Here is a 54,961-nt window from a genome sequence, read left to right as displayed (position 1 = left end):
TTGCAGGACGGCGATGCGATTGCAGCGTTTGAAACCAAACACCGGGCCAGCCAGCCTTGGTTGTTTCGCGACGCTTGATTCCATGTAGACCGGACTGGCCCCTTCGCGAGCAAGCCCGCTCCCACATTTGATTGCATTTCAACTGAAGGAACTCGGTCGAATGTGGGAGCGGGCTTGCTCGCGAAAGGGCCAGCAACAGCAACACAAAAACCAGGGACATCATCATGACCAGCACTGCCCACACCCAAGTCGTGCAAAAACAATTCGGCGAACAGGCCTCGGCCTACCTGAGCAGCGCAGTACATGCTCAAGGCACCGAATTCGCGCTGCTCCAGGCCGAACTGGCCGGGCAGGGCGCTGCACGACTGCTGGACCTGGGTTGCGGCGCCGGTCATGTGAGTTTCAACGTTGCACCGTTGGTCAAGGAAGTGGTGGCGTACGACCTATCCCAACAGATGCTTGACGTGGTCGCCGCCGCTGCCGTGGACCGTGGCCTGGACAACATCCGCACTGTGCACGGCGCCGCCGAGCGCCTGCCGTTTGCCGATGGCGAATTCGACTTCGTGTTCAGCCGCTACTCGGCGCACCATTGGAGCGACCTGGGCCTGGCCCTGCGTGAAGTGCGCCGGGTGCTCAAGCCGGGTGGCGTGGCCGCGTTTGTGGACGTCTTGTCACCGGGCAGCCCGCTGTTGGACACTTACCTGCAAACCGTCGAAGTGCTGCGCGACACCAGCCACGTGCGTGACTATTCCGCCGGCGAGTGGATGCGCCAGCTCAGCGAAGCCGGTTTGCATGTGCGCAACAGCAGCCGCCAGCGCCTGCGCCTGGAATACACCTCGTGGGTCGAGCGCATGCGCACCCCAGAGGTATTGCGTGCCGCGATCCTGGAGCTGCAAAAGGCAATGGGCCAGGAAGTGCGCGATTATTTCGAGATTCAAGCCGACGGCACCTTCAGCACCGACGTGCTGGTGGTGTGGGCCGAACGCTGATTAATTTTTCCCGACCTGCCCACGGGCGGGTCGCTTGATGAAATGAGGAACGCATGAGCAAGCAGATTCTGATTCTCCCTGGCGACGGCATTGGTCCGGAAATCATGGCCGAAGCGGTCAAGGTGCTGGAAGTGGCTAACGCCAAGTACAGCCTGGGCTTCGAACTGAGCCACGACGTGATCGGCGGCGCGGCCATCGACAAGCACGGCGTGCCTCTGGCCGACGAAACCCTGGAGCGTGCCCGCGCAGCCGACGCCGTGCTGCTGGGCGCCGTGGGTGGCCCGAAGTGGGACAAGATCGAGCGTGACATCCGCCCTGAGCGCGGCCTGCTGAAAATCCGTGCGCAACTGGGCCTGTTCGGCAACCTGCGCCCGGCGATCCTTTACCCGCAACTGGCGGACGCTTCCAGCCTCAAGCCGGAAATCGTCGCGGGCCTGGACATCCTGATCGTCCGCGAACTGACCGGCGGTATCTACTTCGGCTCGCCACGGGGCGTGCGCGAGTTGGAGAATGGCGAGCGTCAGGCCTACGACACCCTGCCGTACAGCGAGAGTGAAATCCGCCGTATCGCCCGTGTCGGTTTCGACATGGCCCGTGTGCGTGGCAAGAAGGTCTGCTCGGTGGACAAGGCCAACGTATTGGCGTCCAGCCAGCTGTGGCGTGAAATCGTCGAGGAAGTCGCCAAGGACTACCCGGACGTCGAGCTGAGCCACATGTACGTCGACAACGCCGCCATGCAGCTGGTGCGTGCACCGAAGCAGTTCGACGTGATCGTCACCGACAACCTGTTCGGCGACATCCTGTCCGACCAGGCCTCGATGCTTACCGGTTCCATCGGCATGCTGCCGTCGGCGTCCCTGGATGCCAACAACAAGGGCATGTACGAGCCGTGCCACGGTTCGGCGCCGGACATCGCCGGGCAGGGCATTGCCAACCCGTTGGCGACCATTTTGTCGGTGTCGATGATGCTGCGTTACAGCTTCAACCTGACCGACGCCGCGGATGCCATCGAGCAGGCCGTGAGCCTGGTGCTCGACCAGGGCCTGCGCACTGGCGACATCTGGTCCCAGGGTTGCACCAAGGTCGGTACGCAAGAAATGGGCGACGCAGTAGTCGCCGCGCTGCGGAATCTGTAATCTCTCGGGCCCGCTTGCAGATGTTGCTGCAAGGCGGCCCACTTTTGAACAAGGTGTAGTTGCGATGAAACGTGTAGGTCTGATCGGTTGGCGCGGTATGGTCGGTTCCGTGCTCATGCAGCGGATGCTGGAAGAGCAGGATTTCGATCTTATTGAGCCGGTGTTTTTCACCACCTCCAATGTAGGTGGTCAAGGGCCGTCCGTGGGCAAGGACATTGCTCCGCTCAAGGACGCCTACAACATTGAAGAACTGAAGACCCTCGACGTCATTCTGACCTGCCAGGGTGGCGACTACACCAGCGAAGTCTTCCCCAAGCTGCGCGAAGCCGGCTGGCAGGGTTACTGGATCGACGCCGCTTCCAGCCTGCGCATGCAGGATGACGCGGTGATCGTGCTGGACCCGGTCAACCGCAAGGTGATCGACCAGCAACTGGACGCGGGCACCAGGAACTACATCGGCGGCAACTGCACCGTCAGCCTGATGCTGATGGGCCTGGGCGGCTTGTTCGAAGCCGGCCTGGTGGAGTGGATGAGCGCCATGACCTATCAGGCGGCCTCCGGTGCCGGCGCGCAGAACATGCGTGAACTGATCAAGCAGATGGGCGCGACCCACGCCGCTGTCGCCGATCAACTGGCTGACCCGGCCAGCGCGATCCTCGACATCGACCGCCGTGTGGCCGAGGCCATGCGCAGCGAGGCCTACCCGACCGAAAACTTCGGTGTGCCATTGGCCGGCAGCCTGATCCCGTGGATCGACAAGGAACTGCCTAACGGCCAGAGCCGTGAAGAGTGGAAGGCCCAGGCCGAGACCAACAAGATCCTCGGTCGCTTCAAGAGCCCGATCCCGGTGGACGGTATCTGCGTGCGCATCGGCGCCATGCGTTGCCACAGCCAGGCGTTGACCATCAAGCTGAACAAAGACGTGCCGATCGCCGATATCGAAGGGCTGATCAGCCAGCACAACCCTTGGGTCAAGCTGGTGCCGAACAACCGTGATATCAGCATCCAGGAACTTAGCCCGAACAAGGTGACCGGTACCCTGAATGTGCCGGTTGGCCGCCTGCGCAAGCTGAACATGGGGACGCAGTACCTGGGCGCGTTCACCGTCGGCGACCAACTGCTGTGGGGCGCGGCTGAGCCGTTGCGTCGCATGCTGCGGATCTTGCTGGAGCGGTAATCGCTGCTGGTAATAAGAAACCCGCGTTCTGGTGACAGGCGCGGGTTTTTTATTGCGCGCTCGGGCCTCTTCGCGAGCAAGCCCGCTCCCACATTTGATCGCATTTCAACTGAAGAAACTCGCTCGAATGTGGGAGCGGGCTTGCTCGCGAAGAGGCCATCAGCCACACCACGACCCCCAGGTTAATTGCCTCACCCCCAGCCACCCGGTAAAGTGCCGCTCCCCCCGCAATGCCCGAGGCAGCCCCCATGACCCAGACCTTTGATATTGCCGTGATCGGCGCCACCGGCACCGTTGGCGAAACCCTGGTGCAGATCCTCGAAGAGCAGGACTTCCCGGTAGGCAGCCTGCACCTGTTGGCCAGCAGCGAGTCGGCCGGGCATTCGGTGCCGTTTCGTGGCAAGAACGTGCGGGTGCGGGAAGTCGATGAATTCGATTTCAGCAAAGTCCAACTGGTGTTCTTCGCCGCCGGCCCTGCGGTCACCTTGAGTTTTGCCCCGCGCGCCACCGCTGCGGGCTGCACCCTGATCGACTTGTCCGGCGCCTTGCCGGCCGATCAGGCGCCGCAGGTAGTGCCGGAAGCCAACGCGCAGATCCTCGATGGCCTGAAAAAACCTTATCAGGTCAGCAGCCCAAGCCCGTCGGCGACTGCCCTGGCCGTGGTGCTGGCGCCACTGCGCGGCTTGCTGGACATTCAGCGCGTCAACGTCACCGCCAACCTCGCCGTTTCCGCCCAGGGCCGTGAGGCTGTCAGCGAACTCGCCCGGCAGACCGCCGAGTTGCTGAATGTGCGCCCGCTGGAGCCGAAGTTCTTCGACCGGCAAATGGCCTTTAACCTGCTGGCCCAGGTCGGCAAGCCTGACGCGCAAGGCCACACCGCCCTGGAAAAACGCCTGGTGCACGAATTGCGCGCCGTGCTGGAAATGCCTTTGCTAAAGATTTCCGTCACTTGCGTTCAAGCCCCGGTGTTTTTTGGCGATAGCCTGACTGTGTCACTGCAATTGGGGGCAGCGGTGGATCTCGCTGCCGTCAACCGTGCCCTGGACTCGGCACCGGGTGTCGAGTTGGTGGAAGAGGGCGATTACCCCACGGCTGTGGGCGATGCGGTCGGTCAGGACGTGGTCTACGTGGGCCGGGTTCGTGCCGGTGTTGATGACCCCGCGGAACTAAATATGTGGCTGGCGTCAGATAACGTACGCAAAGGGGCGGCACTGAACGCCGTACAGCTGGCGCAGTTGTTGATAAAAGGCCTTGTGTAAAAGATACTTGGCGGCAATTTGTAGATTGATTCTAGCCAAGCGCTATGCTTGGCCCCAAGCTGGAAAAATTGCGCGTCGGTGACCTATCGGCTCGCCATGCCTAATGGCAGCGGTTACCCACCTTCTCGCCGGCCGGGGAGTGTTCAAAAAGGATGAGGCTATGGTTCAAGTTCGCAAACTGGTGTTAGCAATAGCGGCCGCCTCGGCGCTGTCCTCCGGTATGGCGCAAGCACTGCAGCTTGGGGAGATGACCCTCAAGTCGAAGCTGAACCAGCCGCTGTCGGTGGAAATCGAGTTGCTCGATGTCGGTGGCCTGACCGCCTCCGAGATCACCCCCAGCCTCGCGTCGGCCCAGGCCTTTGTGGATGCGGGCGTCGATCGCCAGGCGTTCCTGAACGACCTGACCTTTACCCCGGTGGTCAATCCCAACGGCCGCAGTGTGGTGCGTGTCACCTCCAGCAAGCCGCTGCCGGATTCCTACGTGCGTTTCCTGCTGCAGGTGCAATGGCCCAACGGTCGCCTGATGCGCGACTACAGCGTGTTGCTGGACCCGGCCAAGTTCGACCAGTCGACCCCGGCCGCTGGTGCACCTGCACCCGCGCCACGCTTGAGTGCGCCCGCGACGACGGCTCCGGCAGTCACCAAGGCCAAGGAACACACCACGACTTCCCGTGACACCTTGTGGGAAATCGCCGCGAAAAACCGCAATGGCGCCTCGGTGCAGCAGACCATGCTGGCCATTCAGGCGCTGAACCCTGACGCCTTTATCGACGGCAACATCAACCGCATGAAAACCGGCCAGGTCCTGCGCCTGCCGGATTCGGGGCAAAGCACCAGCCTGCCGCAGCCCGAGGCGATTGCTGAAGTGACGGCGCAAAACGCGGCGTGGCGCGAGGGCCGCCGTGGCGGCAATCAGCTCGCCGGCAAGGCGCAGCTGGATGCGACCAAGCGTACCCAGGCGGGTAATGCACCGTCGCAGACCAATACCAAGGACAATTTGAGCCTGGTCTCGGCCGAAGCGGCCAGGAAGGGCGGGAAGGGCGCGGCGGGCGACAGCCGGGCCTTGAACAACAAGCTGGCGGTGACCCAGGAAAGCCTGGATTCGACCCGTCGCGAGAACGAAGAACTGAAAAGCCGCATGGCTGACCTGCAAAGTCAGCTGGACAAGCTGCAGCGGCTGATCGAGCTCAAGAACAACCAGCTGGCCAAGTTGCAGACCCCGGGTGGCGCTGCGGCGCAGCCTGCTGCAACGGCGGCGATGCCGGCCGAGCTGGCTGCACAACCGGCGGCGCCGGCAACGGCAGCTCCGGCAGCAACCCCTGCGGCTGCGCCGGTCGAGACCCCGGTCAAGCCGGATGCGGCGCCTGCCAGCACTGAAGGTAAATTCAACGACCTGCTGACCAACCCGATCGTGCTGGGGGTGATCGGCGGCGCAGCGGGTTTGCTGGTGCTGTTGCTTCTGCTGCTGTGGGCCCGTCATCGCAATGCGCGCCTTGAAGAAGAAAAGCACCTGCGCATGGCGCGGGCCCTGGCTGAAGAGCCGGAATTTGCGCCGAACATTGATCACGATCTGCCATCTGACAGTTTCGAAGGCCTTGATGTACCGCCGCCGAACGTCAAGCTGGCTCCAGCTCCAGCTCCAGCTCCAGCTCCAGCCTCGGCGGCGGTGGTTGCCCCGGTGATTGCGCCGGTGGTCGCACCTGTTGCTGTGCAGCGTCCGACCGACGCCCTGGCGCAAGCCCAGTCGCATATCGACCGTGGCCACCTGAACCAGGCTGCGGAAGTGCTGGAAGATGCAATCAAGCAAGAGCCCGCCCGCAGTGACCTGCGTCTCAAGCTGATGGAAGTCCACGGCTTGCAGGGCAACAAGGACGGGTTTGTCACCCAGGAGCGCCAACTGGTCGCCAATGGCGACAACCATGCCCAGGTCGAACAACTGAAAAGCCGCTTCCCGGCCATGGCCGTGTTCGCAGCAGGCGTCAGCGCTGCCGTTGCCGCTGCCGCTCTCGACGCCCAATACGTCAAGGACCTGCTCAAGGACGACCCGGCACCGCCTGCACCTGAGCCTGCGCCGGACGCGTTTGACACTGACTTCGACCTCAGCCTGGACGATCTGGAGGCTGCTTCGCCAGCTGTGGTCCGCCCGACGTCGGACGACGACCTGAGCTTTGAATCGGTGCTGCAACAGCAGACCGAGGCCAAGGCCAGCGCGGAAGACCTCTCGGATTTCGACCTGGACCTGCAACTCGATCCACCCTCGTCGGCCCAGTCCGACGACGACTTCCTCTCCGGCCTTGAAGACCAGATGAAGGACCTGCCGCCGGTAGAGCCGCCGACACTGACGCCGGCCGACCTGGACGACCTCGACCTGCCGGAGGATTTCGACCTGTCCCTGGCCGACGAGCCCGAGGCGCCCGCAGCGGCCAAGCCGGACGCGTTTGCGTCGGAGCTTGATGATGTCAACGCCGAGCTGGATCGCCTGTCGCGAAGCCTGGAACATCCGCCAATCGAACCGTCCTTCACCGCCGACGACGTGGCGTTGGGTGGCGATGAGCCGGAATTCGACTTCCTCTCCGGTACCGACGAAGTGGCCACCAAGCTCGACCTGGCGCAGGCCTACATCGACATGGGCGATGCCGACGGTGCGCGGGACATTCTTGGCGAGGTGCTCAAGGAAGGCGATGACGGTCAGAAGGGCGAGGCCAAGGAAATGCTCAGCCGGCTGGCTTGATACGCGCGGTAAATACAACGGCAGCCTTCGGGCTGCCGTTTTGCCATCCAGGCACCAAACCCATGGCGTCCCAGGCGCACGGCCTTATAATGGCCGCCTTTGCGCAACTCATCAGGCTCTCAGTTCTTGGCAAATATAGATAACGCGGCCGCCGAAATGGCGGCCGCAGGCTTTTTCAGAATCGCCCTGGGCGTGGAATACAAAGGCTCGCGCTATCGTGGCTGGCAACGCCAGGCCTCCGGTGTGCCGACGGTGCAGGAAACCCTGGAGAAGGCCCTGTCGAAAGTCGCCGACTCACCGGTGTCGCTGATGTGCGCCGGGCGGACCGATGCCGGCGTGCACGCTTGCGGGCAAGTGGTGCACTTTGACACTCAGGCCGAGCGCTCGATGAAGGCATGGGTGATGGGCGCCAATATCAACTTGCCCCACGACGTCAGCGTCAGTTGGGCCAAGGTAATGCCGGCGGACTTTCACGCGCGCTTCAAGGCCATCGCCCGGCGTTATCGCTATGTGATCTACAACGATCAGATCCGCCCGGCCCATCTCAACGAAGAAATCACCTGGAACCACCGCCCGCTGGACGCCGAGCGCATGGCCGAGGCGGCCCAGCATCTTGTAGGTATCCACGATTTCAGCGCGTTCCGTGCCGGCCAGTGCCAGGCCAAGTCGCCGATCAAGGAAGTCCATCACCTGCGGGTGACGCGCCACGGCAAGATGATCGTGCTGGATATCCGCGCCGGCGCCTTCCTGCACCATATGGTGCGCAATATCGCCGGGGTGCTGATGACCATCGGTACCGGCGAACGCCCGGTGGAATGGGCCAGGGAAGTGCTGGAAAGCCGGATTCGCCGTACCGGCGGCGTCACGGCGCATCCGTTCGGCCTGTACCTGGTGGATGTGGAGTACCGCGACGAGTTCGAATTGCCCCAGCGATTCATCGGGCCACACTTCCTCACAGGTTTCAGCGAACTTGGCGGCTGACGCCCTCAAAAGCATTTGTTACCATCCGGGACTTTCCCGGACACGCCCTGAGGTTTCATCGACATGTCTGCCGTTCGCAGCAAGATTTGCGGGATTACCCGCATAGAAGACGCGTTGGCGGCGGTCGAGGCGGGGGCCGATGCCATCGGTTTCGTGTTTTATGCCAAAAGCCCGCGGGCGGTGAATGTGTTGCAGGCGCGGGCGATCATTGCCGCGTTGCCACCGTTCGTGACCACCGTGGGGTTGTTCGTCAACGCCAGCCGCTGCGAGCTCAATGAAACCCTCGACGCCGTGCAACTGGACATGCTGCAGTTCCATGGCGATGAGAGCCCGGACGAGTGCGAGAGCTACCAGCGCCCGTACATCAAGGCGCTGCGGGTCAAGGCCGGGGATGATATTGCTGCGGCATGCGCTGCCTATGCCGGGGCTCGCGGGATTCTTCTCGACACCTACGTCGAAGGCGTTCCCGGTGGTACGGGCGAGGCGTTTGACTGGTCGTTGATTCCCGAAGGGTTGAGCAAGCCGATTATCCTCGCGGGCGGCCTGAATCCGGACAACGTGGCCAGTGCCATCCAGCAGGTTCGGCCGTATGCCGTGGACGTCAGCGGCGGGGTAGAGCAGGGCAAGGGCATCAAGGATCACGCAAGGATTCGCGCATTCATGCAGGCCGTGCGCGACAGCAGCGGGACGATGTGACGGCTGGCAGTCTGCCGCCGTCCATAACTACCACTGTGTAAAACAGCCCGGCGCCGCCTGTGGGAGGCCCGGAAATGAAGTGGCAACCCTGCACGGCAGGTTGTCTGGAAGGCTGAGGGCACAGGCAGGAAATGGCTGGTCGAACGTCTGACCCCGTCCAGTTTGTGTCATCGCCACATATGAATTTAGCTCAAGGGCATACGCGGGGCTGTGTTCAAGCCACCGGTACTGGAGAAAGAAAGCATGAGCAACTGGTTAGTAGACAAACTGATCCCTTCGATCATGCGTTCCGAGGTGAAGAAAAGCTCGGTTCCTGAAGGTCTTTGGCACAAGTGCCCATCCTGCGACGCGGTGCTGTACCGCCCGGAGCTGGAAAAGACCCTGGACGTTTGCCCCAAGTGCAATCACCACATGCGTATCGGCGCCCGCGCCCGCATTGATATTTTCCTCGACGCCGATGGTCGCTCCGAGCTGGGCGCTGACCTGGAGCCGGTTGACCGTCTGAAGTTCCGCGACGGCAAGAAGTACAAGGACCGCCTGACCGCGGCCCAGAAGCAGACCGGTGAAAAGGACGCGCTGATTTCCGTCAGCGGCAAGCTGCTGGGCATGCCGGTGGTGGTTTCTGCCTTCGAATTCTCCTTCATGGGCGGCTCGATGGGCGCCATTGTCGGTGAGCGTTTCGTACGTGCCGCCAACTACGCGCTGGAAAACCGTTGCCCGATGATCTGCTTCGCCGCCTCCGGCGGTGCGCGGATGCAGGAAGCACTGATCTCGCTGATGCAAATGGCCAAGACCTCCGCGGTACTGGCGCGTCTGCGCGAAGAAGGTATTCCGTTCATCTCCGTGCTGACCGACCCGGTCTACGGCGGTGTGTCCGCCAGCCTGGCGATGCTGGGTGACGTGATCGTCGGTGAGCCGAAGGCGCTGATCGGCTTTGCCGGCCCGCGTGTTATCGAGCAGACCGTTCGCGAAAAACTGCCGGAAGGTTTCCAGCGCAGCGAGTTCCTGCTTGAGCACGGCGCGATCGACCTGATCATTCCGCGCGGCGAACTGCGTCCGCGCCTGGGTAGCCTGCTGGCGCAAATGATGGGCCTGCCGACACCTGTGTACGTCGCGCCTAAAATCGAGCCGATTGTCGTGCCACCGGTGCCTGCAAACATATGACCCAACGTACCCTGGGCGAATGGCTCGCCTACCTTGAGCAGTTGCATCCGTCAGCCATCGACATGGGCCTGGAGCGCTCGCAACAGGTAGCGGCCCGCCTCGGGTTGGGCCGGCCGGCGCCGCGTGTGATCACGGTGACCGGCACCAACGGCAAGGGCTCTACCTGCGCCTTTGTCGCGGCCTTGCTGCAAGCCCAGGGCCTGAAGGTCGGCGTGTACAACTCGCCGCACCTGCTGCGCTACAACGAGCGGGTGCAGCTCAATGGCGTCGAAGCCACTGACGAGCAACTCTGCGAAGCCTTCGCCGCACTTGATGCCGGGCGTGGCGAGATTTCCCTGACCTATTTCGAGATGGGCACCCTGGCGGCGTTCTGGCTGTTCGAGCGTGCGCAGCTGGATGTGGTGGTGCTGGAAGTCGGTCTGGGTGGGCGTCTGGACACGGTCAACGTGGTGGATGCCGACCTGGCGCTGATTACCAGTATTGGCGTCGACCATGCGGACTACCTGGGTAACACCCGTGAGTCCGTGGCCTATGAAAAAGCCGGGATCTTCCGCCAGGGCAAGCCTGCACTGTGCGGCGACCTGGACCCGCCGCATACCTTGCTGGACAAGGTGCGCGAGCTGGATTGCCCGTTCTTCCTGCGCGGGCGTGATTTCAATCTCGAGATTGGCGACCAATTCTGGCAATGGCGCGGGCTTGACGCGCGCGGTCAAACCGTCGAGTTGCGCGACTTGCCACTGCTGAACCTGCCGATGGAAAACGCCGCGCTCGCGCTGCAAGCCTACCTGTTGCTGGATTTGCCCTGGCATGCCGAGCAGATTGCCGCTACGTTGCAGGCTACTCGCGTGGTGGGGCGCCTTGACCGGCGCACGTTCGACTGGGAGGGCAAGCGCCTGAACCTGCTGCTGGACGTGGGGCATAACCCTCACGCCGCTGAATACCTGGCCAGGCGCCTGGCACGCACGCCGCCCGCCGGTCGCCGCCTCGCGGTGTTCGGGTTGTTGTCCGACAAGGACCTGGACGGCGTGGTTGCACCCTTGCTGGGCGACGTCCAGGCCTGGGCGGTTGCACCGCTGGATACGTCCCGCAGTCGTCCTGCCATCGAGTTGCAGGTTGCCTTGCAGAACCTTGGCGCGTCCGTGACGTCCCATGCAAGCGTGACAGCCGCCCTGGAAGCCCAGTGCGCGGTTGCGACGCCTGAGGATGAGATTCTGTTGTTCGGATCATTTTATTGTGTTGCCGAGGCGCTCGAATGGTTGGCCCGGCGCTCCACGGAGGAAGCTGCACATGGCATTACTGGATAGCGCATACAAGCAGCGAATGGTTGGAGCCCTGGTCCTGGTGGCGTTGGCGGTGATTTTCCTGCCGATGCTGTTTTCCCGTCAGGATGAGCAGCGCCAAGTGACCGTTGAAGCGCCAGCTGCGCCCCAGGCGCCTGCGGTGCCTCAGGTTCAGGTTGAGCCGGTGGTGGTTCCCGAGCCGCAAGCGCTGCCGGAAGAAGAGCCGGTGCCGACCGATGACGAAGTGGCTGCACAGCAAGCGCCGTCGATGCCGGTGCAGCCGAGCGTGCCGGTGGTTAAGCCTGCGCCTGCTGCTCCTGCAGTTGCTGCGAAGCCTGCGGCGCCGGCGCCAGCACCAAAACCTGTGGCCCCGCAACCTGCGGCACCGGGCAAGCCGGACGTGGGCCAGAGCCGTATTGACCCGAATGGCTTGCCGATCAGCTGGTCGATCCAGCTGGCCAGCCTGGCTAACCGCGAAAGTGCTGATGCGTTGCAGAAGAAGCTGCGCACCCAGGGTTACAACGCCTATATCCGCAGCGCCGATGGCAAGAACCGGGTATTCATCGGGCCGCTGATCGAGCGGGCTGAAGCCGATCGCCTGCGGGACCTGTTGGATCGCCAGCAGAACCTCAAGGGTTTTGTGGTTCGCTTCCAGCCCGAAAAAGGCTGAGGCTGCAAGGATTCAAGCTGGGATGCGGTCAATGTGGGAGCGGGCTTGCTCGCGAAGCGGCGTATCAGTCAGCAGATTTATTGGCTGCCCCACCGCCTTCGCGAGCAGGCCCGCTCCCACAAGTGTTTTGGGTGTGCCGCAACAGGCCGGTTTCCCCTATAACTCATTGATTTCAAATGCACTGCCAATCACAGCTTACCGATAGCCCAGCGCTCTGCTAAAATGCGCCGCCTTATCCGTCTGTAGGCTGAACTGTGCCATTTACCTGGGTTGATTGGGCGATCGTTGCAATCGTCGCCATCTCCGCTTTGATCAGTCTGAGCCGCGGCTTCGTCAAAGAAGCATTGTCGCTGCTGACATGGATCATCGCAGGAGTTGTAGCCTGGATGTTCGGCGGTTCATTGTCTGTCTACCTGGCCGGATACATCGAGACACCTTCGGCTCGCGTCATCGCGGGCTGCGCCATCATGTTCATCGCCACGTTGTTGGTGGGGGCAATGGTCAATTATCTTATCGGCGAATTGATACGCGTCACCGGCCTCTCCGGGACCGATCGATTTCTCGGCATGGCCTTCGGCGCCGCGCGTGGCGGCTTGCTGGTGGTCGTGGCGGTCGGGCTGTTGAGCCTGGGGCCGGTACAGCAGGATTCGTGGTGGCAGGAGTCGGTACTCGTGCCAAAATTTCTATTGGTTGCAGATTGGTCCAAAAACCTCATTTTGGGGTGGAGCAGTCAGTGGCTGGCCAGCGGGATCAGCGTACCCGCTGATCTTCCGTTCAAGGAACACCTCTTGCCGGCCAAAACGCCTCAGTAAGTTGTGTTCAGTCAAGATTCATTAAGTAGGGGTTGCGTCGCATGTGTGGCATCGTCGGTATCGTCGGTAAGTCGAACGTGAATCAGGCGCTGTATGACGCGCTAACCGTCCTCCAGCACCGCGGCCAGGATGCTGCCGGTATTGTGACCAGCCACGACGGCCGGTTATTCCTGCGCAAGGACAATGGTCTGGTGCGTGACGTGTTCCATCAGCGCCACATGCAGCGCCTGGTCGGGCACATGGGCATTGGCCACGTGCGCTACCCGACAGCGGGCAGCTCGACCTCGGCCGAAGCCCAGCCGTTCTACGTCAACTCGCCCTATGGCATCACCCTGGCGCACAACGGCAACCTGACCAACGTTGAACAACTGGCCAAGGAGATTTACGAATCTGACCTGCGCCACGTCAACACCAACTCGGACTCCGAAGTACTGCTGAACGTGTTCGCCCACGAGCTGGCCCAGCGCGGCAAGCTGCAGCCGACCGAAGAAGACGTGTTCGCTGCCGTGACTGACGTGCACAACCGCTGCGTCGGTGGCTATGCGGTAGTGGCGATGGTGACCGGCTACGGTATCGTCGGTTTCCGCGACCCCCACGGCATCCGCCCGATCGTGTTCGGCCAGCGTCATACCGACGAAGGCGTCGAGTACATGATCGCTTCCGAAAGCGTGTCCCTGGACGTGCTGGGCTTTACCCTGATTCGCGACCTGGCGCCGGGCGAAGCGGTCTACATCACTGAAGACGGCAAGCTGCACACCCGTCAGTGCGCACTGAACCCGAAACTTACCCCGTGCATCTTCGAACACGTCTACCTGGCGCGTCCGGATTCGATCATCGACGGTGTTTCGGTGTACAAGGCGCGCCTGCGCATGGGCGAGAAGCTGGCGGACAAGATCCTGCGCGAGCGCCCGGATCACGACATCGACGTGGTTATCCCGATCCCGGACACCAGCCGCACCGCTGCGCTGGAGTTGGCGAACCACCTGGGCGTGAAATTCCGCGAAGGCTTCGTCAAGAACCGTTACATCGGCCGTACCTTCATCATGCCTGGCCAGGCTGCGCGCAAGAAGTCGGTGCGCCAGAAGCTCAACGCGATCGAGCTGGAGTTCCGCGGCAAGAACGTGATGCTGGTGGATGACTCCATCGTACGCGGCACCACCTGCAAGCAGATCATCCAGATGGCCCGCGAAGCCGGTGCGAAGAACGTTTACTTCTGTTCCGCCGCGCCTGCCGTGCGTTACCCGAACGTGTACGGCATCGACATGCCGAGTGCCCACGAACTGATCGCCCACAACCGTTCGACCCAGGACGTTGCGGACCTGATCGGCGCCGACTGGCTGATCTACCAGGACCTGCCGGACCTGATCGAAGCCGTCGGTGGTGGCAAGATCAAGATCGAGGAGTTCGATTGCGCGGTGTTCGACGGCAAGTACGTCACCGGCGATGTCGACGAGGCCTACCTGAACAAGATCGAGCAGGCCCGTAACGATTCCTCGAAGATCAAGACCCAGGCGGTCAGCGCGATCATCGACCTGTACAACAACTGAGTAGACACCGGCCCTGAGGGGCCGGTTTTGTATCTTTGATAAAGCATTCGAGTTGAGGAGTAGAGCATGAGTCAGGAATGGGATGCCGGTCGCTTGGACAGCGACCTCGATGGCGTAGCTTTCGATACCCTGGCTGTGCGCGCCGGCCAGCACCGCACCCCGGAAGGTGAGCACGGTGACCCGATGTTCTTTACCTCCAGCTATGTGTTCCGCACTGCGGCCGACGCCGCTGCGCGTTTTGCCGGTGAAGTGCCGGGCAACGTTTATTCGCGTTACACCAACCCGACCGTGCGCGCGTTCGAAGAGCGTATCGCCGCGCTGGAAGGCGCCGAGCAAGCTGTCGCCACTGCCACGGGCATGGCTGCGATTCTCGCGGTAGTCATGAGCCTGTGCAGCGCCGGCGACCACGTCCTGGTATCGCGCAGCGTGTTTGGTTCGACCATCAGCCTGTTCGAAAAGTACTTCAAGCGTTTTGGTATTGAAGTCGACTACGTGCCGCTGGCGGACCTGTCCGGCTGGGACGCGGCCATCAAGGCCAACACCAAATTGCTGTTCGTCGAGTCGCCGTCCAATCCATTGGCCGAGCTGGTGGACATTGCCGCATTGTCCGAAGTGGCCCACGCCAAGGGCGCGATGCTGATCGTCGACAACTGCTTCTGCACCCCTGCATTGCAGCAGCCGCTGAAGCTGGGCGCAGACATCGTTGTGCACTCGGCCACCAAGTTCATCGACGGCCAGGGCCGTTGCATGGGTGGCGTGGTTGCCGGCCGCAGCGAGCAGATGAAGGAAGTGGTGGGCTTCTTGCGCACCGCCGGCCCGACCCTGAGCCCGTTCAACGCCTGGATCTTCCTTAAAGGCCTGGAGACCCTGAGCCTGCGGATGAAGGCCCATTGTGCCAACGCCCAGGCCCTGGCCGAGTGGCTGGAGCAGCAGGACGGCATCGAGAAAGTCCACTACGCCGGCCTCAAGAGCCACCCGCAACACGAGTTGGCCCAGCGCCAGCAACGTGGTTTCGGCGCCGTGGTGAGTTTCGAGGTCAAGGGCGGCAAAGAGGGCGCCTGGCGCTTTATCGATGCGACTCGCCTGATCTCCATCACCGCCAACCTGGGTGACAGCAAGACCACTATCACTCACCCGAGCACCACCTCCCACGGCCGCCTGGCGCCGCAGGAGCGTGAAGCTGCCGGGATTCGTGACAGCCTGATCCGCATTGCGGTGGGCCTGGAAGACGTCGCTGACCTGCAGGCCGACCTGGCCCGTGGGTTGGCTGCCCTGTGATCGAGTGGTCCATGGAAGCGGCGAGCGCCAGTAACGGGCGGGTCGCGCTGGTGACCGGCGCGGCGCGGGGCATCGGCCTGGGGATTGCCGCCTGGTTGATTAGCGAAGGCTGGCAGGTGGTACTGACGGACCTGGACCGTGAGCGCGGTTCCAAGGTGTCCAAGGTGCTCGGCGACAACGCCTGGTTTATTACCATGGACGTGGCCGATGAGCGGCAGGTTGCCCAGGGCGTGGCCGAGGTACTTGGCCAGTTCGGGCGCCTGGATGCGCTGGTGTGCAATGCCGCCGTGGCCGACCCGCGCAACATCACCCTGGAAAGTCTCGACCTGGCTTACTGGAATCGTGTACTGGCGGTGAACCTCAGTGGTCCCATGTTGCTGGCCAAGCACTGTGCGCCCTACCTGCGGGCCCACGGCGGCGCCATCGTCAACCTGGCGTCGACCCGGGCACGCCAGTCGGAACCGGACACCGAAGCCTATGCGGCGAGCAAGGGCGGTTTGCTGGCCCTGACCCACGCGTTGGCTATCAGCCTCGGGCCGGAAGTACGGGTCAATGCCGTCAGCCCGGGCTGGATCGATGCCCGTGACCCGGCTGCACGCCGTGCCGAGCCGCTGACGGATGCGGATCACGCCCAGCACCCGGCGGGCAGGGTAGGCACTGTGGAAGACGTAGCGGCGATGGTGGCGTGGTTGCTGTCGCGCAATGCCGGGTTTGTCACCGGGCAAGAGTTCGTCGTCGACGGCGGCATGAGCAAGAAGATGATTTACACCGAGTAGGGCGGGTCGCGGTCCTGAAGCCATTTTGTCTTTTTCAGAAAAACTTCAAGCAGGCTATTGACTTAGGTCCGCTACCTGCGTAAATTTCGCGGCCTCAACGAAGCAAAGGGTGATTAGCTCAGCTGGGAGAGCATCTGCCTTACAAGCAGAGGGTCGGCGGTTCGATCCCGTCATCACCCACCACTTCTTGAGAGTTTTGCCCTAGGGCAAGACGCAACGTTAAAGGTTGCACCGACGCGCAGCGGTAGTTCAGTCGGTTAGAATACCGGCCTGTCACGCCGGGGGTCGCGGGTTCGAGTCCCGTCCGCTGCGCCATATTTTCCAGGTCTGATGTTTCAGATTTGAGATTGAACAGCCAAGGCTGGTCAGTCAGATGTTTGAAGGCGGTTGAAGGTGACACTTCAGCAGTCTGAGCGATACGCAGCGGTAGTTCAGTCGGTTAGAATACCGGCCTGTCACGCCGGGGGTCGCGGGTTCGAGTCCCGTCCGCTGCGCCATATCTGTTCCAGGGCCCACTGAACGCCCTGAGACGCCAAAGCAAGCCGCTGGCTTGGTTGGATCGATAGCAAAGACCCTGGTCGAAAGACCGGGGTTTTTTGTGTCTGCGATTGGGTGCCGGCGCGGCAAGTACAGGGGCCGGCAAGCCAGCCCCGTGGTCCGGGGTCAGAATCCCAGCTTGTCCCGCAACCCGTAATACCAGGCCCCCAGCGCCGCAAACGGCGTGCGCAACAGTTGTCCGCCGGGGAAGGGGTAGTGCGGCAGGCCGGCAAACGCATCAAAACGTTCTGCCTGGCCTCTCAGCGCTTCCGCCAGTACCTTGCCCGCCAAGTGAGTATACGTCACGCCATGGCCGCTACAGCCCTGGGAGTAGTAGATGTTATCCCCCAGGCGACCGACCTGCGGCAGGCGCGACAAGGTCAGCAGGAAATTGCCGGTCCAGGCGTAGTCGATCTTCACGTCCTTGAGCTGCGGGAAGGCCTTGAGCATCTTCGGCCGGATGATCGCCTCGATATTCGCCGGGTCACGCGCGCCGTACACCACGCCACCGCCGAAGATCAGGCGCTTGTCGCTCGTCAGGCGGTAGTAGTCCAGCAGGTAATTGCAGTCCTCGACGCAGTAATCCTGTGGCAGCAGCGTCTTCGCCAGTTCATCGCCCAGTGGTGCGGTGGTAATCACCTGCGTACCACACGGCATCGACTTGGCCGCCAGTTCCGGAACCAGGTTCCCCAGATAGGCGTTGCCCGCGACAATAATGAACTTGGCCCTGACCTTGCCGTGCGCCGTATGCACCACCGGATTGGCGCCGCGCTCGATGCGAGTCGCCGCCGACTGCTCATAAATGGTGCCGCCCAGGGACTCCACGGCTGCCGCTTCGCCCAGCGCCAGGTTCAGCGGGTGAATGTGCCCGCCGCTCATGTCGAGCAGGCCGCCCACATAGTTGTCACAGGCGACCACCTCGCGAATGCGCCGCTCGTCCAGCAACTCCAGCTGGGTGTGGCCGTAGCGCTCCCACAGGCGCTTCTGCGACTCCAGGTGGCCCATGTGCTTGCTGTTCAGTGCCGCAAATACACCGCCGTCCTTCAGATCGCACTGGATCTGATACTTGGCCACCCGCTCCCGAATGATCCTGCCGCCTTCAAATGCCATGTCGCCGAGTAATTTCGCCTGCTGGGGGCCGACACTGCGCTCGATCACATCGATATCACGGCTGTAGCTGTTGACGATCTGCCCACCATTGCGGCCCGACGCGCCAAAGCCTACCTTGGCAGCTTCCAGCACTGTCACGCGAAAGCCGTTTTCCAGCAGGAACAGCGCACTGGACAGGCCGGTATAACCGGCGCCAATCACGCACACATCGGTTTCGACTTCACCTTGCAGCTCTGGGCGAGGAGGTACCGCATTCGCAGACGCGGCGTAATACGACTGGGGGTAGGGGGTGTTCGCCATCCTGGAACCTCTGTTTTATATTTTTTACGAGTGCGCCGATCCTACCTGAGTTGAAAATCCGCTGCCAGCCGCCGGAAAATACCGTTGTGCTGGCCACAAATAAAAAATTCGCATATTCATAGGCTTAGCTGCAAAAAAGGTGTTGACACCCCTCGGGAATTCCGTAGAATGCCGCCTCACAGCAGGCACGTAGCTCAGTTGGTTAGAGCACCACCTTGACATGGTGGGGGTCGTTGGTTCGAGTCCAATCGCGCCTACCAAACAAAATCCGCTCTGCTGGGCGGTCTAGAAGGGCTCACCGAAAGGTGGGCCCTTTTTTGTTGCGATTTGCGAAGCCTTTACAACCTACCCCCTAAGAATGACGATTCGGCGGCTCCTCCTGGCTTGTCGATTTTTGTCCCGTTGCGCCTTTCTGAGCGTGCTTCGGCATCTTCTTTTCCCGTCTCCCATGAGCCTCACTGAACGCGATAACGGCTTGATCACGCGTCCGGCGCGTGTGATGCGTATGTCGGTGTCTGTGGGCAATAAAGTGAGCATTGAGAGTGCTGCTTTTGTAGGATTTTTAGCTGTATGCATGTACAGTTGTTTCGCCGAAAAATGGCCATGGGAAATCAGGAGAAGTCATATGTCAATTTACATCGATACCCCTTATGTTTTTACCCCGAATCCTTCTGCGGATAACGGCCCTCAACTCCAGTCGGTGATGAAGGCCGGATACCGTTGGATTCAAATCAATGGCACTGACTGCCCTATCGGGACAACAGTCCTGCTAAACCGTGATGACAACTGGCCCTACAGTGGGCAGATCATCGAGCCTGCCCCAGGGATCGATAAGGTCACTATTGACGTTTCAGGGATCGGCCGTAACCCGCTGGACCCCACAGATCCAAGTTATGCCGCCATCGACTACCAAGGCAATGTTCGCCCGGGCAGTTATTTGACCGCGCCGGCCTACGTCAATACGACCGAAATCTCCGTGGCCGACACGACTCCGTACACAAACGGTTCCTGGATCGTCATCTCGGACGCTTCAACCGATTTTGCAACCTACCCTATGCCACTTGACGGCCCCCTGGAGGTTCGCCAGGTTATATATGTGCTGGCTAACTCATTGATTGTTAATCGCGTAATCAAACGTGATCATCCCCTGGGCGCAATCGTGGCTTTATGTGACCCGATTAAAAACGTGTATATCCGCAACCTTGAGTTCACCGGGGACGCTGCGGTTGGCCTGCATCTGCACTACGCACAACACTGTGTTATAGAGAATATCACGTCGGTTGACTGGACCGGGCGCTGCATGCTGCTGCTGGACAACGGTGGCGAGTACAACACCATTCTTGATAGTTATTGCACGGCTACTGAGCCAGGTGTTGATCCTGAACAGACCGCCTGGGGTGTTGTCATTGAGGGGCAGGACTCTACCCGCGTGATTAATTCAGGTGGTGAAAATTGCGGCTTGGGGATGGGGATGAATTACAGCATTGATTGTGTGTCGATTAACGCTAGGGCTCGCCTCAATACAGTAAACGTTGGGGTCTATACAGCGTCTATTCGTACCGGGTTCCTTCGACCTGCGACCGAGTCCCCTCTGATTCTGGATAACGTCATCACTTCAGACTGCGTTGATTGCTATATGGTTGAGCCCATACCTTTTTCCTGATAATCATGGAAAAGAAAGCCCGCATTGAGCGCAATGCTGTTCACTTAAGGATTGTTGACTAATCCTCAAGCAGCCGGAAAATCCGAAGTCTGATAAGGACTTCGGATTTTTTATGCCTGTTGCTCAGGATTTAAACACCGTTCTGAATTTTGCTGAGCGACCACTCTCACGTCTTGAGGTGTTCGCCGATCATATTCCTGATGGATAAAAGCAGCGGCCACGCTGGCTGATAAAGCAACGATCCGACGTCGCCGTCTGCCTTCGGATATGGTGCTTTGGCTGGTTGTCGGGATGGCCCTTTTCAGGGGCGAGCCGGTCATTGAAGTCGCCCGTTGATTAAATATCTGCGCCGATGGAATTGCCAAGGAGATGCTCCTGGGCAAGAGCGGACTGTCCCAGGATCGCCAACGCCTGGGGATATGAGCGCTACCTACAAGACGACTGGCGTGGACTCCTTGGTGGCCATGGCTGGCGCCGTGTCGCCATCACACACGCCAAGACGCATGGAAGAGCTTCGCGGCAGCATAGGTGTGCTCTTCATAACAAAACGCCCCAGGCCAGCGAGGCTTAGGGCGGTGAGGCTGTCAAAAAACCGGTATTCGATTACCCGCAATGCTGCTCCGCTTAAGTGAACAGCATTGCGCATTGAGCGGGCTTTTTATTGGGATTGTCCAGGTAGCAAATTATTAGTTGGCTTTGTACTGAACAGGCCGGCGATTCTTTTTCCGAGTACGTGGGTAGGGGCTTCAACCCCCTGATGGATAAGCCAGGACAGTAAAATGGTGGCTAGTGACTGGATAACGAGGGCAGGAATCGGGCTGATCCCCTGGTCAATCATAATCCGCATCCCGACAATACCAAACGCCCCATGGCAGGCGTATAGCGGATAGCTGATATCGGCCAGAAAATTGAATACCGGGGGCCCCGTCCAGTTGCTGCAAAACAGGTAGAACACGGTAAACAGCGCAAATGCCATAAAGTAGGCAGCGATCACTTCAAACGGCCAGCCTTCAGTGAACCCGCTATACCCGAACACGCAGGGCATACAGATGGTTATGCCGAACAGCTTTTCAAGGCTTAACAGTCCACGGTAGTAATAGTTGAACGCAACGCCGATCATCATGAAAAAAATGTATTTGAACGGGAAGACGAACGCGGCCAACGGACCGGTGAGATAAATATCTCCAGGGTATAGGTTCGCGGCCAGCACAGTTGCGACGCCCAGCAACACGAGCGGCAGCAATTTTCCCTTGGTAATCATTGACCAACACAGAAGCACGATCAGGTAGAACTTGATTTCAACCTCCAGTGTCCACACCACGCCATCCAGCGGTGCGGAACTGCCAAACCAGTCTCGAAACAAAGACATTTGCGCGAGGACCTGGAGAGTCGTGTAGGTCGTGATGTTCCCCATATATGAGGCAGCTATTTCAAGGCTACCCAGGGTGATTAGAAGGCCAATGATATAGGTAGGCCATATTCGAAAAAGCCGGCCAATCACGAATTTCGTTTTCGCAAGAGCCGTTCCGCTCAGGCTGGATACCGAGATTGGAATTACCAGACCGCTGATCAGAAAGAACAATGCCACTCCGAACCCGCCCATGTTCACGTTGTTGAGCGGATTAAAGATGCTGATCATCCAGGCTGGAAAGGGTGGCTCAGCTAGGGGTGGCAGGCCACCGAAGCCACCTTTGAGGTAGTTGAACATCAGAATGTAATGGGCAATGACGACGCTGAGCGCCGCAATACCTCGCAAAGCGTTTGCGAAAGCGATCCGTTGCATGATGTTGTCCTGTTTATCATCGACGATCCTGTCGACCGGACATGATTATAGGTGGCTTTGGACAGGACGCCGGAGATTGTCAAATTCGAATGGGCGCTGAGTCGGCAGGATGCCGCGGAACCTGTAAAGCGCCCGTCCAGACGCAGTTCTGCAGCCATTGTCATGCACTCGATTTTCTCGTCTTGCCCCTTCAGATTGCGCTTCGCAAGTCTTTCGCCTGAATGTCCTGGGGATTCCGTTCGGCAACGTTAGGACTTTTCCGAGGTTAAAGATGGCGTCGTACTACTACTCTTCCTGTGTTGTTCCGAAGGATCGATAGGCCTGCCCCGATTCGTCATAAATAACTACAGAGAGCTCCCCATGCTTCAACTCGACTTCTATTCAACGCTGGTCGCCGCCTCCCTGGTGCTTTTACTTGGGCGCGGGCTGGTCGCTCGAGTCGGTTTCCTGCGCACTTACAATATTCCGGAGCCGGTGGCCGGCGGTTTAGTGGTGGCGGTGCTGCTCCTGGTCCTGCGTATGCTCGCTGGCATTGAGGTCCGGTTTGATTCGTCGCTGCAGACGCCACTGATGTTGGCTTTCTTTGCCACCATTGGTTTGAATGCGGATTTCGCCAGCCTGAAGAAAGGCGGGCGGGTGCTGGGGATTTTCCTGCTGGTGGTGACGGCGCTCCTGGTGGTCCAGAACGCGATGGGGATTGCGCTGGCCAAGGCGCTGGGGCTCGATCCGTTGATGGGGTTGTTGGCGGGCTCCATTACGCTGTCGGGTGGGCACGGGACCGGCGCGGCCTGGGGCGCGGTGTTCAGCGAGAAGTATGGCGTGGCGTCGGCGTCCGAACTGGCCATTGCTTCCGCGACCTTTGGCCTGGTGCTCGGCGGCCTGATTGGCGGCCCGGTCGCTCGCCTGCTGATCAAGCGCGTCCAGACGCCCGCCCTGGCGCCGGTACAACCGCTAGGGCCAAAAGGGTTCGAGCAGCCGAATCAAGAGCGCATGATCACCTCCTTCTCCTTTATCGAGACCCTGGCGCTGCTCGCCATCAGCCTGCAAGTGGGCACGTTCCTCAGCGGTTTTATCCAGGGCACGGCCTTTGAGCTGCCGACGTTTGTGTGTGTCTTGTTTGTCGGTGTGGTGTTGCGTAATGGCCTGTCGGCGCTGGGCTGGCACCAGGTATTCGAGCGCGAAGTCTCGGTGCTAGGGAATGTCAGCCTGTCGTTGTTTCTGGCGATTGCATTGATGTCGCTCAAGCTCTGGGACCTCGCCGCGCTGGCCCTGCCGATTTTCATCCTGCTGGCTGCGCAGGCGTTGATGATGGCGCTGTTTGCGATTTTCGTGACGTTCCGGGTGATGGGGAGCAACTATGACGCGGCGGTCCTGGCGGCGGGGCACTGCGGTTTCGGGCTCGGTGCCACGCCAACTGCCATTGCGAACATGCAGGCGGTGACCCAGCGTTTCGGGCCATCGCAGATTGCATTTCTGGTGGTGCCGATGGTGGGCGCCTTTTTCATCGATATCACCAATGCGATCGTGATCAAGTTGTACCTGGCGCTGCCGTTCCTGGGCGTCGCGGGATAAACGCGGTTTACCGGATTTGCCGTTTAATGACTCGCCAGGTCCTGCTTGCCCAGGACCTCGTCAATCACCCCAAGCTGCCAGGTGAAATACGGATTGAACGTCAACCGCGCGTGCATCTTGCCCGGCTCACGGTAGCCCCAGTCCGAATACCACACGTCGGCCCCTTGTTCGCAGGCGCGGGTTGCGTCGTCCGTCTGGCCGTTCCAGCAAAACCGCAGGCTGCCCTGTTCGCCATACAGAGCGTTGTCGGGTGAGAACAGCAACCCCATGTGGGAGAACTGGCTGATTCGCAACTCCGGCAGGTAGTCGGTACGCGCTTTTACACGGCGGGTATCCCAGGCGCTCTCTGGCAATGTGCCGTACCAGGCGAGGCGGCTATGGGGGTTGCTGAAGCGTTGCTGGAAGGTCTCCAGCACGTAGTGCGTATCGAGTACTGAGTCGTGGGCTGCGACGGCAATGAACACCGGCTTGTCATAGGGGCGCCGCTCCAGGTCCTGGCGGGCTAGCCGGCTGCTGCGGTAGAACTGGGCAAAACCGTTGGTGGGCACTGTCATGTAGCGCACCAGGCTCTGTTGTGGCCGGCTGGCGTCTGGCGCCAGCAGCCAGGGGCGCGCCCAACTGATCAGGGGTGTCAGCCAGTCGTAGGTCATGCTGGACTGGAACGCGGGAGAGAACAGCAGCAGCCCCGCGACGTCGTCGTGTTTGTAGGCGTAGTCGAGTACCAGGTTGGCGCCGGTGGAAAAGCCGCCGAGGTAGATTTCTCCCACCTCTGCGCGAAGGATCGCAGCCTGTTCGTCCACCACCCGGCGCCAGTCTTCCATGCGCACCTGCAGCATGTCGGCCGGTTGCGTGCCGTGGCCGGGCAGCAGCACGGTCCTGACCAGAAAGCCGCGGGCGGCCAGTGCGCTGCCGATATCGTGGAAAGACCAGGGTGAGTCACCCAGGCCATGCACGAGAATGATCCCGCGCTTGGGGGCACCAGCCGGGCGCCATTCCTGCGGGGCGTTCCAGTTGAGTTCGGCATCCTTGTCGGTGCCCTGGAAGTCACGATGGTCCCGCAGCCATTGCAAGGTAGCGGCGCGATACGCTTCGAATGACTTCTGGCCAAGCGGCATGCCCGGTTCTGCCAGGGCTGTCGTGCAGAGCAATAGGGCGAGCATGCCGCAAGCAACGCTTCGGAGCGTTCTGCGCATCGATGGACGGTGCTGCATACAGGTGTGGTTGTTCAAGGCAGGTTCTCAACGGAGCGTAACCGTAAGGTCATGCACGATAATGACCTGCCTTGTATCGCCGAAAGTGCGAAACAGTAGCAAGACGTTTCCGATGATCTCAGAAACGATCCAGCCGGTAGGGCCCAAGTGCCGGCAGCTCGTTGGACGCGGCCGCAGGCGATGCCAGCCGTGCAATCAACTCCGCCGTCACCGCAGCCTGCGTCAGGCCCAGATGCTGATGCCCAAAGGCAAGCAGCACCTTGCCCTCGCACACCTTGTCGATAATCGGCAGCGAGTCCGGCAGGGAAGGGCGAAACCCCATCCACGGCGTCGCGTCCTCGGCACTCAAGTCACGACGAAATAGCCCCTGGCTCAGCCGATGCAACTGCCACGCGCGTTCCATGTTCGGTGGGCGATCAAGGCCGGCGAACTCCACGGTCCCTGCCAGCCGCAATCCGCCGTCCATGGGCGTCATGATGAACTTGCGCTCCAATGACGTGACCGCAAACGGCAACCGTCCATGCTCATGGGGCAACATCAGGTGATAGCCGCGCTCTGTATCCAGCGGGACCTTTTTGCCAGTCAGTGCGCCGGTCAGGCTGGCTGAGTGCGCACCGCATGCGATCAACACCTGGCGCGCTGCCACCGTGCCTTGGTCGGTCCGCAATGAAACACCGTGCTCGTCCAGCTTCCCGCCCACGACCTGGCGCTTGAGAAATTGCACCCCGCTGGCCTTGGCCGCTTCCATCAGCTCGCAAACCACCCCATAGGGATCGAGAAAATGCCCGGTGCGAGGAAAGAACAACCCGCCCTGAATCCCTTTGCTGAGTTGTGGCGCCGCGTCCTGCACCACGCTGGCGTGCCAGTGGTCCACCGGCACTTCCTGCTGACTCATGCGTGCCTGCAATGCATCAATGGCCTGTCGCGACTCGGCGCGCTCGAAGACCAGCAACGAGCCGTCTTCGCGCATCAGGTGCGGGCGCTCGATGCTGCCCAGCAGCCGGTGCCAGGCGCCCAGGCTGCCTTCATTGAGCGCGCGGATCCCGGCGACGGTGCGCTGGAAGGGCGCCGGGCGCAGGTTCAGCAGCAGCCGGGTAAACCATGGCAGTGCACGCGGCAGGTATTTCCAGTCCAGGCGCAGCGGGCCCATCGGGTCCATGAGCATGGCGGGCAAACGCGTCAGGATCGACGCATCCGCGATGGGGAACACTTGCTCGGTCGCCAGGTGGCCGGCATTGCCGAACGAGGCGCCGTGGCCGGGTTCCTGCTGATCGATGATGACCACCCGCCGGCCCTGGCGCGCCAGTTGCAGCGCGCAGGCGACGCCGATGATGCCGGCGCCCACTACGGCGACGTCTGGCATGACGTTATCGGACATGTTCTAGGCTTCCCTCTGACCGTCGAGCAAGCGCCGCAGCAGCAATGGGTTGCCGTGTTGCAGGGCCGTCGGCAGCAAGCTATCCGGGAAATCCTGGTAGCACACCGGCCGCAGGAATCGCAGGATCGCGGCGGTGCCCACCGAGGTGGTGCGTGAGTCCGAGGTGGCCGGGAATGGTCCTCCGTGCACCATCGCATCACACACTTCAACGCCGGTCGGCCAGCCGTTGACCAGCAGGCGGCCGGCCTTGCGTTCCAGGGTCGGCAGCAGCGCGCGGGCAGTTGCCAGGTCGTCGTCATCCAGATGCAGGGTTGCGGTCAGTTGGCCCTCCAGGTGTTCGCTGACCCGGCGGACCTCATCGACGTTGGCACATTGCACGATCAATGACGCGGCGCCGAATATCTCGGCTTGCAGGCTGTGATTGGCGAGAAAGTCCCGGGCCTGGGTCACGAACAAATGGGCCTGTCCCTGGTTCGGCCCTTCTGCCGGCAGACCGGTACCTGCGAGCTGAGCATGCCGGGTCAGGGCGCTGACGCCGTCTTCGTAAGCCTTGAAGATCCCCGGTGTCAGCATGGTCTGGGCAGTGCTGTGTTGAAGCAGGTTGGCAGCCGTGCCGACGAAGTGGTCCAGCGCTTGCCCTGCAACGGCAATCACCAGCCCGGGGTTGGTGCAGAACTGGCCGGCACCCTGGGTCAGGGACGCGACAAAACCTTGTGCCAATGCTTCACCGCGTGCGCTCAACGCAGCGGGAAACAGGTAGACCGGATTGATCGAGCTCATCTCTGCATACACCGGGATCGGCTCGGGGCGCGCCTGGGCCGCCTGGCACAAGGCAATACCGCCGCTGCGCGAACCGGTGAAACCCACGGCCTTGATGCGCGGATCGCACACCAGCGCGATACCGACCTCGCGGCCCGAGCCATACAACAGCGAAAACACACCCTCAGGCAGGCCACATTGCTGAACGGCCCGGGCCACCGCGCGGCCCACCAGTTCGCTGGTGCCAGGATGCGCGCCGTGTGCCTTCACGATCACCGGGCAACCGGCCGCCAGTGCCGACGCGGTATCACCGCCCGCCACCGAGAATGCCAGCGGAAAATTGCTCGCGCCGAACACGGCCACCGGCCCCAGCGGTACGTGGCGTTGACGCAGGTCCGAGCGAGGCAGCGGCTGGCGTTCCGGTTGTGCAGTATCCACCCGCACATCCAGCCATTCACCCGCGCGCACGGTGCGGGCAAAGGTGCGCAATTGCTGGCAGGTACGCCCGCGTTCGCCCTGGATGCGTGGGCGGGGCAGGCCGGTCTCGGCCATCGCCCGTTGAATCAGTTCATCGCCCAGGGCTTCGATTTCGTTGGCGATGGTTTCAAGGAATTCGGCGCGAGCGGCCAACGGCGTTTCGCGATAGCTATCGAAGGCGCTCCAGGCCAACGCACAGGCGTGTTCGACATGTTCGGCGGTGCCGCCGGCGTAGGCGGGTTCCAACGCAAGGTTGGTGGCAGGATTGATCGCCCGGATGGCCTCGCGGCTGCCTGGAATGGAGTGCTGACCAATCAGCATGGTGCCCGTCAGAGTCATGGCGTAGTCCTGGAAAGTAAAGATGGGCTTGGCGAAGAGAATCCACTGTGGGAGCTGTCGAGCCCCAGCGAGGCTGCGATGCAGGCGCTGCGGTCTGGCAGGTACACCGCAGTGATCCCATCGCAGCCTCGCCGGAGCTCGACAGCTCCCACATTTGATCTTTGCTGCCTTGAATAGTGTTAAACGACGTTCTGCTCGGCCGACCAGTTGGCGTACCACTGGCGGAACAGCGTGTACTGGTTCTCTGCATAACGACGCTGGGCATCGCTGAGGGCATCGGTCTCGTTGAAGTGCAGGGTGTATTCCTTGTCGCCGTTGAGCACCATCAGATGTTTGTAGAACAGCACCAGGTCGCAGCCTTCGTCGAAGGACGACAGCACCGCCAGCGCCGACTCCAACTCCCGCGCCTGGCGACGTGCAGTGGCGTCGCCCTTGGCGGCTTTCTTGCTCAAGGCCACCAGTTGCAGGACTTCCCGTGGCAGTGCATTGCCGATGCCGGTGATTGCGCCGGTGGCGTTGCAGTTGACGAAGCCGTGCACCACTTGGGTATCCACGCCGACCATCAAGGTCACGTCATCGTCCTTGGAGGTGATGTGTTCGGCCGCGTAGCGCAGGTCTGCAGCACCGCCGAATTCCTTGAAGCCGATCAGGTTCGGGTACTCGCGACGCAGTTCGAAGAACAGGTCGGCGCGGGTGGCGAAGCCGTAGTAAGGGCTGTTGTAGATCACCGCCGGCAGGTTTGGCGCCGCCTTGAGGATGGCTGCAAAGTGATCCTTTTGCGCCGTCGCCGATGCGCCACGGGACAGCACCCGCGGGATGACCATCAAACCATGGGCGCCGACCTTCGCCGCGTGCGCTGCATGGGCCACGGCTTCACGGCTGTTGACCGCGCCGGTGCCGACGATGGTCGGCACACCGGCGGCCACCAGGCGCGCCACGCCTTCCTGGCGCTCGGCCTCGGTCAGCAACGGCCAGTCGCCCATGGAGCCGCAGTACACCACCGCGCTCATGCCGATATCGATCAGTTCGCGGCCCTTGGCGACCAGTGCGTCAAAGTCCGGTTTGCGCTGGGCGGTGCACGGCGTCATCAATGCGGGGATGCAACCGGTGAAGATAGTGGTATTCATTGTTTCAGCTCCAGTTTGATTGAAGGGGCGGGGGCGGTTCAGATGCCCCACGCGAAGGGGTCCTGTTCGTCGATCAGCAAGGTGCTGTCGGCGGTCATGTAGGCGCGGCCGGTGATGGAAGGGCGCACACGTTCGCCCTCCCATTCATAGCTGCCTTCGAATTGGCTGCCGGTGATGCTGGCTTGTATCCACGGCTCACCGGCGGCGAGTTTCCCGTCGGCCGCCAGGCATGCGAGCTTGGCGCTGGTGCCGGTGCCGCAGGGCGAGCGGTCGTAGGCCTTGCCTGGGCACATGACAAAGTTGCGGCTGTCGACCTGGGGGTCGTCGGCGAACAGTTCGATATGGTCGATCAGGGCACCGTCTTCGCCGTGGATGCCCTGGGCTTCGAGGGCCTTGAGCATTGTCCAGGTGTAGTCGGTCAGGGCTTCGACGTTGTCCATTTCCAGCGCTTGGCCATGATCGGAAACCAGGAAGAACCAATTGCCGCCCCAGGCGATATCGCCGTGGACCAAGCCATGTCCAGGCACTTGCACCGAGACATGCTGGCGATAGCGATAGGCGGGCACATTGCGCAACGTGACTGCGCCGTCGGCGTGCAACGTGGCGCTGACCGGGCCGACCGGCGTGTCGATCTTGTGCACCCCCGGCGCGATCTGCCCCAAGTGGTGCAACGAGGCAACCAGGCCGATGGTGCCGTGGCCGCACATGCCGAGGTAGCCGGCGTTATTGAAGAAAATCACGCCGCAGGTGGCATCGGCCGAGACCGGCGCGCAATACAGCGCGCCCACCAGAACATCGTTGCCACGGGGCTCCAGCAGGCACGCCCTGCGCCATTGGTCATGCCGGGTGCGCAGGTCGTCGAGCTTGTCGACCATGGTCTCGCCGGCCAGCGTCGGGAACCCCGTCATCACCAGGCGCGTGGGCTCGCCGCCGGTGTGGGAATCAATGATGTGCACTCGTTTCATAGAACAATCCATCCAGTGGTTGGCTGAGGCTCAGGAAGCAAGCTGCACTCGGCCGATGTCGGGCTCAGGGGCTTCGCTTTCGTCGTCTTCGGTTTCCAGGCGAACCAGGTGCGCCGGCACGCCGGTGGCCGCGCCCCAGTAATAAATCCCCAGCGCGCAAGCGGCGACGACCACGGTGTCGAAGGGATGGCCGAGGATGCCCAGGCCACCGAAGCTGCCGAGCTTCGACAGGATGATGGTCACGGCGTAGAAGCCGATCAGCCAGGCGGAGGAGCGAACCTGGCGGCCCAGGCTCAGGTGCAGGGTCGGCACAAAACGGCCGCACAGCAGGTACACCACGAACATCAGGATTTGCAGGCCGAGCAGCCACGACACGGTGCTCCAGCCGGACCAGTAGACGATCAGCGCGGCGATGATGAACGACAGAGGGCCGAGCAGGCCCATCCACTTGACCCGGAACGGGCGCGGCAGGTCAGGCGCATTGCGGCGCAGGGCGGCCACGGATACCGGCGCCACGGCGTAGCTCAACACCAGCGCGGCGGACACCACGTTGATCAGCGCTTCCCACGACGGGAAGGGCAGGGTCCAGAACACCGACAGGCCAAAGGTCAGCCATAGCGCCGGGCGCGGGATGCCGGACTTTTCATCGATGCGGGTGAAGATCTTGAAGAAGGTTCCGGTTTGCGCCCAGCCGTAGATCACCCGTGGCGTGGCGTTCATGTAGATATTGCCGCAGCCGCTGGGGGAGATCACGGCGTCGGCGACTACCAGGTACGCCAGCCAGCCTACGCCCAGGGCGAGCGCGATGTCGCGGTACGGCAGGGCCAGTTCCTTGGCGACGCCGGCCCAGCCGTTGGCGAGCATTTCGGTGGGGATGCCGCCGAGGAAAGCGGTCTGCAACAGCACGTAGATTGCAGTGGAGAGCAGCACCGACAGGATCAGTGCAATTGGAATGGTGCGTTGCGGGTTCTTCACTTCGCTGGCCACCGAGATGATCGGCGTCAGACCCAGGTAGGCGAAAATCACCCCGCCGGCAGACACGGCCATTTCAATCCCCGACAGGCCGAACGGCGCGAAGCCCTGGGCGTGGAAATTCTCCGGCTTGAAAAAGGTGAACAGCACGCCGATCACCAGCAGCGGCACGATGAACTTGAACACGCTGACCAGGTTATTGGCCATGGCGAAGGTCTTCACGCTGCGGTAGTTGAGGGCGAAAAACAGCGAGAGCAGCGCAAACTGCACGAACCAGCCGAGGACGGTGGGGTTGCTGGAACCCGCCTGCGTCAACTCGGGAAACCACGCCGCGGCGTATTGGCGCGAGGCGACCACTTCAATTGCCACCAGGCTTGAAAACGCGATCAGCGTGATAAAGCCCATCAGGTAGCCCAGCAGCGGGCCGTGGGAATAGACCGGGTAGCGCACCACGCCGCCGGCGCGGGGCAATGCCGCCCCCAGTTCGCAATACACAATGCCCAGCAGCAACACGGCGAAGCCGCCCAGCAACCAGGAAAAAATCCCCGCCGGTCCGGCGATGGCGGAGACGTGACTGGCCGCGAACAGCCAGCCCGAACCGAAGATCGCTCCCAGTCCGATAAAGGTGAGGTCGATCAATGAAAGCTGTTTCTTGAACTTGCCTTGGGCTGACATGGCGGCGCCTTCTTGTGGGTTATTGGATAGGCATGCAGTGGCCATACAGTGAACCCATCAACGGCGCCGCGATTGATGTTTTGCGCAGGCTGCGATGACGAAATCAGCACAATTGCGAGTGCTCGACAGGGCTACCGCCATGCGGCAATCTGCTCGCCAGGCACCGCCCGCCGGGCGCCTGGCCTGTCCGCAAAATGCAGGAGAGAGCGTCATGATGCAGAGCGCGTTCGCGACCCTATGCCAAGGGAGCGAGTCGAATCGTCCACAGACCATCGAAGAATTACTGGCCGGCGTGGGGTTGCTGTTGCCGATGCTGGACGTGATTCCCAATGCCGCGATCTTTATCAAGGACGTGCAGGCGCGCTACGTATTGGCCAACCGCACCCTGGTGCAGCGGTGCGGCTTGAAGGACTTGCAACCGCTGTTGGGAAAAACCAGCGCCGAGGTATTTCCCGCGCAGTTGGGGCCCGGCTATACCGAGCAGGATCGGCGGGTGCTGGAGCAGGGATTTGTCCTCGAAGACCAGTTGGAACTGCACCTCTACGGTACCCGCGAGCCGGGTTGGTGCCTGACCCACAAATGGCCGCTGTACAGCCGCGACGCTGCAATCATCGGCCTGGCGGGCATCTCGGTCGACCTGCAAACCGCCAGCGAAACCCACCCGGCCTATCAACGGCTGGCGGCGGTGGACGAACACATCCGGGCGCATTTCAATCGGCGGGTCACGTTGGGTGAACTGACGCGGATCGCCGGGATTTCCGTGGCGCAGCTGGAGCGCTACTGCAAGCGCGTCTTCCACCTGACACCGCGCCAGATGATCCAGAAGGTACGCCTGGAACATGCGCACCGGCTGCTGCATACCGAGCTGCCGATCACTGAGGTGGCGTTGCAGTGCGGGTATACCGACCACAGTGCGTTTACCCGGCAGTTCAAGGCGTTGACCGGGTTTACGCCGCGCCAGTATCGGCAGGCGACCAGTGTGCGGTGATGTCTAATTGGATCTACGTGAATGTCATGAGCAGCGGTGGCGCCAACAAGGAGGGCGCCAACGCTCTTCGCAGTTGCGCAAACCTGGTCAGTTTTATCCCTGCCGTTGGTGCGACTTATCAAGTCGTCCAGTCCGTGCCGGTGAGTGGCTGCGTGGTGGATGTCACCGACAAAAGCACCGGGGGCTCTCCCGATTCGTTCAGAAGAGAAGCGGTTATCGGTGGGTGTTCGCCTTGACTCAGTAGGACGGCGTCACCTGGGTAATCACTGGCCGGCCTTCAACGTTTCAAGCATCGCCTGTGCTGCCAGCGCATGCACCTTGCGCGTCGGATGCCATTCATCCCAGTAGTAATGCGCATCCGGGTTTTCACACACCGGCTTCACGTCCGGATAGGTGTGTTGGCAGGGCGTATCCAGGTCTTTCAACCCCGCCACCTGGGGAGCTGCGCGCAGCTTGTCGCTGAACGCCACGTGGTCGAAGTAGCTGATGCTGACCTGATGCGCCTTAGCCAATGTGCTCAGCACAACCGGCAGTTTTTGTTCCAGTACCTGCTGGTAGTTTTTCGCGTTCTCGACTTGATTGCCCTGCACCACGGCTGGCACATGACTCAAATCCGTGGTGCCCACTACCATCACGTGTTTTGCGCCCGCTGTAATCAGTGTCTCGGTGGCTTTCTGAATATTTGCCACGCTGTTCTGGCTGAGTACGGCAACCGACTCGGTGTGCGAGAAGTCGGCCCATTCAAAAAAGTCGTTGGCCGAGATGAAAATGAAAAACAGCGCCTTCGGGTCGGCTTTTTGTGCCTTGGCGGACTTCAGGTAGTCAGCGATCTGGCCTGAAACGCCGGTGTCGCGGGCGGGCTCCATCCAGGCGTAGTAGTTGCCATTGCCACTCTTGGCGCCGCCCACTGCGTAGTCGGTCAAGGGTGTTTTCAAGGCGTGGGCCAGGTTCTCGACGGCAGTCGGGCCATTGCTCCAGCGGCCCTTCCAGTACAACGAGCCGGGCAGTTCCTGGGCATCCTTGACCTTCAGAGTGGCCAGGGTCTTGGTGAAGCGTTCACCCGCACCGTTATCGGAGTAGCTATCGCCGAACGCATAGAGGTGATCGTAGCGGGGAGCGCCAAAGGCGGTGGAGGCGGTCAGTACCAATAGAGCGGCCAAGCAAGCGCGTAGAGTCATTGGAAATCTCCCGGGTGGTGCTCCAAGAGTACTGGCGATGAAGTGCATGCCCGCGGGCGGTTGCGACCTGTGTGTAGCTGAGGGCGCAAAGACTGTCCTGTATGCGACAGGTGGCTATCGCTGGTAGTGTCCGCAGAATTGGGCATTCACATCAGGAAGATTGAGATGGCATCAGCGATAGAGTTGTCTTTTGAAGTTACGGAGCAAGAGCGCCAGGCCATCCTTCAGCCGCTGAGGGCATACAACATCAGCCAATGCGGCGAGAACCCGTTCGAAACGTTTGGGCTGTTACTGCGTGATCCCGCCAGCCAGGAAGTGGTGGGCGGCCTGTACGGGAAAATTTCCTATGGCTGGATGTTCATTGAGCTGTTGAGCGTGCCTGAGTCAATGCGCACTCAAGGCATGGGCTCGCGGCTGATGCTCGCGGCTGAGGAGCTGGCACGGGAGAAAGGGTGTGCGGGGATCTGGCTGGACACCTTCAGCTTCCAGGCGCCCGGGTTCTACCGGAAGCTGGGTTTCAGCGAGTTCGGGCATATTGCCGAGTACCCGCCAGGACACACGCGCCACTTTTTCCAGAAGCACCTGGGCTGAGGGCTAGCGGGTCACCGACCGCCACGTGACCAAGCCGTCCAGCCCTTTATCGGACTTCAAGTACCTGAGCACGTTCTGCACCTGGGCCTTCTCTTCAAACGGGCCGACAAATGCCCTCTAACGCTTCAAACACCCACAAACTTTATTGGATTGCAGCAACAATTTTTCTTGTTGGACACCTCCCTCCCCAAGCAGCAAAGATGCGGCCACTGACGCTCGACCTTCCAGGTCAACAATAAAAAATCGAGCCGGGCTGCACGCCGTTTTCTTGCAGTGAACCCTTTGTTCACTACCTGCTTTACTGGCGCCGCAGCGCGCACTTAAGGACCTCACCACCATGCAAACTGTTGTGAACCTATGGCCGCTGATTGGCGTACTCGTCATCGTGGTCGGCTTTGTGTTGCGCTTCAATCCGCTGCTGGTCGTCACGGCGGCAGCGATTGCCACCGGGTTTGCCGCCCACTTTCCACTGGAAAAGATCCTCGCCACCATGGGCGACGGCTTCCTCCAGACTCGCGCCTTGCAATTGATCCTGTTGTTGCCCCTGGCTGTCATCGGCTTGCTGGAGCGCCATGGCTTGCGCCTGCATGCGCAAAACTGGATCGCGCGCTTTGAGCGGGCCACGGTCGGGCGCTTGTTGATCATCTATCTGTTTGTGCGTGAATCCACAGCGGCCATGGGCCTGACGAGTCTGGGCGGGCACCCGCAGATGGTGCGCCCGTTGCTGGCGCCGATGGCCGAAGGTGCGGCGGAAAAACGCTATGGCAAACTCCCCGACAAGCTTCGCCACAAGGTCCTGGCCATGTGTGCCGCGACCGACAACGTCGGGCTGTTTTTTGGCGAGGATATCTTCGTCGCCTTTGGTGCGATTGCGTTGATGCACACCTTCCTGCTGGGTTCGGGGATTGATGTCGAACCTCTGCACATTGCGGTCTGGGGCATCCCGACGGCGATCTGCGCCTTCATCATTCACGCCATTCGCTTGCACCGCTTTGACCGAATGCTGACCCGAGAGCTGTTACCGGCCAACACAGCGGAGGCGGCGCAATGATCATTTCCATTCAATACCTGTACTGGCTGGCCGGCGTTCTGCTGGTGATCACCGCCGGGATGATCCTGATGGATCGCACCCACCCCAAGCGCTGGTCGAGTTCGTTGTTCTGGCTGCTGTTTGCCATTCCGTTCCTGGTGGGGGAGCGCCTGCCCTCGGTGGTGGTCGGCGTGGGCGTGGTGGTGATGGCACTCATCGCGGGCCTGGGCGGCGTAGGCCGCGGCGCGCATGCCCAGTTGCATGACAAGGCCGCACGGGCCAGCGCAGGTCGCCTGGGGCATAAACTGTTTATCCCGGCATTGGCCATTCCGTTGACCACGGTGATCGGCTCGGTATTGCTCAAACACACCGAGATCGGCGGCGTGCCGCTGCTGGACCCGAAGAACACCACCTTTGTTTCCCTGGGTATCGGCTGCCTGATTGCACTGGCGCTGGCCTGCTGGCTGACGCGGGACACGCCGGTGCAAGCCCTTCGCGAATCCCGGCGCCTCACCGAAGCGCTGGGCTGGGCGATGGTGCTGCCGCAGATGCTGGCGATGCTCGGGCTGTTGTTCAACGAAGCGGGCGTGGGCACAGCGGTGGCGCACATCACCACCACCTATATCAACCTGGATTACAAGCTGGTAGCGGTGATGGTGTATGTGTTGGGCATGGCACTGTTTACCGTGATCATGGGCAATGGCTTTGCCGCCTTCCCGGTGATGACCGGCGGCGTTGGCGTACCGGTGCTGGTGGGCATCTACGGCGGCAACCCGGCGGTGATGGCTGCCATCGGCATGTTCTCCGGTTACTGCGGTACGCTGATGACACCCATGGCGGCCAACTTCAATATTGTCCCGGCGGCGTTGCTGGAGCTGCCGGATAAAAACGCGGTCATCAAGGCACAGATGCCGACCGCGTTGATGATGCTGGTGGTCAATATTGTCCTGCTCTACCTGCTGATGTGAGGCTGTAATGCGCACTGTATTGCTGACGGGTTTCGAACCGTTTGACCAAGACCTTGTCAACCCGTCCTGGGAGGCGGTACGCCTGTTGGAGGGTGTGCAGTTGGGCGCTGATGTGCGGATTGTCGCGCGCCAGTTACCCTGTGCCTTTGCCACGGCGGGCGAGCGCCTGGCTCAGCTGTTGGCCGAACACCGCCCGCAGATGGTCATTGCTGTCGGGCTGGGCCCCGGGCGCAGTGATATTTCCATCGAGCGGGTCGCGATCAACCTCAACGACGCGCGGATTCCGGACAACCTGGGTGAGCAACCTGTCGACACGGAAGTGCTGCCCGGCGGCCCTGCGGCCTACTTCGGCACCTTGCCGAGCAAGGCCATGGTGAGGGCCGTGCGCGAGGCCGGCATTGGGGCCAGCGTGTCGCAAACCGCCGGCACTTTCGTGTGCAACCAGGTGTTCTATCTGTTGCAGCACGCGCTCGCCGGGTCAGGGGTACGCAGCGGTTTCATCCATGTGCCGTGGCTGCCCGAGCAGGTGGTGGGCCGAATACCCGAGCCGGCCTCGATGGCGTTGCCGATGCAGGTCGAGGGCTTGCGGATTGCGCTGCTGACGGCCTGGAATACCCTGGTGGATATCACTGAAACGGGTGGGCAAGTCAGCTGAGGTTTTCGGCTTCGCGTCCCGGGAAAAACAACGCGAAGCAGGTCACACCGCTCTCGCTGCTCACGCTGTATCGGCCGTTATGCAACTGCATGATGGTCGCGACAATTGACAGCCCCAATCCATTGGAATGCGCCGAACGCTCCCGTGATTCATCCACGCGATAAAACCGCTCGAACAACCTGGGCAAGTGCTCCGCCGGGATGGTCGCGCCGTGGTTGGTCACTGTCAGGTTGATGCCTTCGGCGCAGGGTGTGGCCTGGATCAGCAGTTCAGAGGCGGGCGCACCATATTTGATGGCGTTGGCGCACAGGTTGGCCAGGGCACGGCGCAGCAGCATCGGCTCGGCCCAGATCACACCGGCGCCCTGGGCGAGGATGCTGATGTCGACATCGCCCGCCAGGCCTTCGAAGTAGTCGGCCATGCGTTCCACTTCGTCGGCCGCGTCCAGTTCCTGGCGCTGGCGCAGTGCACTGGCCGGGTCGGTGCGGGCCAGGAACAGCATGTTGTCGAGCATGCGCGCCAGACGTTCGAGTTCTTCGACGTTGGAGGCGAGCAGTTGCTGGTAGGCCTCGATGCTACGGTGTTGCTGCAGCGCCACCTGGGTTTCCCCGAGCAAGTTATTGATCGGCGTGCGCAGTTCGTGGGCCATGTCGGTGGAGACCTGGCCCAGTTGCACAAAACCCTTGGCCAGGCGTTCGAGCATGGTGTTGAACGAATCAATCATCGGCAGCAGTTCTTTGGGGGCGCCTTGGCTGTCGAGGCGCGCGGCGAGGTTGCCGACGCCGATGCCCTGGGCATGCACGGCCAGGCGCCGCAATGGCAGCAGGCCGCGATGCACCATCAAGTAACCGACCACCGCCAGTACCAATGCCGCGATGCTGGCGAGGATATAGACACTCAGCCGGTAGCTGGCGAGCACTGCGGTGCGCTCGGTCATCAACCGCCCGGTAGTGACTTGCAGGCTGCCCAGGTCGCCTGAATCGATGGTGGCGGCGAGGGTGGAGAAGGGGACGCCATTGACGCCGGGTAAATGCTGCACGTCGGCGAATTCCAGGGCGTGGTCCCGGGGCACCGGTGCAACGTCGGGCATGTCGATGTTGCCGGGGTTCACTTCCAGCAGCGGTTTCTGCCCGGGTGCGGCGATGCTCAGCACCGATTCGCGGTTGCCCAGCATGTTCTGGAACAGTTCGGGCTTGGTCTTGATCAGGTCCAGGGTGTTGCTGTCGTTCAGCAGGTTGCGCAGTTGGTCGACGCGGTAGATCAGCGCAGCGTCGTCGCGGTGGATCAGTTCGCGCTCAAGGTCGCGGTACAGCGCCACGCCGAGGGTTGCCAGCAGGGCGAACGCCAGCAGGGCGAAGATCAGCGCCAGGCGCAGCGTCAGGGAGTAATGCCGGGGCTTGCTCATGGTTGCGTATCGAAGCGATAGCCGATGCCGCGCACGCTATGGATCAGCTTGAGCTGGAACGGGTCGTCGATTTTCAGGCGCAGGCGGCGCACGGCCACGTCGACCACATTGGTGTCGCTATCGAAATTCATGTCCCACACCCTTGAGGCGATCAGCGAACGCGAGAGTACCTGGTCCTGATGGGTGGCGAACAAGTGCAACAAGGCGAACTCCTTGTTGGTCAGGGTGATGCGCACGCCGCCACGGCTGACGCGGCGCTTGAGCACGTCGATCTGCAGGTCGGCGATCTGCAAGTGTTCTTCTTCACGGCTTGGCCCGCGCCGGGTCAGGGTGCGCAGGCGCGCCACCAGTTCGGCGAAGGAAAACGGCTTGATCAGGTAATCGTCGGCGCCCAGTTCCAGGCCCTTGATGCGGTCGGCAATATCGTCCCGGGCGGTCAGGAACAGCACCGGCGTGTCGGCTTCCTTGCGCAGGCGACGCAGCACTTCCCAGCCGTCCATCTTCGGCATCATCACGTCCAGCACGATCACGTCGAACGGGGTTTCCAGGGCCTGGTGCAACCCGTCCACGCCATCGCGGGCAAGGCTCACGGAGTAACCCAGTTCCTGCAGGCCGTTAAGCAGGTAGTTGCCCGCCTTGGGCTCGTCTTCGACTACGAGGATATTCATGGGATTCGCCCTGGTGATGTGCAGTTCTTGCGTGGCGCAAGTGTAGCCCGATCAATTGTCATTGGGGCAGCCGATGCCCTGTACTTGATAGTCCAGCACGTGTTCGCGGCCCTGGCTGTCGAGGTAGTCGAGGCGCGCAGGGACAATGCCGCACTGGCCGTAGGTATCGGTGCTCGACAGTACTTTGGCCACGTCCATGTGCATGAAGAAGCCGGGGGTGTCATGGATCACCGAGGTGGTGGCGGTGGTATCGGCAAAGGCCGAGCCGGTGGCGAGGAGGGCAGCAAAGCCGAGGATAAACAGTTTCATGGCGGTATCTCTCTTTAAGGGTTGGCTGCCGGTATCCGGCAGTGAGTTCACAGTAACCAGGCGACACAAACAGCCAGCCAACAGGATGATGACAAGATCGTAATGAAGGGCTTAAGGCTGGCGGCCGGACGCTTCGAGGATCAGGTCGGTGATTTCCTTGGCGTGGGAAACCAGGGACAAGTGGCTCGATGGCACCTCGATGGTGGTGGCGTTCATGCGCTTGGCGAGAAAGCGTTCCAGGTCCGGGTTGATGGTCTGGTCATTGCTGGACACCGCATACCAGGACGGCTTGGTGTGCCACGCGGCGTTGACGGTGCGACCGCTGAACAGGGTCTTGGCGATCGGTTGTTGCACGGCGTACAGCTCCATGGCCTTGGCGTGGGGTACGTCGGCGGCAAAGTACTTGAGGAAGGCGTCCTGGTTCAGGGTCAGGTAACCGTCGTGCTCCACCACACCGGCCCGCACGGGTGTGCTTGGGTACTTGGCGGACAGGGCGACGAAGTCTTCGTTGGCGTCCGGAGCGCGGGCGGCGACGTATACCAGGGAGCTGACCTTGGGGTTGACCCCGGCGTCGCTGACCACGGTGCCGGCGTAGGAATGGCCGACCAGCACGGTAGGACCGTCCTGTTGATCGAGTACGCGATTGGTGGCAGCGACGTCATCCGCCACCGAGGTCAGCGGGTTTTGCACGGCGGTTACATGCAAGCCGGCGGCCTGCAGGCGGGTAATCACTTCGGACCAACTGGAACCGTCGGCCCAGGAGCCGTGTACCAGCACTACGTTATTGGCTTTCACCGGTGCAATCGGGCCGGCCACGGCGGCGCCGGTCCCCAGCATCAACAGGCTGGCGGCGATCAGGCAGAGTTTGCTTGCAGGTTTCATGGGCGGGCTCGCTTCATTTTCAGTGGGAAGTTGGGTCACCCGCTGTGGGTGACTGACGACTTCACTGTATGAAGTGAGGGTGCGGGCAACACTGACAGCTTGATGACAAGTTTGTAATGCAATGGGCAGCCGGAAGGCTGCCCTGGTTGGACGGTGACCCATCAGACAGTACGGGCTGCTTGCAGGCGTTCAGCGCCGCCTTCCGCCAGGCCGCGTTCGTGCAGGCGATCTGCGCCGCCCTCGGCGAGCAGGTGGGATGGCTGGTCTTTGACCGCGCCAGCGTGGGTGTCGGCCGACGCCATGGATGACAGCCCGAGGCCCGCGATGACAGTCAGGCCGAGTACCAGGGACGAAGCTTTCGAGAGATTGAACATGATGAGGCTCCTACGCGTGAGTCAGCCGGATTGGCTGGTGGTCGTAGTTAATCGCCGGGGTGTATCTGCCATGTGTGCCCAGGCATGGCGAAATGCGGGTTCGCGTATCCAGGCGGGGTTCCCATACAGTCCGATACAAACCACGGCAAGGTTTACAGCGTTTGGGCCGATCCGTAGATTGCACCAGGCAAGTGGTTCGTCAGCGCCCAAGACCGGGTGACGAAAGCAAGAGGAAGCCGAGCAGTGTCCACCCGCGATTCAGCTGTATTCGCCCACCGTTACCGCGCCTTTCTGTTCGATATGGATGGCACACTCCTGAACTCCATTGCCGCCGCCGAGCGCGTCTGGGCCACCTGGGCTGAACGCCATGGGCTGGATGTCGAGGCCTTTCTGAAGACCATCCATGGTGCCCGGGCCATCGATACCATCACCCGCCAGGCATTGCCCGGTGTGGACGCGCAGGCTGAGGCGCAGTGGATTACCGAGGCTGAACTTGAGGATGTGGAAGGGGTGGTGGCGATTGCGGGCGCGGTGGAATTCCTCAACGCATTGCCCGGCGATCAATGGGCGCTGGTTACGTCTGCCCCCAAGGCACTGGCTCTGCGCCGTATGCAGGCGGCCGGGATCAACCCGCCGGCGGTGCTGGTCACCGCGGAGGATGTCGCCAGCGGCAAGCCGGATCCGGCCTGTTATGTGCTCGGTGCGCAACGGCTGGGAGTACCGGTACAGGACTGCCTGGTGTTTGAGGATGCCAGCGTCGGGATTCGCGCCGGCGAGGCGGCGGGGGCCGATGTGATGGTGGTGACGTCGACCCACCTTGTGCCCATGGTCACCGCGCATCCGTCGATTGACGGGTATGAGCGTCTACAGGTTCAGCGGGACGAAGCCGGGCTGTTGCATCTACAGCGCCTGGCGTAAAAAAAGGCCGACCCGGTTACCCGGATCGGCCTTCTTCGTAAAGGGGCGGTTCAACGTTGGAGCTGTTTCCAGTCAGCGTCTGCAGGCGGTTGCCCTTGAGCCCCTGGCGGGACAAGACCATTTCCTTGAGGATTTCGCTGGCAAGCCTGGCAATCGCCTCCGGCCCTCGATGGTGTGCGCGGACGATGCCGGTCACCGCAAAGTGATCAGCTTCCGGGCCGCTGAGAATCGCGGAAAGCGTGCCATCGGCATGCAGGGTGCAGACGATTTTGTAGCTCGGCAGGCGCGCTGCCAGTGCTGATTCGATTTCGCTTTTACTCAGTGTGTCCATCAGCGCTACAACCTTTCACCGACCGTGCATGCCCAAGCATAGGTTGTGTCGCGCAGCTGTAAATACCGGCGATCTGATAGCAACTGCGGCGGCGGTTTCAACCCGCTTGCGGGATACACCGCGCTGGGGCAACGAACTTCAAGATGAAACCCAAAGCCGTCAGGATGAGGCTTTGCGGCGATCACTGTGAGGCGCGCGCCGGCACAGTCTGCGATGGACGGCGACCTGAATGGGCTTGAGGCAGAAGAAAAACAAGTACGCGCTCAGGAACAGCGTCAGGTCCAGCCATGAGTAGGCTTTGTCGGAGGAGCCTTCGATTTCGAACTTGAGGCCATACTCCAGCGCCACAAACGCCACGCTGATCAGCGTGACAATCAACCAAGACTTGGATAAGTAAGGCTGTTTAACGGTACGCCTCATCAACGTGCTCCTTGGCGCGCTGCAGACTGTAGGGGATTTGTCACGAGATTCGGCCCTGGAAAACTCCACAAGTTCCCTTTGTTTGCAGGCTGTTTCATGCGTTGAACGCAGCCAGCGACTATTACTGAGAAGTGTTCCTGCCATGTGTCATACAAAAGGGAGTACGCCTTATGTTGGTTCAGTGGTTTCTTGCAGCAGTCCATTTACTGGCATTCGCCATGGCTTTGTCGGCCGTGCTTGCGCGTGGCAAGGCATTGCGCGGTGTATCTGATAGTGACCCATCCACCCTGCGCCGCGTATTGATCGCGGACAACATCTGGGGAATCAGTGCCCTGGTGTTATTGGTAACCGGTGGCCTGCGGGCCTTCGGCGGCTACGAAAAGGGCAGTGATTATTACCTGCACCAGCCGTTGTTTCACGTGAAGATGACGCTGCTTGTATTAATTTTGTTACTGGAGCTCGCGCCGATGATTCGCTTTATCAAATGGCGCATCGCGTTGGCGCGTGGCACGCGCCTCGATTTGCACCAGGCAGGTCTTTTTGCGCGCATCAGCCATGTGCAGGCGTTACTGCTGGTGCTGATGATGATTGCAGCGAGTGGCATGGCACGCGGTGTCGGCCTGGGATGACGCTGGCCTGGCGCTGGAACAAGGGAATAGGGCGCGCTGGCCGCGGGAAGCCGCGAGCAGGCTGAAAGAGGTTTTCGCCAGCCGTTACAGTGAACGAAAGGGCTGGCTACTGGAGGCGCTTCAAGGTGTCTGGTTTTTATCCGGAGCCGTCAGGCCCGCCTGGATACGTTGGTAGATCTCCTCGCGATGCACGGCAACGTCCTTTGGAGCATTGATGCCGATTCTTACTTGCTGGCCGCTAACGCCCAGGATGGTGATCGTGATGTCATCACCGATGTTTATGCTTTCACCGACTTTGCGGGTGAGTATCAGCATGGACTTCTCCTTGATTGCTTTGAAGGACACATGTTTCAGACAGGGCAGATGTCGGATGTGTGTAGCTTACTGCGAAGCGCTTCCCTGTGGCTGCCTCTTTTAGGACGCATAGAGGCGGCATTAATTCCCATGCCGCCATCATACAGGTCTGCGATACATCATTCGCATTGTTTAAGCCAACGTTTATGACGGCCAGAATAGACAGTGAATGATAAAGTCGCCTCTTTGATCCTCTAAGGAGCAGGGTAGTGCGTAAAGTAGCGATGGCAATTGCGGTGTTGGCATTGGCCGGTTGCGGTGAAGGTAAAAGTGTCGACGCCCCCAAGGCCAGGCCTGCCGTTGCCGAGGCGCCCGCCCAGGCGCAACCTGCGGTCGGCGCGATCGCCTCTCAAGAATGGGATGTATGGGTGGGGCCGCCGGATCACAAGCTGCAGGCGATGACTGACCTGACCGCGTGGTTGCTGGAACACGGTTTCAGTTTCTATCTGGCGAAGGAAGACGGTAAGGACCAGGTGCTGCTGGGCCCATTCAGCACCAAGGCCGAGGCCGAGGCGAAACAAGCGCAGTTGACCGAGAAACTGGCCACTGCGAAGAAGAATGACACGGTGTCCGAGGTCATCGAACACAAGGTTGCGCAGTAAAGAGTCGACAAGCGGGAGCCCATGGCGCTCCCGCTTTTTTCGTTCAGCCGCAGGCTTTCAAGTTCACCGGGCCGACAAATTCATTGCCGCGCCCCATCACGCACGCCACGGTTTGATTGCGCTGGCGTTCCCAGGGCTGTACCGGGTAGGTCTTGTTCCAGGCTTCATACAGCTGGCGATCCTGTTTCGACAGGCGCAGGCCATACTGCTTGCTCATATAGAAATAGGTTCGGGCGATCATGCCGCGAATGGAAGGGCGGGGCATGACCTTCTTGGCCTTGAAGTCCACCTGGGTCAGGCATGATCCATATTGGCCGCTTTGTACCGGCAGCCAGCCAAAACTGAAATTGTTTCGGTCGCCATTCACCTCGCCGATGCTCGGCACCAGGTTGTGCAGGTCGGCTTCGGCCCGCTTGTAGACCGCGTCCTTGCGGGTGCAGTTCTTGCGCCCGCCATCCTGCCAGCACTGGCGCTGATAGCCGATCTGCCAGGCCGGAACAATGTGTTCCCATTCAATACGTGCCGCCCGGTTGGCGTTTTTGCGCGGGATATAGCCGCAGGCTTTCAGGTCTACCCGGTTGCCGTTGTATTTGCAGCCGCAATAGAACTCCGTGGATTGCGGTTCATACAGTTTCCAGGCGATTTTCTTGGCTTCGCTGAACGTCCTGGGGGCTTGGGCGTGAGCGGTGACAGCAAAAAACACGAACAACACACTGATAAAACGGACACTCATTGACTCAATCTTCCTTCGGCACAACCCAGAAAATCTGCACGCCACCGTCATCGCGATAAGCGAGGGTGACGTTATCGTTTTCTGCTATCTCTTCCAGTAGTCGTGCCCACTCGTCTTCCGGTTCCTCCGGCAAACGAAAAATCAACGCCGCCTTGTTTTTTTGGGCATTGGTGGAGTTGATGATTTTCTGCACACGAACGGCCAGTCGTTGGTAGGCATCAGGAGGTGTTGGTGCTGCGGAAGAGGGCTTTGCCACGGAGTATTCCTTATTAGGCTGTACGTGCATACAGTATTTAACTGTGGGCAATTTCGCAACTGCTTAAAATTCAAGAAGTTCTTCTGACAGTGGTTTTGCCGATTTGGTGTAGGAACGCTTTGTTTTTCAAAGGTTTTTTTGCGCGGGGGATAAAGCGGGGGAAATCAGACCCGCTCGCGGTACGCCACGAGCGGGATGGCCCAACCGTTGCCGGCCGGGCCCGGGAGCGATCAATATTCCCAGAACATCCGTTGCAGTTCCTTGCTGTCCTGGGTCTTGGTCAGGGCGACCATGGCCAGGATGCGGGCTTTCTGCGGGTTCAGGTCATGGGCAACTACCCAGTCGTATTTGTCGTCTGGTTGTTCGGCGTTACGCAGAACGAAACCACCGGCATTCACGTGGGAAGAGCGAATGATCTGTACGCCTTGCTTGCGCAGTTCCTGCAGGGCAGGCACCACCTTGGACGACACCGAACCATTGCCGGTACCGGCGTGGATGATGGCTTTCGCGCCGGCCTGGGCCAGAGCCTTGTAGGCGGTGTCGCTTACGTTGCCATAGGAATAGGCGATTTCGACGTCCGGCAGGCTTTTGATGGTCTTGATGTCGAATTCCGAGTTCATGGTGTGACGCTTGGCTGGCAGGCGGAACCAGTAGGATTTGCCTTCTACCACCATGCCCAGCGGGCCCCATGGGCTCTTGAACGCTTCAGTCTTGATGTTGATCATCTTGCTGACGTCGCGACCCGACTGGATCTCGTCGTTCATGGTCACCAGTACGCCTTTGCCGCGGGCGTCCTTGCTGCCGGCGACGGCAACGGCGTTGTACAGGTTGAGCATGCCATCAGCCGACATGGCGGTGCCTGGGCGCATCGAGCCGACCACGACGATTGGCTTGTCGGTCTTTTCCACCAGGTTGAGGAAGTAGGCAGTCTCTTCCAGGGTGTCGGTACCGTGGGTGATCACGATGCCGTCGACGTCCTTGCTGTCGGCCAGTTCGGCGACACGACGACCCAGTTGCAGGAGGTTTTCGTTGGTGATGCTTTCGGAGGCAATTTGCAATACTTGTTCGCCGCGGACATTGGCGATCTGGCTAAGCTCAGGAACACCGGCGATCAATTGTTCGATGCCGACCTTGGCGGCCTGGTAGGTCGCACTGTTGGCCGCGCTGGCGCCGGCGCCGGCGATGGTGCCGCCGGTGGCAAGGATCACCACGTTGGACAGTTTTTGCTGGGTTTCAGCTTCTTTTGCCTGAGCGGCAACGGGGAACAACAGCAGGAGGGCTAACGCGCCCGGTACGAAAGTTTTCAACGCAGATTTCATTATTCTTCTCTCTAGTTTTGATGAGTGCTGATGCAGGTTCATCTAGAAACACCCGGGCGGTTCTGAACGCCACGAGGTGCTGAGTAAGAGCAGGATTTGTACCAGCGGGATTTTGTTTGGCAATAGAATTTAACCTATTGATTTATATCTATATTTGTTTGATTTGTAAGTAAATGGCTTGGTCTTCTGTCCGGCTTTCCGAACAAAGCGGTGCGCGGGTGTTCGGTTGTCCGAAAAGGATGACGGAAAAGTTTGGTTTTAAACGCAGGAGGCACGCCGCTACCTGTCGTTTCAGAGAACGATCCAGCAACGCGGATGTTTAAAGGGGGTACCGGATGGCTTCGAGGGCAGGGCGTAAAGCGGATTCAACAAAAGGCAGTTTTCTCCCGTTGACAAATCTCGACAAGCTTCTCATAGTTTGACCTAACGCAAACGTTTGCGAGATGTTTCACGGGTCCTCCTCGAGTGTCGTGAAAGCTCGTATCAGTCGCCCGGGTGGGTTGGCTGCCGAAGCGTTCTTCGGTGCAAGCGTTGCTCACAATAATCATAAGATCGGAGTGAACCCATGAAGCTGCCATTTGCTGGACGTCTTCTTGCTGTCGCTGTGCTTGCTGCCGCATCCGCTGCCCTGCCTCTTTCCTCTGCATTTGCTGCCGAGACCGCCGCCAAACCCAAGGTCGGCCTGGTCATGAAATCCCTCGCCAACGAATTCTTCGTCACCATGCAGGACGGTGCCAAGGAATACCAGAAAGCCCACGCCGCCGACTTCGACATGATCACCAACGGGATCAAGAACGAAACCGATACCAGTGCGCAGATCGATATCGTCAATCAGATGATCCTGTCCAAGGTTGACGCGATCGTCATTGCTCCCGCCGATTCGAAAGCCCTGGTCACCGTGCTGAAAAAGGCCTCCGACAAAGGCATCAAGATCGTCAACATCGACAACCGTCTTGATGTGGATGTACTGAAAAGCAAAAACCTTGATATCCCGTTCGTAGGTCCAGACAACCGCAAGGGCGCGCGCCTGGTCGGTGAAGAACTGGCCAAGCACCTCACCAAGGGTGACCAGGTTGGCATCATCGAAGGTGTGTCCACCACCACCAACGCCCAGCAGCGTACCGCTGGCTTCAAGGACGCGATGGATGCCGCCGGCATGAAGATCGTCTCCACCCAATCCGGTGAGTGGGAAATCGACAAGGGCAACGCGATTGCCGCTGCCATGCTCCAGGCAAACCCGAACATCAAGGCACTGCTGGCCGGTAACGACAACATGGCACTGGGCGCAGTATCCGCCGTACGTGGTGCCGGCAAGGCTGGCAAGGTGCTGGTCGTAGGCTACGACAACATCGAGGCCATCAAGCCGATGCTGCAGGACGGCCGTGTCCTGGCCACCGCCGACCAGGCTGCTGCCCAGCAAGCCGTTTTCGGTATCCAGAACGCTCTGAAGCTGGTCAAGGGTGAAAAAGTCGATGCCGTGGATGGCATGATCGAAACCCCGGTCGAACTCATCCTCAAGAAGTAATTCCCCGGCAGCACAAAACAGCGTCCGCTCACCCGAGCGGACGCCTGGAGACGTTCCTATGTCATCTTCCGCACCGAACGCTGTCCTCTCGGTCAGCGGTATCGGCAAGACCTATGCCCAACCGGTTCTGTCCGACATCACCCTGACGCTCAATCGTGGGGAAGTGTTGGCGCTTACCGGTGAGAATGGCGCGGGGAAAAGCACCCTGTCGAAAATCATCGGCGGGCTGGTCACCCCGACCGACGGCCAGATGCAGTTCAATGGCCAGGCCTACACGCCAGGCAGTCGGACCCAGGCTGAAGAGCAGGGCATCCGCATGGTCATGCAGGAGCTTAACCTGCTGCCAACCCTGACGGTCGCTGAAAACCTGTTCCTCGATAACCTGCCCAGCCACGGTGGCTGGATCAGCCGTAAGCAACTGCGCAAGGCCGCCATTGAAGCCATGGCCCAGGTCGGCCTGGACGCTATCGACCCGGACACCCTGGTCGGCAGCCTCGGCATCGGCCACCAACAGATGGTCGAAATTGCCCGCAACCTGATCGGCGATTGCCACGTACTGATCCTCGACGAACCCACGGCGATGCTGACCGCCCGTGAAGTCGAGATGCTGTTTGAACAAATTACCCGCCTGCAGGCCCGGGGCGTGGCGATTATCTATATTTCCCACCGGCTCGAAGAACTGGCCCGGGTTGCCCAGCGCATTGCGGTGCTGCGTGACGGCAAGCTGGTGTGTGTCGAGCCGATGGCCAACTACAACAGTGAGCAACTGGTCACGCTGATGGTGGGCCGCGAACTGGGCGAGAAAATCGACCTGGGCCCGCGCACCATCGGCGCGCCGCTGTTGACGGTAAAAGGCCTGACTCGCTCGGACAAGGTCCGCGACGTGTCGTTTGAAGTGCGTGCCGGCGAAATCTACGGCATCTCCGGCCTGATCGGTGCGGGTCGTACGGAATTGCTGCGCCTGATCTTCGGCGCCGACCTGGCCGACAGCGGCACCGTGGCCCTGGGCACACCGGCGCAAGTCGTCAGCATTCGCTCGCCCGTCGATGCGGTTGGCCATGGCATCGCCCTGATCACCGAAGACCGCAAGGGCGAAGGCCTGCTGCTGACCCAATCCATCGGCGCCAACATCGCCTTGGGCAACATGCCGAAGGTGTCCAGCGGTGGCCTGGTGAACAGTCGTGACGAAACGGCCTTGGCCAAGCGGCAGGTCGACGCCATGCGTATCCGCAGTTCCAGTCCGGCGCAGCTGGTGTCCGAGCTGTCGGGTGGCAACCAGCAGAAGGTGGTGATTGGCCGCTGGCTGGAGCGCGATTGCGCGGTGATGCTGTTCGATGAACCGACCCGAGGCATCGACGTCGGCGCCAAATTCGATATCTATGCGTTGCTCGGCGACCTGACCCGCCAGGGCAAGGCGCTGGTGGTGGTGTCCAGCGACCTGCGTGAGTTGATGCTGATCTGCGACCGCATCGGCGTACTTTCCGCCGGGCGCCTGATCGAGACCTTCGAGCGCGACAGCTGGACCCAGGACGAATTGCTTGCCGCTGCTTTTGCCGGCTATCAGAAACGTGATGCGCTGCTCAACGACGCAGCGCCTAGGAATACCCCATGAAAACCACTTCCTCCCCCGCAAAACGTGGCGGCAACTTCTATGGCCTGGGCACCTACCTGGGCCTGGCCGGCGCCTTGCTGGCGATGATTGCGCTGTTCTCGTTCCTGAGCGACCACTTCCTCTCGTACGACACCTTCAGCACCCTGGCCAACCAGATTCCCGACCTGATGGTGCTGGCAGTCGGCATGACCTTCGTGCTCATCATCGGCGGCATCGACCTGTCGGTAGGCTCCGTGCTGGCCCTGGCCGCATCGGCCGTCAGCGTGGCGATTCTCGGCTGGGGCTGGAGTGTGTTGCCGGCAGCCGTGCTGGGCATGGGCTGCGCCGCGTTGGCCGGGACCATTACCGGTTCGATCACAGTGGCCTGGCGGATCCCGTCGTTCATCGTGTCCCTCGGCGTGCTGGAAATGGCGCGCGGCGTGGCGTACCAGATGACCGGCTCGCGTACCGCATACATCGGTGATTCGTTTGCCTGGCTGTCCAACCCGGTGGCCTTCGGCATTTCACCTTCGTTCATCATCGCGTTGCTGGTGATCATCGCCGCGCAGCTGGTGCTGACCCGTACCGTGTTCGGTCGCTACCTGATCGGCATCGGCACCAACGAAGAGGCCGTGCGCCTGGCGGGTATCAATCCCAAGCCCTACAAGATACTGGTGTTCAGCCTGATGGGCCTGCTGGCGGGGGTGGCGGCGCTGTTCCAGATTTCGCGCCTGGAAGCGGCCGATCCCAACGCCGGTTCCGGCCTGGAGCTGCAAGTGATCGCTGCGGTAGTGATCGGTGGCACCAGCCTGATGGGCGGGCGTGGCTCGGTCATCAGTACCTTCTTCGGCGTGCTGATCATCTCGGTACTGGCGGCAGGGCTGGCGCAGATTGGCGCCACCGAGCCGACCAAACGTATCATCACCGGTGCCGTGATCGTGATCGCGGTGGTGCTCGATACTTACCGCAGCCAGCGCGCCAGTCGGCGAGCCTGAGCCATGGCAACGATCAAGGATGTGGCCGCGCTGGCGGGGATTTCCTACACCACGGTGTCTCATGTGGTGAACAAGACGCGCCCGGTCAGCGAGCCGGTACGGATCAAGGTCGAGGCGGCCATCAAGCAGCTCGACTATGTACCCAGTGCGGTCGCGCGCTCGCTGAAGGCCAAGACCACAGCCACCATCGGCCTGTTGGTGCCCAACAGCCTCAACCCGTATTTTGCGGAACTGGCCCGGGGCATCGAGGATTACTGCGAGCGTAACGGCTATTGCGTGATCCTCTGCAACTCCGACGATAATGCCGAAAAGCAGCGCAGCTACCTGAGGGTGCTGCTGGAAAAACGCATCGACGGCTTGATCGTGACCTCGGTGGGCGGCGACGACAGCGGCCTGGCGACAGGCCTCAAGGCGGTGCGCACGCCGATGGTCATCGTCGACCGTGCACTGGACGGGATCGATGTCGACCTGGTGCGCATCGACCATGAACAGGGCGCTTACCTGGCGACCCGGCACTTGCTCGATCTGGGGCATCGCGACATTGCCTGCATTGGTGGCCCGAGTCATACCCGCGTGGCGCAAATGCGGATGGCGGGCTACTACCGCGCCTTGGCCGAGGCGGGGCTCGAAGTGCCGGCCGGCCGTGTGCTGGAAAGTGATTTCACCAGTACCGGTGGTTACGCGGCCGCGGCGCAATTGCTGGCGGATAATCCCCCCAGCGCGATTTTTGCCGGCAACGACATGATTGGCTTCGGCGTCTTGCGCGCCGCTGCCGAACGTAATATCCGGGTGCCCGGTGAGCTGTCGGTGATCGGGTTTGATGATATCCAGATGAGCCAGTACGTGTACCCGGCGCTGACCACCGTGGGCCAGTCGATCCTGCAGTTGGGAGAGATGGCGGCCGAGCTTTTACTGCGACGAATTGCGACACCCCAATTGCCGATCGATCAGCGCATCGTGACGCCGAGTATTGTCCTGCGCGAGTCGACGGCGCCGTTGGCCGGTGTGTTTGCCCAATACCGCTGAACCGAATTGATGAGTACTGATGTATGCCAGCAAAAGTAGTGGTAATAGGCAGCCTGAACATGGACCTGGTCACCCGGGCCAGTCGGCTGCCCCGCGCCGGTGAAACCCTGATCGGCCAATCGTTTTCCACCGTTCCCGGCGGCAAGGGCGCGAACCAGGCGGTCGCTTCGGCGCGCCTCGGGGCTGAGGTCGCCATGGTCGGCTGCGTGGGCACCGATGCCTATGGCGCGCAATTGCGCGACGCGTTGCTGGTGGAGGGCATTGATTGCCAGGCCGTCAACACCGTCGACGGTTCCAGCGGCGTGGCGCTGATCGTGGTGGATGACAGCAGCCAGAATGCGATCGTTATTGTCGCCGGTAGCAATGGCGAGCTGACCCCAGCCAAATTACAGGCATTTGACAGTGTGCTGCAGGCTGCCGACGTGATTGTCTGCCAGCTGGAAACGCCGATGGAGACTGTCGGCCATGCCCTCAAGCGCGGTCGCGAGCTGGGCAAGACGGTGATCCTGAACCCGGCGCCGGCCAGTGGTCCGCTGCCCGAGGATTGGTACGCCGCCATCGACTACCTGATTCCCAATGAAAGCGAAGCCTCGGCCTTGAGCGGCGTGGTGGTCGACTCGCTGGACAGCGCCAAGGCCGCCGCCACACGCCTGATCAAGGCCGGTGCTGGCAAAGTGATCATTACCCTCGGCTCCGAAGGCGCGTTGTTTGCCGATGGCCAAGGCTTCGAGCACCTGGTCGCGCCCAAGGTCAAGGCGGTCGATACCACGGCTGCCGGTGACACCTTCGTCGGCGGTTTCGCAGCCGCGCTGGCCAACGGCAGGAGCGAGGCCGAGGCCATTCGTTTCGGCCAGGTAGCCGCCGCGCTGTCCGTGACCCGCGCGGGTGCGCAACCCTCTATTCCCACATTGCATGACGTCCAAGGTTTTGTGCCCTCATGAAAAAGACTCCCTTGCTCAATATCGCGCTGTCGCGGGTGATCGCATCCCTTGGCCATGGCGACATTCTGGTGATCGGTGATGCCGGCTTGCCGGTGCCGCCGGGTGTCGAGCTGATCGACCTGGCGCTGACCAAAGGCATTCCGGATTTCGTCAGTACCTTGCGCATCGTCCTCAGCGAGATGCAGGTGGAAAGCCACGTGCTCGCGGAAGAAATCCTGCTCAAGCAACCGCCGGCCCTGGCGGATCTCAATACCCTGACCGAACAGGCCGCCCTCGGCGAGCGCCGCCTGGTCAGCCATGAAGAGTTCAAGCAGCTCAGCCGCAAGGCGAGGGCGGTGGTGCGCACCGGCGAGTGCCAGCCCTACTGCAATATCGCGCTGGTTTCCGGCGTAACGTTCTAGAATTCCCCAACGACAAGGAGTGCGTCATGCAACGTGGTACCCAAACCCTGCGACACCTGTTCCGGAGTGTGCTGCTTTTGTCCGTGCTAACTGCTGCAAGCGCCCACGCGGCGGAAAAAATCGACCTGATCATCGACACCGACCCCGGTGCCGACGACGTGGTTGCCTTGCTGTTCGCCATGGCTTCGCCCGATGAACTGCAGATCCGCGCGCTGACCACCGTTGCCGGTAACGTGCGCCTCGACAAGACCTCCCGCAACGCACGCCTGGCCCGCGAATGGGCAGGGCGCGAGGACATCCCGGTATATGCCGGTGCACCGAAACCGATGCTGCGCACGCCGATCTACGCTGAAAACATCCATGGCAAGGAAGGTATCTCCGGCGTCACCGTGCATGAGCCGAAAAAAGGCCTGGCCGAAGGCAATGCCGTTGATTACCTGATAAAGACCCTCAGCACCGCCAAGCCCCACAGCATCACCATCGCCATGCTCGGTCCGCAGACCAACCTGGCGCTGGCATTGACCCAGGCGCCGGAGATCACTCAAGGCATCAAGGAAGTGGTGGTGATGGGCGGCGCGCACTTCAACGGCGGCAATATCACGCCGGTGGCCGAGTTCAACCTGTTCGCCGACCCGATCGCGGCCGAGATCGTGCTCAAGAGCGGCGTCAAGCTGACCTACCTGCCGTTGGACGTGACCCACAAGGTCCTGACCAGCGACGCACGCCTGAAGCAAATCGCTGCGCTGAACAACAACGCGAGCAAGGTGGTGGGCGATATTCTCAATGAATACGTCAAGGGCGATATGGAGCACTACGGCATCCCGGGCGGCCCGGTGCATGACGCTACCGTCATTGCCTACCTGCTCAAGCCTGCGCTGTTCAGCGGCCGTGAGGTCAACGTGGTGGTGGACAGCCGTGAAGGCCCGACCTTCGGCCAGACCATCGTCGACTGGTACGATGGCCTGAAACAACCGAAGAACGCGTTCTGGGTTGAAAATGGCGATGCCCAGGGCTTCTTCGATCTGCTGACCGAACGCCTTGGTCGCCTGAAGTAAACAGCCTGCCGGTCGACGTTCGTCGGCCGGGTCTTATTCGCGCTCGGGGTCTGGCGCCCCCATGTGATCGGCCGGGTATTTCTCGAATACCTGGCCGATGAATGCCTGCGCGGCCTGTGTGCCCAGTTCCTTGACCAGCAGGTCGATACCGATGATTGCCAACTCCTCCGGGCTGCCCGGGCTATAGGAGCTTTGCCCTTGGGGCCACTTGGCTTTGATGTCGGCGTGGATCGTGACGATGGTCATGGGTGTCTCGCGAGGCTGAAAGGCGGTTAGTGCGTTCTGCGTGTGGAGTTAACCATTTTGCGCCGTGTTTGGCACTGCTACTTAGGCATGAGGGGAGGGCTGTGCGACACTGTCCGCTTGTTTAATTGCCAGGGCAAACCGCGTGCAGATCGACTTGAACAACACCGAGAACCTGACGCTGGACGCTGTGCGGCAGCTGCTTGCGTCCGCCAGTGACAACGTTCACACCCAATTGCGCGTTACCAATGTCGGCATTGCCTACATTTCTTCGGGCGTGGTGGGTGGCGTCGATATCGACGGCCTTCTGTTCCGCCTGGAGACCTGGGCGGCGGGTTCGGGTTATGTCGGCAACGTCGCAGCCAGCGACGAGGTGTGGGTGATGCAGATTTTCAACGCGCTCAAGCAGAATTGGCCAACCCCGCCGTTTGATTACATCGACATCTACTGAGTGCGTTCATATCTGGTGACGATTGATTCGCCAGCGCCCGGTGTCGACTCAGGCAGACTGGCCCACAGCCAATTGTGACAATTCTGAAACCAATCGGCCAAACCACGGTCGCACGATCTCTGTCCATTTTTTCTCAAAGGAGGCTTCATGCCTTGGAAGCTCGCATCATTCGGTACTTTGTTGGCTGCGCTCGCCTTGTCGGGTTGCAGCACCCCGGGTACCTCTGAGCCAGCCAAAGACACTGCCGTGACCGATGCTGGTCATAGCCGCTGTGAGGCGAAGGCTGCCGAGTTCGCAATCGGCCAGAAAGCTTCGCCACAATTGCTGGAACAGGCCCGTAGCCGCGCCGGAGCGCAGAACGCACGCATTCTCAAGCCAGATGACATGGTCACGCTGGAATACCGCTCCGATCGCCTGAACCTCAATACCGATGACAACCTTGTGATCAATCGGGTCAATTGCGGCTGATTGCTCCAGCGCTTTTCTCCAGGCCATAAAAAACCCCGTCACATGGACGGGGTTTTTTTAGTTCGGCGCAGAATTACTCTGGGCGAACCTGTGCAGCTTGCATACCCTTTTGGCCTTTCTCAGCCACGAAGGAAACGGTTTGGCCTTCTTTCAGGCTTTTGAAACCGTCGCTTTCGATAGCTTTGAAGTGTACGAACAGGGCGGGGGGCGGCGCCCGGCGGGGGGGGGGGGGGGGCGGGGGCGGCCCCCCCCGGGCGGCACCACCCACACCCCACCGTTTTTGGTTGTGGG

55 protein-coding genes, 4 tRNA genes and 2 pseudogenes (1 of these 61 cut by a window edge) are annotated in these 54,961 nt (G+C 61.0%); 39 read left to right on the top strand and 22 right to left on the bottom strand.

Annotated features, from left to right (window positions below; translation table 11 throughout):
* The 18 genes from leuD to ACIOMR_RS06090 form a co-directional block, all read left to right on the top strand.
* A protein-coding gene (gene leuD / locus ACIOMR_RS06175; RefSeq protein ID WP_003212660.1) for a 3-isopropylmalate dehydratase small subunit crosses the window boundary here: on the top strand, nt 1–78 show its 3' end. It extends 567 nt beyond the left edge of the window; the window shows 78 of its 645 coding nt (coding positions 568–645); the start codon falls outside the window, past its left edge; its stop codon occupies nt 76–78.
* A gap of 146 nt (nt 79–224) precedes the next feature.
* Nucleotides 225–989: a class I SAM-dependent methyltransferase gene (locus tag ACIOMR_RS06170; protein ID WP_003212662.1), complete on the top strand. Its 765-nt coding sequence runs from the start codon at nt 225–227 to the stop codon at nt 987–989.
* Nucleotides 990–1,042: 53 nt separating this feature from the next.
* Entirely contained in the window at nt 1,043–2,125 is a 1,083-nt protein-coding gene (gene leuB, locus ACIOMR_RS06165) for a 3-isopropylmalate dehydrogenase (protein WP_003212664.1), read from the top strand.
* A 64-nt stretch (nt 2,126–2,189) separates the two neighbouring features.
* On the top strand, nt 2,190–3,302 hold the full coding sequence (gene asd / locus ACIOMR_RS06160) for an aspartate-semialdehyde dehydrogenase (protein ID WP_003212667.1): 1,113 nt from the start codon (nt 2,190–2,192) through the stop codon (nt 3,300–3,302).
* Nucleotides 3,303–3,550: 248 nt separating this feature from the next.
* Nucleotides 3,551–4,561: an aspartate-semialdehyde dehydrogenase gene (locus ACIOMR_RS06155; RefSeq protein ID WP_003212668.1), complete on the top strand. Its 1,011-nt coding sequence runs from the start codon at nt 3,551–3,553 to the stop codon at nt 4,559–4,561.
* 160 nt (nt 4,562–4,721) lie between these two features.
* Nucleotides 4,722–7,292: a FimV/HubP family polar landmark protein gene (locus ACIOMR_RS06150; RefSeq protein WP_401192873.1), complete on the top strand. Its 2,571-nt coding sequence runs from the start codon at nt 4,722–4,724 to the stop codon at nt 7,290–7,292.
* A 156-nt stretch (nt 7,293–7,448) separates the two neighbouring features.
* A complete protein-coding gene (truA, locus tag ACIOMR_RS06145) occupies nt 7,449–8,273 on the top strand; it encodes a tRNA pseudouridine(38-40) synthase TruA (RefSeq protein ID WP_003212671.1) in 825 nt (274 codons plus the stop codon).
* 63 nt (nt 8,274–8,336) lie between these two features.
* Nucleotides 8,337–8,969, top strand: coding sequence for a phosphoribosylanthranilate isomerase (locus ACIOMR_RS06140; protein WP_102606396.1), 633 nt, complete (start codon nt 8,337–8,339; stop codon nt 8,967–8,969).
* A gap of 243 nt (nt 8,970–9,212) precedes the next feature.
* Nucleotides 9,213–10,133, top strand: coding sequence for an acetyl-CoA carboxylase, carboxyltransferase subunit beta (gene accD, locus ACIOMR_RS06135; RefSeq protein WP_003212675.1), 921 nt, complete (start codon nt 9,213–9,215; stop codon nt 10,131–10,133).
* Nucleotides 10,130–11,437: a bifunctional tetrahydrofolate synthase/dihydrofolate synthase gene (gene folC / locus ACIOMR_RS06130; protein ID WP_008438745.1), complete on the top strand. Its 1,308-nt coding sequence runs from the start codon at nt 10,130–10,132 to the stop codon at nt 11,435–11,437. The genes accD and folC overlap by 4 nt, the downstream gene beginning before the upstream one ends.
* Nucleotides 11,421–12,083 carry an SPOR domain-containing protein gene (locus ACIOMR_RS06125; protein ID WP_087693954.1) on the top strand — a complete coding sequence of 221 codons (663 nt, stop codon included), beginning with the start codon at nt 11,421–11,423 and terminating at the stop codon, nt 12,081–12,083. The genes folC and ACIOMR_RS06125 overlap by 17 nt, the downstream gene beginning before the upstream one ends.
* Nucleotides 12,084–12,337: 254 nt before the next feature.
* Nucleotides 12,338–12,895: a CvpA family protein gene (locus ACIOMR_RS06120; protein WP_003212681.1), complete on the top strand. Its 558-nt coding sequence runs from the start codon at nt 12,338–12,340 to the stop codon at nt 12,893–12,895.
* Nucleotides 12,896–12,936: 41 nt separating this feature from the next.
* Complete coding sequence (gene purF / locus ACIOMR_RS06115; RefSeq protein ID WP_003212683.1) at nt 12,937–14,442, top strand: amidophosphoribosyltransferase; 1,506 nt, start codon at nt 12,937–12,939, stop codon at nt 14,440–14,442.
* Between the two features lie 66 nt (nt 14,443–14,508).
* The gene (locus ACIOMR_RS06110; protein ID WP_008438742.1) at nt 14,509–15,720 is read left to right on the top strand and encodes an O-succinylhomoserine sulfhydrylase; all 1,212 of its coding nucleotides are present in this window, start codon (nt 14,509–14,511) and stop codon (nt 15,718–15,720) included.
* 11 nt (nt 15,721–15,731) lie between these two features.
* A complete protein-coding gene (locus tag ACIOMR_RS06105) occupies nt 15,732–16,496 on the top strand; it encodes an SDR family oxidoreductase (protein WP_003212687.1) in 765 nt (254 codons plus the stop codon).
* A 107-nt stretch (nt 16,497–16,603) separates the two neighbouring features.
* Nucleotides 16,604–16,679, top strand: a tRNA-Val gene (locus ACIOMR_RS06100).
* A gap of 55 nt (nt 16,680–16,734) precedes the next feature.
* Nucleotides 16,735–16,811, top strand: a tRNA-Asp gene (locus ACIOMR_RS06095).
* A 105-nt stretch (nt 16,812–16,916) separates the two neighbouring features.
* Nucleotides 16,917–16,993: transfer RNA gene (locus tag ACIOMR_RS06090), tRNA-Asp, on the top strand.
* 166 nt (nt 16,994–17,159) lie between these two features.
* On the opposite strand, the gene ACIOMR_RS06085 is transcribed toward ACIOMR_RS06090, so the two are convergent.
* Nucleotides 17,160–18,443 (bottom strand): FAD-binding oxidoreductase, encoded by a 1,284-nt coding sequence (locus tag ACIOMR_RS06085; protein ID WP_003212689.1) that lies wholly within the window; start codon nt 18,441–18,443, stop codon nt 17,160–17,162.
* Nucleotides 18,444–18,626: 183 nt separating this feature from the next.
* Here ACIOMR_RS06085 and ACIOMR_RS06080 point away from each other — a divergent pair.
* The 3 genes and pseudogenes from ACIOMR_RS06080 to ACIOMR_RS06070 all read left to right on the top strand — a co-directional run.
* Nucleotides 18,627–18,703 (top strand) — tRNA-Val (locus ACIOMR_RS06080).
* A gap of 188 nt (nt 18,704–18,891) precedes the next feature.
* Nucleotides 18,892–20,106 carry a hypothetical protein gene (locus tag ACIOMR_RS06075; RefSeq protein WP_256344563.1) on the top strand — a complete coding sequence of 405 codons (1,215 nt, stop codon included), beginning with the start codon at nt 18,892–18,894 and terminating at the stop codon, nt 20,104–20,106.
* 201 nt (nt 20,107–20,307) lie between these two features.
* Nucleotides 20,308–20,523, top strand: a pseudogene (locus tag ACIOMR_RS06070) (transposase domain-containing protein); the annotation flags it as partial.
* Between the two features lie 241 nt (nt 20,524–20,764).
* Here ACIOMR_RS06070 and ACIOMR_RS06065 read toward each other — a convergent pair.
* On the bottom strand, nt 20,765–21,889 hold the full coding sequence (locus ACIOMR_RS06065; RefSeq protein WP_401192864.1) for an acyltransferase family protein: 1,125 nt from the start codon (nt 21,887–21,889) through the stop codon (nt 20,765–20,767).
* Between the two features lie 360 nt (nt 21,890–22,249).
* Here ACIOMR_RS06065 and gltS point away from each other — a divergent pair, with 360 nt between their 5' ends.
* Nucleotides 22,250–23,461 carry a sodium/glutamate symporter gene (gltS, locus tag ACIOMR_RS06060; RefSeq protein ID WP_102368526.1) on the top strand — a complete coding sequence of 404 codons (1,212 nt, stop codon included), beginning with the start codon at nt 22,250–22,252 and terminating at the stop codon, nt 23,459–23,461.
* A gap of 23 nt (nt 23,462–23,484) precedes the next feature.
* Here gltS and ACIOMR_RS06055 read toward each other — a convergent pair whose 3' ends face one another.
* From ACIOMR_RS06055 to ACIOMR_RS06030, 6 genes are all read right to left on the bottom strand, one after another.
* Nucleotides 23,485–24,576, bottom strand: a complete 1,092-nt coding sequence (locus ACIOMR_RS06055; RefSeq protein ID WP_250884727.1) for a carboxylesterase — start codon at nt 24,574–24,576, stop codon at nt 23,485–23,487.
* A gap of 214 nt (nt 24,577–24,790) precedes the next feature.
* Complete coding sequence (locus ACIOMR_RS06050) at nt 24,791–26,050, bottom strand: FAD-dependent oxidoreductase (RefSeq protein WP_401192861.1); 1,260 nt, start codon at nt 26,048–26,050, stop codon at nt 24,791–24,793.
* A 3-nt stretch (nt 26,051–26,053) separates the two neighbouring features.
* Nucleotides 26,054–27,625: an aldehyde dehydrogenase (NADP(+)) gene (locus tag ACIOMR_RS06045; RefSeq protein ID WP_401192858.1), complete on the bottom strand. Its 1,572-nt coding sequence runs from the start codon at nt 27,623–27,625 to the stop codon at nt 26,054–26,056.
* Between the two features lie 179 nt (nt 27,626–27,804).
* Nucleotides 27,805–28,752: a dihydrodipicolinate synthase family protein gene (locus tag ACIOMR_RS06040; protein ID WP_401192855.1), complete on the bottom strand. Its 948-nt coding sequence runs from the start codon at nt 28,750–28,752 to the stop codon at nt 27,805–27,807.
* Nucleotides 28,753–28,790: 38 nt separating this feature from the next.
* Nucleotides 28,791–29,717, bottom strand: a complete 927-nt coding sequence (locus ACIOMR_RS06035) for a 4-hydroxyproline epimerase (protein ID WP_401192852.1) — start codon at nt 29,715–29,717, stop codon at nt 28,791–28,793.
* Nucleotides 29,718–29,747: 30 nt separating this feature from the next.
* Complete coding sequence (locus tag ACIOMR_RS06030; RefSeq protein WP_008438731.1) at nt 29,748–31,364, bottom strand: APC family permease; 1,617 nt, start codon at nt 31,362–31,364, stop codon at nt 29,748–29,750.
* Between the two features lie 211 nt (nt 31,365–31,575).
* Between ACIOMR_RS06030 and ACIOMR_RS06025 the strand changes: the two genes are divergently transcribed.
* Nucleotides 31,576–32,352, top strand: coding sequence for an AraC family transcriptional regulator (locus ACIOMR_RS06025; protein ID WP_174717779.1), 777 nt, complete (start codon nt 31,576–31,578; stop codon nt 32,350–32,352).
* Between the two features lie 263 nt (nt 32,353–32,615).
* Here ACIOMR_RS06025 and ACIOMR_RS06020 read toward each other — a convergent pair whose 3' ends face one another.
* Entirely contained in the window at nt 32,616–33,530 is a 915-nt protein-coding gene (locus ACIOMR_RS06020) for an SGNH/GDSL hydrolase family protein (RefSeq protein ID WP_177069224.1), read from the bottom strand.
* Nucleotides 33,531–33,695: 165 nt separating this feature from the next.
* Between ACIOMR_RS06020 and ACIOMR_RS06015 the strand changes: the two genes are divergently transcribed.
* From ACIOMR_RS06015 to pcp, 4 genes are all read left to right on the top strand, one after another.
* Nucleotides 33,696–34,121: a GNAT family N-acetyltransferase gene (locus ACIOMR_RS06015; RefSeq protein ID WP_177035808.1), complete on the top strand. Its 426-nt coding sequence runs from the start codon at nt 33,696–33,698 to the stop codon at nt 34,119–34,121.
* Nucleotides 34,122–34,458: 337 nt separating this feature from the next.
* Nucleotides 34,459–35,172, top strand: coding sequence for a DUF969 domain-containing protein (locus ACIOMR_RS06010; RefSeq protein ID WP_003219990.1), 714 nt, complete (start codon nt 34,459–34,461; stop codon nt 35,170–35,172).
* A complete protein-coding gene (locus tag ACIOMR_RS06005) occupies nt 35,169–36,119 on the top strand; it encodes a DUF979 domain-containing protein (protein WP_003219989.1) in 951 nt (316 codons plus the stop codon). Before ACIOMR_RS06010 ends, ACIOMR_RS06005 begins: the two co-directional genes overlap by 4 nt.
* A gap of 7 nt (nt 36,120–36,126) precedes the next feature.
* The gene (gene pcp / locus ACIOMR_RS06000; RefSeq protein WP_008438704.1) at nt 36,127–36,774 is read left to right on the top strand and encodes a pyroglutamyl-peptidase I; all 648 of its coding nucleotides are present in this window, start codon (nt 36,127–36,129) and stop codon (nt 36,772–36,774) included.
* On the opposite strand, the gene ACIOMR_RS05995 is transcribed toward pcp, so the two are convergent.
* From ACIOMR_RS05995 to ACIOMR_RS05975, 5 genes are all read right to left on the bottom strand, one after another.
* Complete coding sequence (locus ACIOMR_RS05995; RefSeq protein WP_401192846.1) at nt 36,767–38,179, bottom strand: heavy metal sensor histidine kinase; 1,413 nt, start codon at nt 38,177–38,179, stop codon at nt 36,767–36,769. The two genes, pcp and ACIOMR_RS05995, sit on opposite strands and share 8 nt — an antisense overlap.
* Nucleotides 38,176–38,847: a heavy metal response regulator transcription factor gene (locus tag ACIOMR_RS05990; protein ID WP_003219986.1), complete on the bottom strand. Its 672-nt coding sequence runs from the start codon at nt 38,845–38,847 to the stop codon at nt 38,176–38,178. The genes ACIOMR_RS05995 and ACIOMR_RS05990 overlap by 4 nt, the downstream gene beginning before the upstream one ends.
* A gap of 51 nt (nt 38,848–38,898) precedes the next feature.
* Nucleotides 38,899–39,156, bottom strand: a complete 258-nt coding sequence (locus ACIOMR_RS05985; protein ID WP_003219985.1) for a DUF2790 domain-containing protein — start codon at nt 39,154–39,156, stop codon at nt 38,899–38,901.
* A gap of 111 nt (nt 39,157–39,267) precedes the next feature.
* Nucleotides 39,268–40,038, bottom strand: coding sequence for an alpha/beta fold hydrolase (locus ACIOMR_RS05980; protein WP_102368533.1), 771 nt, complete (start codon nt 40,036–40,038; stop codon nt 39,268–39,270).
* A 161-nt stretch (nt 40,039–40,199) separates the two neighbouring features.
* Entirely contained in the window at nt 40,200–40,412 is a 213-nt protein-coding gene (locus tag ACIOMR_RS05975) for a hypothetical protein (protein ID WP_003219983.1), read from the bottom strand.
* 243 nt (nt 40,413–40,655) lie between these two features.
* Between ACIOMR_RS05975 and ACIOMR_RS05970 the strand changes: the two genes are divergently transcribed.
* Nucleotides 40,656–41,330 (top strand): HAD-IA family hydrolase, encoded by a 675-nt coding sequence (locus tag ACIOMR_RS05970; RefSeq protein WP_003219982.1) that lies wholly within the window; start codon nt 40,656–40,658, stop codon nt 41,328–41,330.
* A gap of 16 nt (nt 41,331–41,346) precedes the next feature.
* On the opposite strand, the gene ACIOMR_RS05965 is transcribed toward ACIOMR_RS05970, so the two are convergent.
* Both ACIOMR_RS05965 and ACIOMR_RS05960 read right to left on the bottom strand, forming a co-directional pair.
* Complete coding sequence (locus ACIOMR_RS05965; protein WP_003219980.1) at nt 41,347–41,661, bottom strand: hypothetical protein; 315 nt, start codon at nt 41,659–41,661, stop codon at nt 41,347–41,349.
* 159 nt (nt 41,662–41,820) lie between these two features.
* On the bottom strand, nt 41,821–42,081 hold the full coding sequence (locus ACIOMR_RS05960; RefSeq protein ID WP_003219977.1) for a hypothetical protein: 261 nt from the start codon (nt 42,079–42,081) through the stop codon (nt 41,821–41,823).
* Nucleotides 42,082–42,251: 170 nt separating this feature from the next.
* Here ACIOMR_RS05960 and ACIOMR_RS05955 point away from each other — a divergent pair, with 170 nt between their 5' ends.
* On the top strand, nt 42,252–42,710 hold the full coding sequence (locus ACIOMR_RS05955; RefSeq protein WP_008438699.1) for a DUF2214 family protein: 459 nt from the start codon (nt 42,252–42,254) through the stop codon (nt 42,708–42,710).
* A gap of 120 nt (nt 42,711–42,830) precedes the next feature.
* On the opposite strand, the gene csrA is transcribed toward ACIOMR_RS05955, so the two are convergent.
* Nucleotides 42,831–43,025 (bottom strand): carbon storage regulator CsrA, encoded by a 195-nt coding sequence (gene csrA / locus ACIOMR_RS05950; protein ID WP_003192511.1) that lies wholly within the window; start codon nt 43,023–43,025, stop codon nt 42,831–42,833.
* A gap of 263 nt (nt 43,026–43,288) precedes the next feature.
* On the opposite strand from csrA, the gene ACIOMR_RS05945 reads away from it, so the two are divergent.
* A complete protein-coding gene (locus ACIOMR_RS05945) occupies nt 43,289–43,666 on the top strand; it encodes a hypothetical protein (RefSeq protein ID WP_032899812.1) in 378 nt (125 codons plus the stop codon).
* Nucleotides 43,667–43,709: 43 nt separating this feature from the next.
* On the opposite strand, the gene ACIOMR_RS05940 is transcribed toward ACIOMR_RS05945, so the two are convergent.
* The 3 genes from ACIOMR_RS05940 to ACIOMR_RS05930 form a co-directional block, all read right to left on the bottom strand.
* Nucleotides 43,710–44,399, bottom strand: coding sequence for an endonuclease (locus ACIOMR_RS05940; protein WP_401192838.1), 690 nt, complete (start codon nt 44,397–44,399; stop codon nt 43,710–43,712).
* A 4-nt stretch (nt 44,400–44,403) separates the two neighbouring features.
* Nucleotides 44,404–44,655 carry a DUF1654 domain-containing protein gene (locus ACIOMR_RS05935; protein ID WP_023659007.1) on the bottom strand — a complete coding sequence of 84 codons (252 nt, stop codon included), beginning with the start codon at nt 44,653–44,655 and terminating at the stop codon, nt 44,404–44,406.
* Between the two features lie 230 nt (nt 44,656–44,885).
* The gene (locus tag ACIOMR_RS05930) at nt 44,886–45,974 is read right to left on the bottom strand and encodes an asparaginase (RefSeq protein ID WP_003219965.1); all 1,089 of its coding nucleotides are present in this window, start codon (nt 45,972–45,974) and stop codon (nt 44,886–44,888) included.
* Between the two features lie 565 nt (nt 45,975–46,539).
* On the opposite strand from ACIOMR_RS05930, the gene ACIOMR_RS05925 reads away from it, so the two are divergent.
* From ACIOMR_RS05925 to ACIOMR_RS05895, 7 genes are read left to right on the top strand one after another with little or no spacing between them, the layout of a single operon-like run.
* Nucleotides 46,540–47,499, top strand: a complete 960-nt coding sequence (locus ACIOMR_RS05925) for a sugar ABC transporter substrate-binding protein (protein WP_003219963.1) — start codon at nt 46,540–46,542, stop codon at nt 47,497–47,499.
* Nucleotides 47,500–47,557: 58 nt separating this feature from the next.
* Nucleotides 47,558–49,111, top strand: a complete 1,554-nt coding sequence (locus ACIOMR_RS05920) for a sugar ABC transporter ATP-binding protein (protein WP_008438693.1) — start codon at nt 47,558–47,560, stop codon at nt 49,109–49,111.
* Nucleotides 49,108–50,085, top strand: coding sequence for an ABC transporter permease (locus ACIOMR_RS05915; RefSeq protein WP_003219960.1), 978 nt, complete (start codon nt 49,108–49,110; stop codon nt 50,083–50,085). Before ACIOMR_RS05920 ends, ACIOMR_RS05915 begins: the two co-directional genes overlap by 4 nt.
* A gap of 3 nt (nt 50,086–50,088) precedes the next feature.
* Entirely contained in the window at nt 50,089–51,111 is a 1,023-nt protein-coding gene (locus tag ACIOMR_RS05910; protein WP_003219958.1) for a LacI family DNA-binding transcriptional regulator, read from the top strand.
* 23 nt (nt 51,112–51,134) lie between these two features.
* Nucleotides 51,135–52,052, top strand: a complete 918-nt coding sequence (gene rbsK, locus ACIOMR_RS05905; RefSeq protein ID WP_401192831.1) for a ribokinase — start codon at nt 51,135–51,137, stop codon at nt 52,050–52,052.
* A complete protein-coding gene (gene rbsD / locus ACIOMR_RS05900) occupies nt 52,049–52,453 on the top strand; it encodes a D-ribose pyranase (protein WP_008438690.1) in 405 nt (134 codons plus the stop codon). Before rbsK ends, rbsD begins: the two co-directional genes overlap by 4 nt.
* A gap of 26 nt (nt 52,454–52,479) precedes the next feature.
* On the top strand, nt 52,480–53,508 hold the full coding sequence (locus ACIOMR_RS05895; protein WP_003219953.1) for a nucleoside hydrolase: 1,029 nt from the start codon (nt 52,480–52,482) through the stop codon (nt 53,506–53,508).
* A 33-nt stretch (nt 53,509–53,541) separates the two neighbouring features.
* On the opposite strand, the gene ACIOMR_RS05890 is transcribed toward ACIOMR_RS05895, so the two are convergent.
* Nucleotides 53,542–53,754: a hypothetical protein gene (locus tag ACIOMR_RS05890; protein ID WP_076014608.1), complete on the bottom strand. Its 213-nt coding sequence runs from the start codon at nt 53,752–53,754 to the stop codon at nt 53,542–53,544.
* A gap of 142 nt (nt 53,755–53,896) precedes the next feature.
* Between ACIOMR_RS05890 and ACIOMR_RS05885 the strand changes: the two genes are divergently transcribed.
* Together ACIOMR_RS05885 and ACIOMR_RS05880 are read left to right on the top strand one after the other, a co-directional pair.
* On the top strand, nt 53,897–54,202 hold the full coding sequence (locus ACIOMR_RS05885) for a hypothetical protein (protein ID WP_401192826.1): 306 nt from the start codon (nt 53,897–53,899) through the stop codon (nt 54,200–54,202).
* A gap of 147 nt (nt 54,203–54,349) precedes the next feature.
* Nucleotides 54,350–54,670, top strand: coding sequence for an I78 family peptidase inhibitor (locus ACIOMR_RS05880; RefSeq protein ID WP_008438688.1), 321 nt, complete (start codon nt 54,350–54,352; stop codon nt 54,668–54,670).
* Nucleotides 54,671–54,743: 73 nt separating this feature from the next.
* Here ACIOMR_RS05880 and ACIOMR_RS05875 read toward each other — a convergent pair.
* Nucleotides 54,744–54,945: pseudogene (locus ACIOMR_RS05875) on the bottom strand (cold-shock protein).
* Between the last annotated feature and the right edge of the window lie 16 nt (nt 54,946–54,961).

The sequence above is a fragment of the Pseudomonas sp. NPDC087814 genome, from assembly GCF_044742865.1.
In the GTDB taxonomy this organism is placed as follows: Bacteria; Pseudomonadota; Gammaproteobacteria; order Pseudomonadales; family Pseudomonadaceae; genus Aquipseudomonas.
This window is presented reverse-complemented; position numbering and strand designations above follow the sequence as displayed.

What these genes read in the sequence shown, in the direction of transcription:
- ACIOMR_RS06045 (WP_401192858.1), bottom strand. Translation starts at nt 27,625, where the DNA reads ATGACTCTGACGGGCACCATGCTGATTGGTCAGCACTCCATTCCAGGC.
- ACIOMR_RS05890 (WP_076014608.1), bottom strand. Translation starts at nt 53,754, where the DNA reads ATGACCATCGTCACGATCCACGCCGACATCAAAGCCAAGTGGCCCCAA.
- rbsK (WP_401192831.1), top strand. Translation starts at nt 51,135, where the DNA reads ATGCCAGCAAAAGTAGTGGTAATAGGCAGCCTGAACATGGACCTGGTC.
- ACIOMR_RS05980 (WP_102368533.1), bottom strand. Translation starts at nt 40,038, where the DNA reads ATGAAACCTGCAAGCAAACTCTGCCTGATCGCCGCCAGCCTGTTGATG.
- ACIOMR_RS06065 (WP_401192864.1), bottom strand. Translation starts at nt 21,889, where the DNA reads ATGCAACGGATCGCTTTCGCAAACGCTTTGCGAGGTATTGCGGCGCTC.
- csrA (WP_003192511.1), bottom strand. Translation starts at nt 43,025, where the DNA reads ATGCTGATACTCACCCGCAAAGTCGGTGAAAGCATAAACATCGGTGAT.
- purF (WP_003212683.1), top strand. Translation starts at nt 12,937, where the DNA reads ATGTGTGGCATCGTCGGTATCGTCGGTAAGTCGAACGTGAATCAGGCG.
- ACIOMR_RS06030 (WP_008438731.1), bottom strand. Translation starts at nt 31,364, where the DNA reads ATGTCAGCCCAAGGCAAGTTCAAGAAACAGCTTTCATTGATCGACCTC.
- ACIOMR_RS05930 (WP_003219965.1), bottom strand. Translation starts at nt 45,974, where the DNA reads ATGAAATCTGCGTTGAAAACTTTCGTACCGGGCGCGTTAGCCCTCCTG.
- ACIOMR_RS05960 (WP_003219977.1), bottom strand. Translation starts at nt 42,081, where the DNA reads ATGAGGCGTACCGTTAAACAGCCTTACTTATCCAAGTCTTGGTTGATT.
- ACIOMR_RS06125 (WP_087693954.1), top strand. Translation starts at nt 11,421, where the DNA reads ATGGCATTACTGGATAGCGCATACAAGCAGCGAATGGTTGGAGCCCTG.
- ACIOMR_RS06110 (WP_008438742.1), top strand. Translation starts at nt 14,509, where the DNA reads ATGAGTCAGGAATGGGATGCCGGTCGCTTGGACAGCGACCTCGATGGC.
- ACIOMR_RS05990 (WP_003219986.1), bottom strand. Translation starts at nt 38,847, where the DNA reads ATGAATATCCTCGTAGTCGAAGACGAGCCCAAGGCGGGCAACTACCTG.
- rbsD (WP_008438690.1), top strand. Translation starts at nt 52,049, where the DNA reads ATGAAAAAGACTCCCTTGCTCAATATCGCGCTGTCGCGGGTGATCGCA.
- ACIOMR_RS05920 (WP_008438693.1), top strand. Translation starts at nt 47,558, where the DNA reads ATGTCATCTTCCGCACCGAACGCTGTCCTCTCGGTCAGCGGTATCGGC.
- ACIOMR_RS05945 (WP_032899812.1), top strand. Translation starts at nt 43,289, where the DNA reads ATGGCAATTGCGGTGTTGGCATTGGCCGGTTGCGGTGAAGGTAAAAGT.
- ACIOMR_RS06005 (WP_003219989.1), top strand. Translation starts at nt 35,169, where the DNA reads ATGATCATTTCCATTCAATACCTGTACTGGCTGGCCGGCGTTCTGCTG.
- ACIOMR_RS06140 (WP_102606396.1), top strand. Translation starts at nt 8,337, where the DNA reads ATGTCTGCCGTTCGCAGCAAGATTTGCGGGATTACCCGCATAGAAGAC.
- ACIOMR_RS06035 (WP_401192852.1), bottom strand. Translation starts at nt 29,717, where the DNA reads ATGAAACGAGTGCACATCATTGATTCCCACACCGGCGGCGAGCCCACG.
- ACIOMR_RS06020 (WP_177069224.1), bottom strand. Translation starts at nt 33,530, where the DNA reads ATGACTCTACGCGCTTGCTTGGCCGCTCTATTGGTACTGACCGCCTCC.
- asd (WP_003212667.1), top strand. Translation starts at nt 2,190, where the DNA reads ATGAAACGTGTAGGTCTGATCGGTTGGCGCGGTATGGTCGGTTCCGTG.
- ACIOMR_RS05955 (WP_008438699.1), top strand. Translation starts at nt 42,252, where the DNA reads ATGTTGGTTCAGTGGTTTCTTGCAGCAGTCCATTTACTGGCATTCGCC.
- ACIOMR_RS05965 (WP_003219980.1), bottom strand. Translation starts at nt 41,661, where the DNA reads ATGGACACACTGAGTAAAAGCGAAATCGAATCAGCACTGGCAGCGCGC.
- ACIOMR_RS06170 (WP_003212662.1), top strand. Translation starts at nt 225, where the DNA reads ATGACCAGCACTGCCCACACCCAAGTCGTGCAAAAACAATTCGGCGAA.
- leuB (WP_003212664.1), top strand. Translation starts at nt 1,043, where the DNA reads ATGAGCAAGCAGATTCTGATTCTCCCTGGCGACGGCATTGGTCCGGAA.
- ACIOMR_RS06040 (WP_401192855.1), bottom strand. Translation starts at nt 28,752, where the DNA reads ATGAATACCACTATCTTCACCGGTTGCATCCCCGCATTGATGACGCCG.
- ACIOMR_RS06105 (WP_003212687.1), top strand. Translation starts at nt 15,732, where the DNA reads ATGGAAGCGGCGAGCGCCAGTAACGGGCGGGTCGCGCTGGTGACCGGC.
- pcp (WP_008438704.1), top strand. Translation starts at nt 36,127, where the DNA reads ATGCGCACTGTATTGCTGACGGGTTTCGAACCGTTTGACCAAGACCTT.
- accD (WP_003212675.1), top strand. Translation starts at nt 9,213, where the DNA reads ATGAGCAACTGGTTAGTAGACAAACTGATCCCTTCGATCATGCGTTCC.
- ACIOMR_RS05895 (WP_003219953.1), top strand. Translation starts at nt 52,480, where the DNA reads ATGCAACGTGGTACCCAAACCCTGCGACACCTGTTCCGGAGTGTGCTG.
- ACIOMR_RS05995 (WP_401192846.1), bottom strand. Translation starts at nt 38,179, where the DNA reads ATGAGCAAGCCCCGGCATTACTCCCTGACGCTGCGCCTGGCGCTGATC.
- truA (WP_003212671.1), top strand. Translation starts at nt 7,449, where the DNA reads ATGGCGGCCGCAGGCTTTTTCAGAATCGCCCTGGGCGTGGAATACAAA.
- ACIOMR_RS06155 (WP_003212668.1), top strand. Translation starts at nt 3,551, where the DNA reads ATGACCCAGACCTTTGATATTGCCGTGATCGGCGCCACCGGCACCGTT.
- ACIOMR_RS05880 (WP_008438688.1), top strand. Translation starts at nt 54,350, where the DNA reads ATGCCTTGGAAGCTCGCATCATTCGGTACTTTGTTGGCTGCGCTCGCC.
- folC (WP_008438745.1), top strand. Translation starts at nt 10,130, where the DNA reads ATGACCCAACGTACCCTGGGCGAATGGCTCGCCTACCTTGAGCAGTTG.
- ACIOMR_RS06015 (WP_177035808.1), top strand. Translation starts at nt 33,696, where the DNA reads ATGGCATCAGCGATAGAGTTGTCTTTTGAAGTTACGGAGCAAGAGCGC.
- ACIOMR_RS06010 (WP_003219990.1), top strand. Translation starts at nt 34,459, where the DNA reads ATGCAAACTGTTGTGAACCTATGGCCGCTGATTGGCGTACTCGTCATC.
- ACIOMR_RS06025 (WP_174717779.1), top strand. Translation starts at nt 31,576, where the DNA reads ATGATGCAGAGCGCGTTCGCGACCCTATGCCAAGGGAGCGAGTCGAAT.
- ACIOMR_RS05940 (WP_401192838.1), bottom strand. Translation starts at nt 44,399, where the DNA reads ATGAGTGTCCGTTTTATCAGTGTGTTGTTCGTGTTTTTTGCTGTCACC.
- ACIOMR_RS06150 (WP_401192873.1), top strand. Translation starts at nt 4,722, where the DNA reads ATGGTTCAAGTTCGCAAACTGGTGTTAGCAATAGCGGCCGCCTCGGCG.
- ACIOMR_RS05910 (WP_003219958.1), top strand. Translation starts at nt 50,089, where the DNA reads ATGGCAACGATCAAGGATGTGGCCGCGCTGGCGGGGATTTCCTACACC.
- ACIOMR_RS05985 (WP_003219985.1), bottom strand. Translation starts at nt 39,156, where the DNA reads ATGAAACTGTTTATCCTCGGCTTTGCTGCCCTCCTCGCCACCGGCTCG.
- ACIOMR_RS06085 (WP_003212689.1), bottom strand. Translation starts at nt 18,443, where the DNA reads ATGGCGAACACCCCCTACCCCCAGTCGTATTACGCCGCGTCTGCGAAT.
- ACIOMR_RS05975 (WP_003219983.1), bottom strand. Translation starts at nt 40,412, where the DNA reads ATGTTCAATCTCTCGAAAGCTTCGTCCCTGGTACTCGGCCTGACTGTC.
- ACIOMR_RS06055 (WP_250884727.1), bottom strand. Translation starts at nt 24,576, where the DNA reads ATGCCGCTTGGCCAGAAGTCATTCGAAGCGTATCGCGCCGCTACCTTG.
- ACIOMR_RS06050 (WP_401192861.1), bottom strand. Translation starts at nt 26,050, where the DNA reads ATGTCCGATAACGTCATGCCAGACGTCGCCGTAGTGGGCGCCGGCATC.
- ACIOMR_RS05915 (WP_003219960.1), top strand. Translation starts at nt 49,108, where the DNA reads ATGAAAACCACTTCCTCCCCCGCAAAACGTGGCGGCAACTTCTATGGC.
- ACIOMR_RS06075 (WP_256344563.1), top strand. Translation starts at nt 18,892, where the DNA reads ATGAGCCTCACTGAACGCGATAACGGCTTGATCACGCGTCCGGCGCGT.
- ACIOMR_RS05925 (WP_003219963.1), top strand. Translation starts at nt 46,540, where the DNA reads ATGAAGCTGCCATTTGCTGGACGTCTTCTTGCTGTCGCTGTGCTTGCT.
- gltS (WP_102368526.1), top strand. Translation starts at nt 22,250, where the DNA reads ATGCTTCAACTCGACTTCTATTCAACGCTGGTCGCCGCCTCCCTGGTG.